This window comes from Lacticaseibacillus suilingensis (genome assembly GCF_016861845.1).
Lineage (GTDB): Bacteria > Bacillota > Bacilli > Lactobacillales > Lactobacillaceae > Lacticaseibacillus > Lacticaseibacillus suilingensis.
In genome coordinates, this window is the sequence record NZ_BOLV01000010.1 from 57,672 (window position 1) to 115,342 (window position 57,671).

Here is a 57,671-nt window from a genome sequence, read left to right on the forward strand (position 1 = left end):
CGTCGAATTGCCACAGGCAGATACTACCCAAAAAATCGTGGGTTTTGCGATCGCCGATGCCGTAAAGCAGGGCCTTGTTGCCCATCACTAGGCGCATTGCTTGGTTCACATAGCGCGCCGTTTCTGGAATGCTGGTATCACGAGTGCGGCCAGAAATCCAAGCCTGCGTTTCATCGGCCCGCAAAGTAGCCACGCTTTTGAGTTTGAAATTAGTCAGCCAGTCCAGTTCGTAATGAACGGAGAGCAGGGGATGGTACTTTTCGAAATTTGGCATGAGAACCTCCAAAAGGTAAGGCTGTGTAGTGAGGGCGGTTTTAGCCGGATGGGTAGCCTAGCTTAACGCATTGAAGTCGCACTTTGACTTCGAGGCGTTAAGCGTAGCTAGCCACTCCGGCGTTGGCCTCACGCAGCGCAACTAAGTGTAGAAAGGTCATTCCTTCGCAGCCTGCAGTTGCGCTCAGGACGGCAACGGATGAGTGTTTAGCTACGTCCAGCACCTCGAAGCCAAAAATCGGCTTCAATGTGCTGGACTGGGCTAGCCATCATCCTAAGCCCGCCGCCCTTCGCAGCCTGTAGTCGCGCTACGTGGAGCCAACGCCGGAGTGATTTGATCAGCCTGTAGCGCGCAGCGCGTACAGGCTGACATGCGGCAGCAGCTACGCAATAAGCCTCACCGGCAAAAAGCGCCGGCAATGCTTCTCGCTAGGCTAATCATCCGGCTAAGTGCGGCTCCCCTTCGCAGCCTGGTTGTTTAAAATATCCCTTCATTATCCTTATCGGTAATTGGGGCGTTGAAGTTGTGATCGTAGTAATCGGCGGTCATGACTTTGTATTTGCCGTTGACGAACTTGGCAATGAGATTACCAGGGACGGCGGTTTGCGCTTCGGCTTTGGGAATGTGGATTTCGATGCTGGGCATGGGGGTCAATGCGACGTAGCGGGCATCCGCGCCGAAGAAGGCCTCGATGTCGGCACGGGTGGTGTCTTCGCGCATCAACATGAAATAGGTCATTTTGGCGGTAGAAAAGGCGGTGAATTCGCCTCGAGGGAATTGACTTGCAGCTGCCATGATGGTCGCCTCTTCTTTTCAGAGTTTTTGGTATTCCTAGTGTAGCATATTCTGCGGCCGCCCTCGTGCATGGTACTATTGAGAGTAAAGGAAGGTGGCAAAATGGCCTCTTTATTCGAAAACGAAGCCGCGCAGTTTCAGCCGTTGGCCAGCCGCATGCGGCCGCAGACCTTGGCGGAATTTGTCGGCCAGCAGCATTTGATCGGGCCGGATCGGGTGCTGACGAAGCTGATAGAAAACGACGAAGTGCCGTCGCTGATTTTCTGGGGCCCGCCCGGTGTAGGCAAAACGACGCTGGCCCAGATTATTGCCCGGCAAACCAAGGCGGAATTTGTCACGTTTTCCGCCGTGACTTCTGGAATCAGTGAAATCAAAAAAGTAATGGCCGAAGCGGAGCAAAACCGTGCCTTAGGCCAGAAAACCATCGTCTTCGTCGACGAAATTCACCGGTTCAACAAGGCGCAACAAGATGCCTTTTTGCCGTATGTGGAGCGCGGCAGTATCACGCTGATTGGCGCCACCACGGAAAATCCGTCCTTTGAAGTCAACGCCGCGCTGCTTTCGCGCACCCGGGTGTTTGTGATGAAGCCGCTGACGACGGCGGATCTGACTGAGTTGCTGAAACGCGCGCTGACCGATCCGCGGGGTTACGGCTTGCAGCATGTGCAAATCGCGGATGAGCTGATCGGCCAAATCGCCGAGTTCGCCAACGGGGATGCCCGCATTGCCTTGAATACTTTGGAAATGGCAGTCACCAATGCCATGGGCGGCGCGGACGAGCCGATTGTGGTGGATCAAAGTGCCGTCAGTCAGTTGCTGACCAAAAAGGCCCTGCTCTATGATAAGAACGGCGAGGAACATTATAACCTGATTTCGGCCTTGCACAAGTCGATGCGCAACTCCGATGTCGATGCGGCGGTGTACTGGCTGGCACGAATGTTGGAAGCAGGGGAGGACCCGCTGTATATTGCCCGGCGCCTGGTGCGGTTTGCCTCAGAAGATATCGGCATGGCTGACAGCCGGGCGCTGGAAATCACTACCAGCGTGTTTCGGGCTTGCCAGTTCATAGGCATGCCGGAATGCTCGGTGCATTTGACCCATGCGGTGGTGTATCTGAGTTTGGCGCCGAAGTCGAATGCCTTGTACACCGCGTATGAAGCCGCGAAAAAGGATGCCACTGAGACCCTGGCCGAGCCGGTACCACTGCAGATTCGCAATGGTGTAACCGGGCTGATGAAGGATTTGGGTTATGGTAAAGATTACCAATATGCTCATGAAAACCCGGATAAGTTGACCACGATGCAGACAATGCCGGATAATTTAATTAACCAGCATTACTACCATCCTACCGACCAAGGCAGCGAAGCCAAGGTCAAGGCCCGGCTGGAGCAGATTAAGGCTTGGCACCACCAGCACGACGCCCAAGATCAAGATAAATAGTGTACAATGATAGCGTGCACAATTCAAGGAGTGAGGACGATGGCAAAAGTATTAGCGGTCAACGCAGGCAGTTCGACATTGAAATGGAAGCTCTTTGACATGCCTTCGGAGCGGCAATTGGCCGATGGCTTGATCGACCGGCTGGGTCAGGCCGAATCTACGGTGAAGATCAAATACGGGAGCCACGTCTACCGCTCGGGTCATTCGATTCGCAACTTTCATGAAGCGGTCGCCGATGTGATGACCCAGATTAAAGCGCTAGGCCTCGTTGAACACTTGCACGAAATCACCGGCGTCGGCCACCGGGTGGTCGCCGGCGGGGAACGCTTCAATCAATCGGTGGTCATCGATGATGAAGTGCTGCGCAGCATTCGGGACCTCGGTGACTATGCACCGCTACATAATCCGGTCGAAGCCGAATACATCGCGGTGTTCCGGCGCTTGATGCCTTGGGCCACCCAGGTAGCGGTGTTTGATACCGCCTTTCACCAAACCATGCCCGCGGAAAACTACCTCTACAGTATTCCGTACGCTTATTATCAGCGCTTCGGCGCGCGCAAGTACGGGGCCCATGGGACGTCGGTGCGCTACGTGTCTGCCCGTGCCGCTGAGTTCCTGAACCGGCCGCTGGCGCAGCTCAAAATGATTGTGATGCATCTGGGGTCAGGCTCCAGTGTCACCGCGGTGGAACACGGCCGGTCAGTGGATACCTCGATGGGCTTCACACCGCTAGCTGGCGTCACCATGGGCACCCGCAGCGGTGACATCGATCCGTCCTTGGTGGCGTACCTGATGGCGAAGCTGCACGAACCGGACATTAATCAGATGATTACCTTGCTCAACAAAGAATCCGGCTTACTCGGGATTTCCGAGCTCTCGCCAGATCAGCGGGACCTAGAAGCCGTTGAAGATACCGACCCGCAAGCCAAGCTGGCGCTGGATATCTACGCCAACCGGGTGGCAAAGTATGTTGGCAGCTACACGGCGCTGATGAACGGCGTCGACGTTCTGGTCTTCACGGGCGGCGTGGGCGAAAACGGCGGCGATATGCGCGCCCGCATTTTGCGCCACCTCGGCTACTTAGGCGCCACGGTGGATGCGGTCAAAAACAAAGCGCGCGGTAAGGAAATTGATTTGTCGACGGCTGAGGCGACGGTGAAAACCTTGGTCATTCCCACCAATGAAGAACTGATGATTGTGCGCGATGTGTTCGAGCGGTTGCCAAAGGCATAAGAAAAAGCCTGATTTCCCGCGGGAAGTCAGGCTTTTCGTTACGGTTAAGCGAGGTCGTCGCCATTGGTGGCGATGACTTTTTGATACCAGTGGTAAGAGTCCTTCGGCGTGCGCTTCAGGGAGCCATTGCCCCAGTCGTCGCGGTCGACGTAAACCAAACCATAGCGTTTCTTCATTTCGCCGGTGCCGTTGGAAACCAAATCGATGGCACTCCAAAGCGCGTAGCCAATCATCTCGACGCCATCTTCGTTGATGGCCGCTTCCATGGATTGCACGGCATAACGCAGGTAGTTGATGCGATAGTCATCATGAATCTGTCCGTCCGCGGCCACTTCATCCGCCCAGCCCAGACCGTTTTCGACGACGAACAGCGGCTTGTGATACCGATGCCACAAGGTGTTCAACGCTAGCCGCAGCACAATCGGGTCGGTCGCCCAGCCCCAGGCGTTGGTTTCCAGATATGGGTTCTTAACGGTGCCGCCGCCAAGGTTGCCTTGGGCGTTTTCATCCCGCGTCGGGTCGGCAGTAATGACCGATGAGGTGTAGCAGGAGAAGCCCAGGAAGTCAGCTGGGTAAGTCCGCAGCAAGGCCTCATCTTCTGGCGTGATGTCCAAGTGGATGCCGGCTTTTTCATATTGAATCAGGCGAGCTTTTGGATAGGCGCCGCCAGCTTGCACGTCGGCGTAAAACAGGCCGTGTTCCATGTTTTGCATCACGGCGAGCTGATCAGCTGGGTTGCAGGTTTCGGCGTAGACCGGCTGGTAGGCCAGCATCATGCCGACCTGAATGTCAGCGTTCAGTTCATGGGCGGCTTGCACCGCTTTGGCGGAAGCCAAGAACTGGTTATGGGCGCCTTGCGCGCGGTTTTGCGGCGTCGGGTCGGTTAAGCCGCCGCCCAAGTATGGCGCTTCATCCATGGCGTTGATTTCATTGAAGGTGGTCTAGTAATGCACCTTGCCGGCGTAGCGCTTGAAGACCACCGCCGCGTAATGCGCGAATAGGTCAACCAGCCGTCGATCCTGCCAGCCGCCGTATTTTTGTACGAGGGCCAGCGGGGTGTCATAATGCTGCAACGTGATGCAAGGCTCGATGTGGTTTTGCACACACAAGTCGATTACTTTCTCGTAGAAGGCGAGGCCCGCTTCGTTCGGCGTAGTTTCTTCGCCAGTTGGGAAGATGCGACTCCAAGCAATCGAGAAGCGAAAGGTGGTGAAGCCTGCCTTGGCCATCAATTCGATATCTTCTTGATAATGATGGTAAAAATCGGTGCCGCCGTGGCTTGGGTAGTACGCGTCTGGCACCATGGCCGGCGTGGCATCAGCAGGTACCTTGAAGTCGGCGCCCCACACCATCGGCGATTGGCCGGTGGTGCCATCAGCGCGGGTCCATGTCACCTGACGCGGTGTCGTGGCGGAGCCATTGGTCATCACATCCACTGCGGTGAGGCCTTTGCCGCCTTCATCAAAGCCACCTTCATACTGGTTGGCAGCAGTCGCGCCGCCCCATAAAAATCCTTTAGGAAAACTCATTGTGACCTCCTAATTAAATTGTTCCTACAAATTTCTCAACCGCTTTCATTGTATCAAAAACCGGCGCTAACTGTCAGGGGGGAATCGGCAGTTCTTTGCTGAATGAGGCAGAATGTTCGGCTCGTGGCCCGACCCGCGGTAAAATTTAACTTGTAGTAGCGGCCGCGTTCACGGCTTTTTAAGCGATTTTAAGCGAAAGTAAGCATTACTTCCGTTTTCTGTGGTATACTGAGGCCACAAGTTAAGAAAGTGAGGGACTAGCATGACGGCAACCGTTGATTACTCGTCCAAGGCATATTTTGATAAAATGACGCGTTATTGGAACGCGGTGAACTATATTTCCGTGGGGCAGCTTTACTTGCGGGACAATCCGTTGTTGAAGCGGCCGCTTGAATCCAGCGATGTGAAGTTCAACCCGCTCGGCCACTGGGGCACCATCGCCGGGCAAAACTTCATCTACACCCATCTGAATCGGCTGATCAACAAGTATGATCTGAACATGTTCTACATCGAAGGCCCAGGTCACGGCGGTCAAGTTATGATTTCCAACGCGTACCTCGATGGCACCTACAGCGAAACGTACCCTGAAATGCCGGAAAATGAAACTGGCATGAAGCTGTTGTTCAAGCGGTTCAGCTTCCCAGGTGGGGCGGCTTCCCATGCCAATGCCCAGATTCCTGGCTCGATTCACGAAGGCGGCGAACTCGGTTATTCCTTAAGCCACGCGACTGGTGCGATTTTGGACAATCCTGATGTCATCGCCGCGACGGTGATTGGGGATGGCGAAAGCGAAACTGGCCCGCTGGCTGCGAGCTGGTTCTCTAACACCTTCATCAACCCGATTACTGATGGGGCCGTGCTGCCCATCGTGCACATGAACGGCTTCAAGATTTCCAACCCCACCATTCTGTCCCGCAAGTCGGATGACGACTTGCGTAAGTATTACGAAGGTATGGGTTGGGAGCCATACTTCGTTGAAGGCGACGATCCAGAAAAGCTCAACCCAGAAATGGCGAAGACTTTGGACACCATCATCGAAAAGATCAAGGCCATCCAAAAGCACGCCCGGGAAACCGGCGATGCCACCATGCCAAACTGGCCGGTACTGATTGTCCGCACGCCAAAAGGCTGGACCGGCCCGAAGGAATGGGCTGGCAACAAGATCGAAGGCTCCTTCCGGGCTCACCAGATTCCAATTCCAGTGAAGCGCGACGATATGAGCCACGCCGACGAATTGGTGGCTTGGCTGAAGTCCTACCACCCAGAAGATGTCTTTGATGACAACGGCGTGTTGAAGCCAGAACTCAAGGCCCTGACGCCAACTGGAGACAAGCGCATGGCCGCTAACCCCATCACCAACATGGGCTATCACGCCAAGCCATTGGTGTTGCCTGATTACCATCAGTACGCCCTTGATAACAGTGAACGCGGCAAGAACGTCAAGCAGGATATGATCATCTGGTCCGATTACCTGCGCGATTTAATCAAGCTTAACCCAGATAACTTCCGCGTCTTTGGCCCTGACGAAACCATGTCCAACCGTTTGTACGGCCTGTTTGATGCAACGAACCGCCAGTGGTTAGAACGCATTTCCACCAACGGCTCGGATGAAGATATGAGCAACTCTGGCCGTATCATTGACTCCCAGCTGTCGGAACATCAGGCTGAAGGCTTTTTGGAAGGTTACACCTTGACCGGCCGCCACGGAGTCTTCACCTCGTATGAAGCCTTTTTGCGGGTCGTGGATTCCATGCTGACCCAGCACTTCAAGTGGTTGCGGGAAGCACATGAGGAGCCTTGGCATCGCCCATATCCATCCTTGAACGTGGTTTCCACGTCGACCTCCTTCCAGCAAGACCATAACGGGTACACCCACATGGATCCAGGTGTGCTGACGCATTTGGCGGAAAAGAAAGGCGAATACATCCGCGAGTATCTGCCCGCCGATGCCAACTCCTTGCTGGCCATTTCGCCAAGCCTCTTCACCAGTGAAAACACCATCAACTTGCTGATCACTTCCAAGCAGCCGCGGCCACAGTTCTACTCCATTGAGGAAGCAGAAGTCCTGGCCAAAAACGGCTTGAAACGCATCGACTGGGCTTCCACCGATGACAATGCAGAACCTGATGTGGTGATCGCCGCCGCCGGGACCGAGCCTAACCTGGAAAGCTTAGCAGCGATTAACTTGCTGCATGACAACTTCCCAGACCTCAAGATTCGCTTTATCAACGTGTTGGATCTGCTGAAGCTCAAGAAGAGCGATCCGCGCGGATTGTCTGATGATGAATTCGATGAATACTTCACCACCGACAAGCCAGTCTTCTTCGCTTTCCATGGCTTTGAAGATTTGATCCGCGATATCTTCTTTGACCGGCACAACCGCAACTTGCATGTGCATGGTTTCCGCGAAGAAGGCGCGATTACCACGCCATTTGATATGCGGGTGCTGAATGAACTGGACCGCTTCCACCTGGCCAAGGATATTGTGGAACATGTCCCAGGCTACGCTGAAAAGAGTGGCGCCTTCGTGCAGAAGATGGACGACACTTTAGCCCATCATTACAGCTACATTCGCGATACCGGCGAGGACCTGCCAGAAGTACTGGATTGGGTTTGGAAGCCAGTTAAATAAGCATGACGGAAAGCAGCGGGGAACCGCTGCTTTTTTGATGGCGTCAAAAGGGTGTGGCCGACGCCTTCCGCAGCCTGTAAAGTTTGCCTCCAATACCTGCAACTTGTTATGGTTGAAGTAGGCCCATGTGGCAGTTAGCCGCACCACAAGAAGGAGGAATTTGTTAGGGCAACTGAAACCGTTCAAACCTTGCAGGATTTCTTGACCGCAGCGCAGACCGGCCCTTTTGTGACGTTATATCTTCCCTTAGAGGCAGGACAAAGCGTTGAAAAAACCAAGTTGATCATCCGGCATTTGCTCGATCACACTCAAGATGTGATGACGCAAACGGCCCCAGAAGCGGATTTTTCTATTTATGAACGCGCGCTGAATGCGCATCTGGGCGCTCAGCCGTTGGTGGATGTGACCGGCCAAGGGGTGGGCTTGATCACCGATGGGTACAGCGTTTATCAGCGGGCGCTGGAATATCCGGTGAGCCAACTGGCGATGGTGACAGCGCGGCCGCAGATTTTGCCGATGATTTTGGATGATGAACGCCATTTGGATTTCGATTTGTTGATGCTGCAACGCGATCGCATTGAGTTGTATTTGAATTTAGGCGACCAGCTGACCAAAACCGACCTGCCGGAGGACGCGCCGCTCACGCTACTGGGCACGTTAGGCGAAGAACGCCGCGGTGGTTCGGTGAACACCGTGGCCCAAGGTTCCGGTCAGGTCTCCTACCATGGCCACAGCGACCGCGCCAGCGAAGAAGAGGTGGATCAGCGCCGCTACTATCAAGCGGTGGATACCTATATCGCGGATCACTACTCCAAGCCGAACGCTCGACGCCTGGTATTGTTCGGTCTGCCGCAGAACCTGGCATTGTTCCGGGAAGTGAGTCGTAACAGCTATTTGAGCGGGTCGATGCAAGTGGAACTGAATCCAGGCAACCTGTCCTTTGCGGCGATTGATTTGGCGCTGGATGATTTGCGGATGGCGTACAGTCAGCGGCAGGCCCAAAAACTCTTGGCGCGGCTGGATAACGCGCGGGGCGCTGGTAAGTATCTCGATGCCCTAGGGAGCATTGTGGCAGCGGTGCAGCAACGTGCCCTGGCGACCTTGGTGATTCGCCAAGGGGCTAGAATTCGTGGCCGTCTGGTGGATGATCAGATTGAAACGGAAAGTCCTCAGGCGCAGCACAATAACTTGCTGAATGATTTGGCCGCCATGACTGTCGCGCAAGGCGGGGCCGTAAAGGTGTTGCCATCCAGCACACTAAGCGAAGAAGTGGTCGGCATTAGCCGCTACGCCGCCCAGTAAAGCAGAATCGAAGATGCCGCCGATCCTCAAATGGGGACTAGCGGCATCTTTTTTGCGGTTTAAATTAAAGTGAAGAGCAGCGCGCCGATTGCGCCGCCGACCAGCGGCCCCACTACCGGAATCCACGCGTAGCCCCAATCGGAGTCGCCTTTACCAGCAATCGGCAGTACCGCATGCGCCAGCCGCGGGCCGAGGTCCCGCGCTGGGTTGATGGCATACCCGGTGGTGCCACCAAGCGAAAAGCCAATCGCGGTGATTAAGGCGCCAACGCCAATCGGGTTGAGGCCATCGGTCCACTTGCCCTTGGTGAAGGCCAGCAGCATGAAGACGAGCACCAAGGTCCCTAACGCTTCAGAAAAGAAGTTCGCTAGCGGCCGCCGAATGGCAGGGCCGGTAGCAAAAGTGCCTAAGATAGCGGCTTCGTCTTTGGTTTCTGCCCAGTGCGGGTAGTATTGTAGCCAAACCAAGGCGGCCCCGAGGAACGCGCCGAGCATTTGGGCCACGATGAAAGGCACCACCCCGGACCACGGGAAGACGCCAATCACGGCAAAGGCCACGGTGACGGCGGGGTTGAGGTGCGCCGGGCCAAGGTAGCCGGCGGAGTAGACGCCAAGCGTCACCGCCAGGCCCCAACCGAGGGCAATGGCAATCCAGCCAGCATCCTTGGCTTTGGAGCGGGCGAGGGAAACGCCGGCGACGACCCCGTCACCGAGTAAAACGAGTACGAGCGTCCCGATGAATTCACCGAGCGCTTGGGTCATGATAGGGGTGGTCATGCTTGTTCCTCCTTTAATCCTTGCAGTTGCGTTTCGGCAATGGTGGCATCGAGCTGCTGAGTGAGCGCCGCTTTGGTGGCTTCATCCCAGTGCAACAGCCGGGCCATTTCGTTGATCACGGGATCATGCAGCGCCGCCAAGTCCGTGGCGTGGAACAGCATTGCGTTAGTGCGGCGCAGCAGATAGTCCACTGGCGTTAAGGTCAGCTCTTCATTGACCGAATACCGCAGCGAAATGGTTTCCTTCAGCGATAACCCTGGCGCTGTGCCGGCATCGGCGTAAGATACGACGCGGCTGGTGTTGCTGCCAAAGCGGTTCGCTAGATCGGTCGCGTCGGCTTCTGGCAAACCGGCGTCTTGGGCAATGCGGGTGTAGAAGTTCAGCGTTTCTGTCACGTTGGTCGGGTCAAAATGACCACCGGACACTTGCAGCTTCTTGCTATCCACCGCTTTGAACTGGCGCCCGTCAGCGGCGAGCAGCTTGATGATCAGCGCAATCGCGCCGGCGGCCATTTTGCGGTAGTCGGTGATCTTGCCGCCAGCCAGCGTCAGCATGCCGTCGCTTTCGGTATCCAGCGCAGACCCACGGGAAACTTGCGAAGGCTTGAGCGTGCCTTCTGCATGCGCGGTTTTGAGCTTGCTGATGGCCGTTTCGACATCGCTACGGGTGCTGTCGCCGGCTTCATAAGCGTTAACGGTTTTGATCAATTGGTCGAAGCTAGCCGCCGAGACCTTGCCGGTGCCGGCACCGCCGCCGTTGTAGTCGGAGCTTCCATTAGCCGCAATGAGTGGCCGTAGCCCGACCCAACTGGCTTCGATATCGTTGAGCGTGACATGGGCGTCGGGATAGCGATTGTTGAGCGCGGCGAGTAAGTAGTCCACGTCGGCTTGGGTGACTGTTGGGTGCTTGTAGTCACCAGTGAAGTCGGTATCGGTGGTTCCAAAGTAGGTTTTGCCTTCCCGTGGCACCACGAAAATCATACGGCCGTCATGCACGCCAGAGTCGAAATAGGTCGGCTGGGGCACGGATAATTTGCTGCTATCAATTACCAGATGCACGCCTTTGGTTGGGCGTAGCATTGGGTCGGCTTTAAGCTTTTCGTCGCGGGCGCGCAGTTTGTCGACCCATGGCCCAGTGGTGTTGATGATCAGCTTGGCGTGAATTTCAAATTCGTCGCCGCTTAGGACGTCTTTAGCCAGCATGCCCACCGCGCGACCTTGAGCGTCGTGTAACACCTTCACTGCTTCAACGCGGCTGGCCATCAAGCCCCCAAGTTCGTCGGCTTCCTTGATGTTTTCAATCACCAACCGCGCGTCGTTGTTCACAAAGTCTAGATAAACGCCGCCACCGAGCAAATGATCAGCTTTGAGCCCAGGTTCGCGCTGCAGGACTTCGCTCTTGTCGATGGTGTAGTTGGCATACTGGGTGCCTTCCACGCCTGCGAGCCGATCGTACAGATCCATTGCGATTTTCACGGCGAACATGTCGTAGGTGGCTTCTGGTTCGTCATAGATCGGCATCAGCATTGGGAACGGCCGCGGGATGTGCGGCGCGATGCCTTGCACGACGGCGCGCTCCTTAACGGTGTCACTGACGACGCCGACGTCAAAGGTCTTCAGGTAGCGAATGCCGCCGTGTACCAGCTTCGTGGAGCGCGATGACGTCCCTTCTGCGAAGTCTTGCATTTCAATCAGGCCAGTTTTGATGCCGCTGGCCGCGGCTTGAATGGCGACCCCAGCGCCGGTGATCCCGCCGCCGATAATTAACAGATCAAGCGGGGTGCTTTGGAGTTGGGCAATGGTTTGCTTTCGAGTCTTTGCGGAAAAAGTCATAATAGATTCCTCCTAGTAAAAATGAATGGGTAAAATGGCGTACAAAAAACTAGGCCCCAGAGCCAACGATTTTTGAAAAGGTGAAATGATGTCCCTGGGGTAGGGATGATGCGAATAATTAAAGGTGAAATGATTGGGCTAAAAACGGTCTTACTCCGCAGCCTAGTCGCGCTGCGTAAGGCCAACGCCGGAGTGATCAGCTACGCTAGCTGGCCCGCCACCGAAAAGCGATGGCAAACCATCTAGCTAGGCTGCTCATCCGGCTAAAAACGGCCTTACTCCGCAGCCTGGGGTTTAAAGGTCATGGTGGCTTTAATCGCTTGTTGCCAGCCCTGATACAGGTGGCTACGGCGGTCGTCGGTCATTTCAGGATCGAAGCGTTTGCCGATGCTGATGAGGTGTTTCAGTTCATCGGTGTCCTGCCAGAAGCCCACGGCGAGGCCGGCGAGGAAGGCGGCACCCATGGCGGTGGTTTCTAGGTTAGCGGCACGTTCAACTGGTGTGCCGAGAATGTCAGCTTGGAACTGCATCAAATAATCATTGCGAGCAGCGCCACCGTCCACGCGCAGGGCCGGGATTTTAATCTTGGTGTCTTTGTACATGGTTTCCACCACATCACGGCTTTGGTAAGCCAGCGATTGCAAGGTGGCCTTAATGAAGTCGTTGCGAGTGGTACCGCGAGTTAGGCCAAAGACGGCACCGCGGGCGTCGGAATCCCAGTAAGGCGCACCCAAACCGGTAAAGGCGGGAACCACGTAGACTTCATCTTGGCTGGTGGATTGTAGGGCAGCCTGTTCGGAGTCAGGGGCCGATTGCACCAGTTCCATGGCGTCGCGGAGCCACTGAATGGCACTGCCGGCGACGAAGACGGAACCTTCTAGGGCGTAATTGACCTTGCCGTTGATCCCATAGCCAATGGTGGTCAGCAGGTTATTGGCCGACATGGTTGGCGTTTCGCCGGTGTTCATCACAATAAATGAACCGGTGCCGTATGTGTTTTTAACCATACCAGGTTCCAGCGCCAGCTGGCCGAACAAGGCGCTTTGCTGATCCCCAGCCATGCCGGCAATCGGCACGCCACTGCCGTAAAAGTGATACGACGCGGTTTGGCCGTAAACTTCGGAGTTGCTGTGGACTTCTGGCAGCATCGCGGCAGGGATGTTCAACAGCTTCAGAATTTCTTCGTCCCACTGCAGGGTGTGGATGTTGAACAGCATGGTCCGGCTGGCATTGGTGTAGTCGGTGACGTGAATGGCGCCGCCGGACAGCTTCCAGCTGATCCAAGTGTCGATGGTGCCAAACAGCAATTCGCCGCGTTCAGCGCGTTCCTGGGCCCCAGGTACCTGATCGAGAATCCAGCGAATCTTGGTTGCTGAGAAATAGGCGTCGATCAAAAGCCCAGTGTGGTCGTGAATCAAATCACTGTAGCCGTCCGCCCGCAGTTGGTCGGCAATGGGACTGGTTTGCCGCGATTGCCAAACCACGGCATTATAAATGGGTAGGCCAGTTTGCTTGTCCCACACCACCGTGGTTTCACGCTGGTTGGTGATGCCAACACCGGCGATTTGCCGCGGCTGGATGCCGCTGTTGATAAACGCCGTGGCAATCGTTGACAGCACCGCGTTCCAGATTTCGTTGGCGTTGTGTTCAACCCACCCTGGTTTAGGGAAATACTGAGGAAATTCGCGCTGAGCATCAGCGACGATTTGTCCGCTGTGGTCGATGATCAAGGCCCGAGTACTGGTCGTGCCTTCGTCGATGGCGAGAATATATTGTTGATCAGCCATGTTTTTGCCTCCTCGAAAGTTGTGTGATTACGGTTATGATGATAGCGGTTACATAAGCGACCGTAAATGGTAAAATCAAAAATCTAATTAAATAATTGTGGGCGATTACATTTTATACAATTGAAACCGTGATTTTCCGCGGCCAATTCGGTTTGAATTAAGATTAAATATTGATGAGAATGATGAGACGCGAATCAAAAGGCCCCGGCGCGGCGGTCGAGGCCTCTCAGATTATAGAACGGTTGCGCCCATCGAGGTGGTCAGGTTGGCTTGCCGGTGCGCATTGACCCGATCGATAAAGTCGGCGTAGATGCGCAGCTGCGGCGGATCTGCCTGCCAGAGGTTTTCTGGATGCCACTGCAGGCCCAACACCAAATCGTTTTCGCTGCTTTCGAAGGCCTCAATCGTCCCGTCACTGGCTTGCGCGGCTAGGCGTAACCCGTTGCCAATGCGGCGGGTGGCCTGATGATGGCGCGAGTTGACATAGGCGCGGTCGCCCAGCAGCGGATGCAGGCGCGATTGAGGGACAATGTTGACATGATGCGTTGGGTATTCGCCTGAGGTGCGCTGCAGGTGGCGAATGGCGGCTTTTTTCTGGGTGGCGAGGTCTTGATACAAGGTCCCACCGAAGGCCACATTGAGAATGTGGCTGCCGCGGCACAGGCCAAACATGGGCTTGTTAGCGGCGTAGGTCGCACGAATCAGGGCCAGTTCGAATTGATCCCGCGGCGGATTGGCCGGGCCAATTTCCTGGCTAGGCTCCTCGCCGTACAGCGTCGGATCAACGTCGGGGCCGCCAGGCAAAATCAAGCCGTCAAACAGCGGCAGATAAGCTTGAATCATTTCCGGAATCAAACTCAGCTGGCTGGGATATGGCACCACAATGGGCAAGCCGCCGGCCGCTAATATCGTATCTTTGAACATGGTGGGTGAGATATCAACTGTGTTGGGTTTGGTGTTGACGCTGGGGTCCTCGATGACATCAGCGACAATGGCAATAATGGGTCTCATCTGCTCACATCCTTTGACCGATGACATAAGTAAAATTGTAAAAAGGGTGACTAAGGCATGGCCGCGTTGCTGCCTCTATCTTCAGTGTACAAAGTTGACAGGGTAAATGTCTTGCGTTGACGCTTGAACTTGGCGGCTCGGCGCACCAGGTCACTGAACAGGCGCAGTTGTTCTGGCGCGTTGGGGTAGAGATTTTCGGGATGCCATTGCACGCCCAGCAGTTGCTCGGAGTCGATAGATTCAATGCCTTCAACCACGCCATCAGGAGCGGTGGCACTAATGCGCAGGCCCTGGCCTAAATGGCGCACCGCCTGGTGATGGCGCGAATTGACATAGCCCCGCGGCCCCAGCAGCTTTTCAAGGTGGGTGTTCACCATCATATTGACGTGATGGGTGGGGTATTGACCGCTCGCAGCTTGGGCATGGCGAATAGTGGCGTGACTATCTTCAGACGCCAGGTCCTGGTACAAGTCACCACCCAACGCGACATTGAGCATCTGCATGCCGCGGCAAGTGGCAAAAATCGGGAGGCCTTCAGTCACGGCGCGGTGGACCAACGCCAGCTCGAAGCGGTCCTCGGGGTAAACGACGGCCCCGAGTTGCGGCAGCGGCTCCTGCCCGTAGAGCGTTGGGTCGATGTCGGGCCCGCCAGGCAGCATTAAGCCGTCAATGACCGCCAAATCATCAGCAATCAGGCGGTCAATCACCGGGAACTCTTCCGGAAACGGCAGAATCAGCGGCGTACCGCCGGCTTCAATAATGGCATTTTTGATCATTCGTGGCACCACCATGGCATTCACTGTATTGACGGCGGTGCTAGGGACTGCCAGCTGGTCGGCAGGAATTCCAATCAACGGACGCATGACGCTCTCCTCCTTCTTGGCTACCTTAATCGTACCCAAGCGCAGGTGGCAGAAGCGAGAAGGAAGACTTTTTAGCGAATAATGTCAGATTTGAGCCGATCATCTCGTATGATAGGGTGTAAGGAGAAAAAGGGGTGAGATCATGGATGACGAAGCGCTGATTGCTAAGCTCAAAGCCCGCGACGATGATGCTTTGTTGGCGTTGGTGGAGGCGTATGGGCGGCTGATTCGGCAAGTCGTCTGGCATCAGCTACTGACCGCTTATGCGCGCGGGTTCACGGATGATGTTGAAAATCGGGTGTATTACAAAGTCTGGACGCGCATCGACCAGTTTGACCAAACGAAGGGGAGTTTCCGCAACTGGCTGAGTGCCATTGCCAAAAATCAGGCTATCGATTACGCCCGCGGCTTGGCGGCAACGTTTGCGACGCTTGATCTGGATTCGGTGACGGTGGCCGCGCCGACGGCCAAGCAGCAAGACCTGGAGGCATTATTTGCCGTGCTGTCACAGCTCGAACAGCAAGTATTCCGCTTATATTTCATCCAGACCCTCACGGTTGAAGAAATCGCCAAGCAGCTGCATTTGAAGCGCGATGCGGTCTATCAGCATCTGTCACGGGGCCGAAAGAAACTACGCCAAGGAGGAATGAATCATGCCGATTTTAACTAATCCGTTTGTGAAAGTCGTTAACCAGATGAATGGCATTCCCACCACGGTGACGGGCCTAGAGGACATGCCCGAACTGAAGGCGCGTTATAAGGCCAGGGAAGCCAGCTTGTATATCTCCATGCAACAAGTGCTCAGCCAAGTGGCCGCGCTACTGGCGCCAGACGAGGAAATCCTGAGCATGATGCCGATGACCAACGAAGAAAATGCCGGTTATGCCACCGATGGCATTATGGGCATGTACGCCCCGCAGACCCAAAAGGCTAAGGAGTACATCAAGTCCCAGTCCAGCTTGCGCGGTAATCGCTTGATGCTATTTACCAATCAGCGGATGATTTTCTTTGTGGTCATTGAGTTCATTGATGACCCAACGGCGTATTACTCGTATGCCTATGATCAAATCAAAGCGATTGCCTTTAAGAAGCATCGGATGAGCATTCCTGGCCAGAAGTTTTATCAGCGTCAGTGGTACATTTGGTACACGCTGGATTTCGAGACGCCAGACCGGCATATCTTCAACGAAGTCCTCACCGCTGCGAACGGCGAATTGTTTCGGCGCAATCTCCTCACCATTCCGGGCATGGGCCAAATTGAAATCAAGGATCACATGGACCGCTACTATAAGCGAGACAATTACCTGAGTTCAGGGATGTTTTGGATCAAGGTGACTTTTGGGATGATGGCGTTCGGCCTGTTGCTCGCGCTACTCTCGTTTCTGTTTACCGGGAATTTTTAAAGAGACATAAAAATACGCCCCTCCGGCAAAAGTCGGAAGGGCGTTTTTGGTGCACCGAGTAATCGAAATTACCGCTGGTCGTTGTTCTTGGCGCGCTGCCAGAGTCTACCCGCCCGCCATTGTGCCTGGTCAAATTAATATCAGATAATTGTTGACCTATTATCAAAAAAATATCCAAAAACACAATCTCAATATTTACCAATATACAAGAGTGGTAAAATAGGGGTGTACGAGGCCGAAAAAAGGGGATAACAATATTGAAGAAAACTGCGACACAAGGTAGTTCCGCGCCTGTTTATCGGGTGAAAATGTATAAGCATCACAAACTTTGGGTAGCTGCAGTGATCGCTGGCACTTTGCTGGCGGGCATCAGCTTTGCCAGCTACACCACCAACACGCAGCCCGTTCAGGCCGCGTCTCAAGGCATTGCCGCGACCGCGACCATCAACGTTAAGTTCGAGTTTATCTATAACAACCAAGAGGTGCCTGGCCTCGAATTGAATTATTCGGAACCGGCCAACACCGCTAACGTTCACATTCCGACTGACTATAATGCTCAGATCAAAGTGGCGCAAGCGGAAGGCTACACTTACATGAGCGGTCCTGGCGCACTCGCCACGTCGACCACCGATCAGGACCTAGTTTACAAGATAACGCTCGGTGCGCAAGTCGCCACCGTGAACCACGACGCCCCGATGAACAAAGGGGACGTGGTGAATGCCTACTATAACTCTACCATTCCGAACGACGGCGTGAATGCCGCCGCCTTGAACAAGACCGTCACGCAAACCATTCACTTCATCAGCCGGACCAGCGGCAAGACCCTGTTGCCAGACCAGACGCAATCCATCGCGATTTACCGTGATGGCAACAAGATCAACTTGGTCACCGGCGAGGTTGCTTACGGTGCCTGGACGACCAAGGACTCGAAGAGCATTACCAGCCCCACCATTGCCGGCTACTACGCGCCACAGCCGGCCGTCACCACCTTGAACACGGCGAACGGCCTGACCACGGCCAACGTCACTTACTACCCGATTCCACAAACCGCTTCCGTCAAATTCGTAGATGATGATGACAATGGCGCTACGGTTGGCGCCGCTGCCGACTTTTCCGGCAACATCGAGTCCGACCCGCAGGCCTATGATATGACCGACCAAATTCCAGCCGGCTATGAGTTGGCGGCTGGTCAAAGCGCCAGCGGCGACATTACCTACACCGCTGACACGGCCAACAACACCGACCAGCACCAAACCATTCAGATTCACTTGGTGCACAAGCACGCCGCGGTTGAAGCTGATGGTCCATACGTTGGCGACGTCACGGCCAGCGACTTGAACCGGACGAACACTGAGACCATTCACTACCAATACGCAGATGGCACCACAGCGGCGCCTGATGCGACCCGCGACGCAACTGCGACGCGCAGTGCCGTTGTCGACCTTGTGACCGGTCACGTGCTGAGCTACAGCGACTGGATTAACGGCCGCTTCCCGGCTGTGACCTCCCCGAGCATCGCCGGCTACACCGCCAGTGAGGGCACTATCGCCGCCGTTGAAGACGTTACCGCTGATGCCGAGGCGATCGTCAGGTACACCAAAAACGCCTTACCGAACACCGGCAATACTGGTAGCAACGGTAGCGTCACGAACACTGGGAGCACTGGCACCGAAAGTGGCAGCACCGGCAGTAAGTCAAATGGTACGACGCGTACCGGCACGACTAGCAAGGCCAGTGCGTACAAACTGCCCAACACCGGTGACACCGACGATACTAGCCTGATTGCCGCCGGGCTCGTTACCTTGCTAAGCACACTCGGTCTGGCTGGTGCCAAGCGCCGTCAACACTAATCCGCCCAAACCGATAAACGCCATTGAGCGCAAGCAACAGTGCAGACGTTGCGCTCGCTTCTGGTTAGCGGCTGCTGTTAAAGCACCACCCACAAAAATACGCCCCTCCGGCAAAAAAGTCGGAGGGGCGTATTTGGTGCACCGAGTAATCGAAATTACCGCTGGTCGTTTTTCTTGGTGCGCCGCCGGTGTGTGATCAAGATCACGCCTAAAACAACAAGTGCGATGCCCAGAGTCAACAGGCCGGGGTCAAGTTGACCGGAACCTGGCGTTTTCGGACTCAGCATGATGACATAGAACCCGATGGCGAGCGATAACATACCGGAACTGTAGTGCGCCTTCATTTCGAGTTAAGCAACGCCAACTTGGAACAAGATGGCAGAAGCCCAGCTTTGCTTCTTGATCTCGGCTTTGGCTGCTTTAGCCGCAGCATCCAAGTCAGTCCCGGTAGTGGCAAAAGTTGCCCGCATGCCTTGCTTTGATTGTAATTTGAAGGTGACACCGTCCTGATCGTAAGCTTCGAGGACTGCAACCATTTTATCGAGGTAAAGTGCTGAGTTAACAAAAATCATAAGATGACTCCTTTGTTTTTCGTTTTGTTGTCGTTGTCGACGGAAATCGCTTTCGCCGATACGCTAAAGCTTATCATAAGCCACTCGTTTCCCAAAGGCAACCGGCTGGCCTCCAGAGGGGGAAGCTCGGCAACTGGGAAAAGCGGAACGCCTCGGGCATCAACAACAGCTCGAGGCGTTTCGGCGAAGCTAGATTTTTAATCTTGCATCGACTGCGTTAAGCAGCAGTTGGGTTGCCTGATTCGTCGACTTGAACCCGGCTAGAAGCCATAACGAATGGCAGCCAGATGAAGAAGGCGATAATCATGTTGACCAGGGCCAAGACGGCAGCGCGCCAGTCGAAGCCGGTGGCCATCAAAGCGTTCAAGATTGGCGGGGTAATCCAAGGAACCGCAATCTTAACTGGGCCAACCCAGCCGGCCATCGTTACAAAGTAAGCAATGGCGGTGTTCAGGACTGGAGCTACGATGAACGGGATGAAGTAGATCGCGTTCAAAACGATTGGCAGACCGAACATAACTGGTTCGTTGATGTTGAACAGGCCAGGGGCAAGAGCAAGTTTTGCGACGGCTTTTTCATCAGCACGCTTGGAGAAGATCAGGATGGCGATCAACAGAACGATGGTACCACCTGAACCGCCAAACCAAACGTAGGCATCGAAGGAACCACGCACCCACTTGTATGGCAATGCGTCGCCATGCTGGAAGGCCTGGATGTTCGCAATCTGGGAAGTACCCCAGATGGATTCCAGAATTGGTGCCAGCACGTTCGGGCCGTGAATCCCGAAGAACCAGAACACTTGAACCAGTAAGGAAACCAGCAGCACCATCCCAGCACCTTGGCCAGCGTGCAGCAGTGGGGCCTGAATGGTAGCAGACAGCCAGTCACCGAATGCTTGACCGGTGAAGGCCTGGAACAGGTAAGTAATAATGGCAATAACATACAGTGCCGCGATCCCAGGAATCAAGGTTGTGAAGGCCTTGGAAACTGCAGGTGGCACGGTATCTGGCATTTTGATGGAGATGTCTTTCTTCATCAACCAGATATAAACAACCGTAGCAATCGCCCCGAAAATCATCGCGGTAAACAGACTGGATGAGCCCAAGTTACCAGTGGCGAAAGCGTTCGGAACTGACAAACTGCCGTTAGCATAAGTTGCCCCAGCAGTGGTCAAGGTCTTAACGGCGCCTTTAGACAGGCCAGGCACTGCCAAGCTGGCATTGCTGTTGATGCCCATGAAGAAGGCAGAAAGTGAAATCAGCGTCCCAGCAACCCCGTCAACTTGGTAAGCTTCTGCCAAGTGGTAACCCCACATAGCAGCGAAGAAGACAGCGAAGATGGTTAATGACCCGATCGACACAACCGTATCGATCTGAATGATAGGTTGAACAGCATTAACGAAGCCGTCCATGCCCCATTGAGCTGGATAAGTGGAGAGCAACGCGTTCAGTAAGGTAGCAAGAGAACCAGCCATGGTGATCGGCAAAGTTGCGATGAATGAATCACGCAATGCGACCAGCCAAGGAATAGAACCGATTTTCGCTGCTACAGGAACGACGTACTTCTCCAGCAAGTTCATAATGGCTTGCATAGATCATTACCTCCCATAACGAGTTAGTTGTACCCCCAAAAGCCTACGATTGAAGCGCCTGGTTGGCTGAGTGAAGAACAATCGAGATGATATCACCAAGCACTTCATTGAAACCGCAAACCCCAATTCTAGAGAACGCTCTCATTTTGGCCGCCAATGCCACGTCTGACATTGGAGAATGATTGGGCATCACCCAAGCAGGTGATCGACGATGGTGGCCGCCATCGCCATGTGGTATTTGACCACGTTTTCAGTGTAACCGGTTGCAACTAAAAATAAAAGTATTTGCACCCATGAAAAAACAATTACCATAATAAAAACATGTCACATAATTGTGACATGTTTTCTAATTTTCCGAATTAGCGTTTTCGGTTTGATCTTGATCCAACCGATGCGCAATCAGCTCAATCAGGTAGATGATCGGCACTTGCGTCGTGAGGTTCAAATCGCCATGTTTCATTTCCGGCATGTAGTAGGCAATCACCATGTCGGAAAGTTGGGCCAACGTGGAGTCGGCATGGTTGGTGACGGCAATCACGTAGACCCCATTTTGCTGAGCACGGCTGGCCATTTCGATCACCTGGTGCGATTCGCCTGACACTGACAAGGCCACCATCACGGTGTTTTGCAAAATCGGCGTATGCAGCGGGAAGGGATAATAAGGGTCCGTGATGGCGAGGCTAAACTTGCCAATGTTCGACCAAAACCGCGCCCCATATTCCGCCAGCGCCTGGCCGGTACCAATGCCGCAAAGCAAGACCATGGGGGCAGGCACAATATGCGTCAACGCTTGATCGATTAGCTTGGCAAAGTCGGTGGTATTGACGTTTTCGAAGAACTCCGCAATCGGCACCGTGATGTCATAGTTCGGCTCAGGCGGGGCGCTGGTTAAAGCCGCGCGATGCTGTTTGATGGCGTAACGCAGCTCGGAGTAGCCTTCAAACCCCATTTTCCCAGCGAAACGCAAAATGGTGGTGGTGCTGACATGGGCTTTTTCCGCCAGCTGGCGAATGGTCATTTTTTCCACTTCGGCCTGATGTTGATTGATATAGGTATAAACGGCTGATTCCAGACCGTTTAGTGTCCGCAATTTGTCATAAGGAAACATCCTGCGCTGCCCTCTTTCCCTGCAGCCATCGAACCGCTGCCTTCTTTATTCATCTTATCATAACTGATCCATAATCTGCCGGGCGATTCGGTTAGCCAGGCGCAGGTTGACATCATCACTGAACGGCCGCGGGCTGGCCGTGGTGAGCCAATTGAGGCCCTCCGTTGGGACGCCCCAGAAGAAGAGCTTGCCTTGCGCTTGGTGCTGTTGATCAAGCAACTGCGCTGAATGGCGGTCGACTAGCACCGCCCCGGATTGAAAGCGGCGGTCGCCGGCCAGCTGCAGTTCCATCAGCGTGGCCAAATCATCATGCAGCAACTGCTGCATCAGCGGGTTCTGGGCCGCCCCGGCGTTTGGGGCCGGGACCCGGGCTTCGATCAACGCCGTGGCATGGCACTCAAAGTTCGCCTCTTGACCGCCAACGATAAAGTCATTGCCGGCCGTGGTGATGGTGATTTGCGGCGGGGCAATGGTCACGATGCCCGCCGCCATCAAGGCGCGCAGCTGCTCGATGCGAATCACAGGCGGGCCGATCGAGAGAAAATCATTGGTGCCATTGAACCAGCGGAGAAAGAAATCCAGATACTCATCATCGGTGAGCAGACCTAAGTCCACCACCTGGCGGATGGTATCGCGCAAGTCGCGCAGAACCTCCAGCGCTGAGGTCAGCGGGCCGGTTTTGCTACCGCGCTCAGCCTCGGCGGCATCTTGGGCAAGGTAAGCCATCATGGCCGCATCGTCAGCGCCCTTTGGCGGGGTTGTCAGGGCGTTCCAGTCGAGCTGGTCGGCTTCGGGCAGCTTAAGCGCCGCGAGAGCTTCAGCCGGATCGGTCATGTAATCGGCTTGGAAGGCCGGTAGATCGACTTCAGGATGCTGCTGGGTCAGCAGCAAAGAATAGTACACAAAGCCGGCTTCAGCTTTGAGCCCTTGGAAAAATTGCTCGCCGGTGATTGGCCCGCTGGCGGCCCAATTGGCCAGCTGCTGCGCCGTTAAAAACCGCGGCGGCCACGCTTCGCCCGGCGCTTTTTCGTTGCGCGCCTTGGCGTGATAAGGCAGGCCGCGGCGCGACCCGGCGATGATGTGTGGTTCTTCGCTGCTGGCCTGATAGGTGAGCTGGCCTTGATTATCAGCGATGAAACGGCCGCCGCGCCCTTCCGTCAGGCGACTGACGTAATCAAAGAAGCTCAGGCCCAAGCCTCGCATGGCGACGACATCTTGCGGTCCCAGCCGGCTTAAGTCGCCTTCAGCCGGAAAACTCGGCGGCAGGTACACACGCTGGTGAGCCTTAGCGAAGGCCGTCAAGGCGGCATGTTCGCGCGTCAAGGAGTTTTCCATGGTGCCTAGGGCCAAAACGACGGCATCGAAGCGCTCGCTGCCAGCGCCGGTGTGCACCGTGAATGGCACCTTCGTGACTGCCTGGACCAGCGTTTGTTTGAAAATGAGCTGCACGTTAGGCTGTTTTCGGCGGTGCATTTCGGCGTAGAACCAGGCCAAATAATAACCGTAAAGGGCGCGGGAAGGGTAGTCGTTGGGACCGAGGGTTGCAGCTTCTTTCAGGTAAGACTCCGCGCTTTTACCACGGCTGCGCAAAAAGAGAGCCGCTTCTTTGGCGGCCCACTGCGCCAGGCTCGGCCCTGGCATGATGGGGCCCGGCTCTTGCACGGTGCGATCGTAAAATAAGGTGATATGTTGGGCGGCGGTGTTCATGATCAGCTGCGGCGCTTGGTCGCGGCGCCATACGCGGCCGCCGATCGGATAAGGGTCAAACAACGTGATGGTCAGTGGCGTCGCCGACATTTGCCTTTGCCAGGCAATCAACCGTTCTAACACGAGCAGGCCACGCGGGCCGGCGCCAATCAGGGCAACTTTCATCAAGGCATCCTCCTTGCTCAGGCTTTACTTTCATTATAGAGGGGTTCAAGCGCCGGCAAAAGTGAGAAGCCTTTTGCTTTGCCAGTTTTCGTGCCATAATGGTAGTGTCCAATTTAAAATTGGGAAGGAGTCTAGTTATGCGAGTCGCCATTGTAGGTTGCACCCACGCCGGGACGGCAGTGGTTACGCAAATCGCGCTCACGCATCCCGAAACCATTGTCGATGTGTATGAACGGCGCGGTGATATTTCTTTTCTATCTTGCGGAATCTCCTTGTACCTTGAAGGTGTCGTCAAAGATCCGAATACCTTGTTTTATGCTAGTAAGGCCAGCCTCGAAGCGCTAGGCCCCAATATTCATGTGCATTTGCGGCATGATGTGCTCAATGTCGATAGCGAGCACCATACCTTGGCGATTCAGGACCTGGAAGCCGGCGATAAATACACGACCAAATATGACAAGCTGGTCATCAGCACTGGCAGTTATCCCGTGATTCCGCCGATTCAGGGCATTAGCATTCCCCACGTCCTCATGTGCAAAAACTATGATGATGCCTTGGCCATCAAGGAAACTGCCGCGAATGCGCGCCGCATTGCCATTGTGGGCGGCGGCTATATCGGGGTGGAGCTGGCCGAAGCCTATAGTCGCACCGGTCACGATATCGTGTTTATCAATGGGGTGCGCCGGCTGTTGAGTCACTATGTTGATGAGCCGATTTCCCAGCAAGTGGAACACGAGTTGGCGGCACATGGCGTTGACGCCCACCTCCATGAAATGGCGTTGCGTTTTGATAGTGACGAAAAACAAGTTTATATTCAAACCGATAAAAACGAGTGGACGGCTGATTTGGCCGTGGTGTGTGTGGGTTTTCAGCCGATGACGGAACTCGTTGAAGGCCAGATCGAGTTGAACCACGATGGCTCAATTCACGTGAATGCCTACATGCAAAGCAGCAACCCGGATATCTATGCGGCCGGGGATGCCGCGGCGGTGCATTTTAATCCTACCGGTAAGGATGCTTACACGCCACTGGCGACCAACGCGGTGCGGCAAGGCAAGCTGGTTGGGATCAACCTGTTTGGCAACAAAGTGCGCTACATGGGCACGCAGGCCACTTCGGCGCTGCGGTTGTATGATCACACGTTAGCTTGCAGTGGCATGACGCAGGAGCGCGCGTTGCAGCACGGTTTTGATGCGGCGGCGGCAGATTTGACCATCGACTACCGGCCCAACTTCATGCCGACGACCGCCGCCATCAGCATGCGCTTGGTTTACAATCGGGCAAATCGCCGGATTTTGGGGGCGCAGTTCTACAGTACGCATGATGTGTCCGAAACGGCGAATACCATTTCGGTCATGATTCAAAATCGCAACACCATCGATGAACTAGCTTATGTCGATATGCTGTTTAACCCGCATTATGACAACCCATGGCATTATTTGAACATGCTGGGGCAGGCAGCAGTGGCGCAAGCCGATCGAGATGCAGCGAATTAAAAGGAGTTTACTATGTGGAATTTGATTGGCGCTGGCGCCTGGGTCTTACTGCTCATTTATCTCGTGTTTGTGGTGATGAATGTGCGGTCTCGGCATTTGAAAATGGTCGTAATGAACCAGCCGCGATTGCGGGTGGTCGTGATTGACGTGCTGGAAAGTCTCATGTTCGTGGCGGCTCTGTATGGCATGGCGTGGGTCACTTGGCTGCGGCCAATCGACTACACCAGCTCAACTATGGTGCGTGTCAACTACGAGTATCATCCATTGATTTTACAAAGCGATGGCGAAAAGGCTTATTACGCGACGGTCGCTTCTGGTAATGGTAAACAGCCGGTGCGCTACTTTACGTACTGGACCGCCAATACCCGCAACAAAACCAACAGCCGTCAAGCCGATATTTCCTCCGGTAGTCAGCCTTTATCGGTGCGTGCCAGTGCTTATCCTTGGAAAAATAAACGGCTGACCAAGCTGGATGCCACCACCGAAAAAGCCTTTGTCGCCACCATGACTGCCCATTACCGCAAGACCTTCCTGAACGGCCTGGGGATGCATGTGGGCCATATGGCTGAGCGCTTTGACCTGATTCGGATTCCGAATGACACTATGATCAAGGTTTTGCCGTTGAACGCTGAGGATTAACCCAAACAAATAGCACCTGCAGTCAGCCGGCTGCAGGTGCTATTTGTTTGGACAGGTCAACGGCATTATCCTGATAAAGATGCTGCCGACTATTCCGGCAGAGTTACGAGCCAAAAGGCCGGAGCCGAGCAGCTTGATCAGCCTGTAGTGCCAAGCACGTACAGGCTGACATGCGGCAGCAGCTACGTCGCCCACCAAGTCCAAAGTTCGGACTCGGCGGCCGACTAGGCTACCTGTCGGCTCCAAGCCCGCCTTTTGGCTCAGCCCGTCTACTTACCTGTCGGCTTGTGTTCCATGTAGTCGCGAAGGCTGGCCACGACCGTCTGGTCAGGGGTCTCTCGCATCGCCTTAATGTTATGGATGTGTTCCACAGAAACGTGGCTGTTCAGTGCCATTTCTGTATCCGTTAAATCGTTCTTCCGTTGGAACGCAATGATCTCGCGAGAGAACTCACTTAGTTGGTCTTTTTCACTCACAGGTGTAACCTCCTCGATTGGCTTCTACAATCTAGTATACCGAACTTTTAGCGGAATGCGTATTTTTTTGAATTCGACGGCCAGCTGAGGCCAAATGCTTGCAAAAGCGAACGTATGTTTGTATAATGAAGTCAGTAGGGTAGGGGTGACTCGTGAAAGGACGTGTTGTCATGGATCAACTGAATTATCTCGATCAATTGGCCGCGGCCCAACCCGTTCCGCTACGGGTGCGGCACTTCGAGAACAAAAATGTGATTATCCGGCGCAACCTCGCCAACCAAAAGGGACTGACCACGGCGGTATGGGACGCGTGGCTGCGGCAATCGCTACGGCCGTTTGGTGGGTTTGAGGCGATTATTGAGGTCGACCGCTTTGGCGATAATCCCGATATTCGCTTCTTCAGCGTGGCCCAGGTGGCTGATGCAGTGCATTACATTTTGACTGCTGGGGCAGAGAAACCATTAGCCGTCAGTTAGAAAACTAACAAAAAGTAAGCGAAACCTGTTTACTTATTTTTTGTAAGTGTTAAGATAACCTTCGTAAACAAGTCAAACATACGGAGGTCCTTTATTATGACAATGACAAACGGCTATGAACAAAGTGATAACGAAAAGAAACTTGAGATCGTGAACTTGCCGAGTTTGGAAGCAGAAGCCAAGAAGATTATCCCGACCGGCGGGTTCGGTTACATCGCTGGCGGTTCAGAAGACGATTGGACCTTGAAGCAAAATACCGCGGCTTTTGGCCACGTTCAAATCGTGCCCAAGGCCCTGTCCAACATTGAACAACCGAGCACCGCGACGAAGGTGTTTGGCCTCGATCTGAAGACGCCAATCATGATGGCCCCAACCGCTGCGCAGGGCTTGGCCCATGCTCAGGGTGAAAAAGATACCGCTAAAGGCGTGGCCGCAGTGGGCGGCTTGATGGCTCAAAGCACCTACAGCTCGACTTCAATTGCCGACACCGCCGCTGCTGGTGCCGGTGCGCCGCAGTTCTTCCAGCTGTACATGAGCAAGGACTGGTCCTTTAACGAAAGCCTGCTGGATGAAGCGGTTAAGGCTGGTGTCAAAGGCATTATCCTGACGGTTGATGCCACGGTGGATGGTTACCGGGAAGCTGATATCATCAACAACTTCCAGTTCCCAATTCCAATGGCCAACTTGGAGAAGTTCTCTGAAGGCGATGGCAAGGGCAAAGGCATCGGTGAAATCTACGCCGCTGCCGCGCAGAAGATTAACGAAGATGACGTGCGCCGCATTGCCGAGTACACCCATCTGCCAGTGATTGTCAAAGGGATTGAATCCCCAGAAGATGCTATGCGCGCGATTGGCGCCGGCGCCGCAGGGATTTACGTTTCCAACCATGGCGGCCGGCAGTTGAACGGTGGTCCGGCCTCAATCGACGTCCTGCCTGCCATTGCTAAGGCCGTCAACCATCAAGTACCGATTATCTTCGACTCTGGTGTCCGTCGCGGCAGCCATGTCTTCAAGGCGCTGGCCTCCGGCGCTGACCTGGTTGCCATGGGCCGGCCAGTTATTTATGGCTTGGCTTTAGGTGGGGCGCAAGGCGTGCAGAGCGTCTTTGAAGAGCTGAACCACGAGCTCGAAATCGCCATGCAGCTGGCTGGGACGAAGACCATTGAAGACGTTAAGCATGCGCCTTTGACTCACTTCAACTACGCTGATTAATTTCATTTCCGCCTCCAGGACGCCGTCATCGGCGTCCTTTTTTGGTCCCTCATGGCGTGAAAGCTTTTCCATTGCCGGTCGTCCGGTTATACTGAAGGGGAGGTGAGTGCGATGAAAGTCTTGATCTTGTATGAATCCATTACGGGTAACGCCAAAGGGATGGCTCGAATTTTGGACCAGTTCTTCAAACATGCCGGCGCCGAAACTAAAATCTCCCAGATGCAGCAAACTGATGTGGCGACCTTAGTTGACTACGATGCCGTGGTCATTGCTACGTATACCTGGTCTGGCGGGGTTGTGCCGCCGGAAGCCGATGATTTTTATGGTGATATCGCTGGTGTTGACCTGAGTGCCAAGCCTTTGGTGGTGGGGGTCGCTGGCACCGGCGATCCTTGGTATGGCAAGGACTATAACACCGCCCCAGACTTGTTTGATGAAGCGTTTGTACAGGCGGGGGCGGTCTTAGGCGCCGAACCAATCAAAATCGAACAAGGCGCGCAGGAAAAAGATATGCCGGCTTTTGCCGCGTTCACCAAGTCGATGATTGCCAAAGTCAAGGCGGTTCAGCAAGCCGCCAAGGAGTGAGCCTATGGACGAAACCATTTTTTTCAACCCTGGCGATGCCATCGCTACCGAGTATGATTTTGCGGCGGCGCGGCGCAGTGCGGAGATTTTTAAGGTGGCCCACGCTTCCGATAAAGGGTTAGTGGTGGCCAAAGACGATCACGGGCAGTTCGCGGTGTTCTACGAAGGCGGCGCCAGTACCGGCGACGGGGCGGTGCCAGCGACCAAATATACCATCCTGGCCCATTTATAATGACGAATAAGCGAAAAGGTGGGGTCAGTCTACTCATCATTGCGGCTATTTTGCTAGGCGGGTGGGGCGAATACCACCTGCTGCAGGCACCACTGCCGAATCCATTTGGAGTCGGCGGCTTAGGGCTGCTCATGGGTGGCTTGTTGGCCGGTCTGATTGGCTGGTGGTGGCCGAAGAATCACGGTTGAATTGTTCACAATCGGTCTTGAATCTGCTATACTGAGCTGGTAACTAAAAGTAAGTGAAGGGATTGATTATCATGGCAACATTAACCCAAGAAATGAAAGATATGGTCGGTAAGCAGCTGAACTTCCTGGCTACCACTGATGAAGCCGGCAATCCGCAAGTCGGGCCGAAAGGGACCATGCGCGTGTTCGATGATCATCGTTTGATTTATAACGAAGAAACCGGTCGCCATGCTTGGCACAATCTGCAGGCGAACCACAAGGCGGCCGTGGCCGTCGTTGATCGCAGCATCTTGAAGGGCTTCCGCTTCGAAGGCACCGTTGAATTCCACAACGACGACCAAATCTTTGAAGACGCTAAGGCCTTTGCGGCAGAGCGTCACTTACCAGCTGCAATTTCCGCAGTAGTGATTAACATCCACCGCATCATCAAGCTGGATGCCGGGCCAAACGCCGGCACCGTCATCGAAGAAGACTAAGTAGCCCATAAAAATAGGCTGAGACAAAATGCGGTTTTAGCCCAGAGTATAAGCCAAACGGCCTGTAAAACCTGAACTTAGGTTTTGCAGGCCGTTTGGCTTATACGGGTAGGGCGTCGCATTTTGGCTCGTACTGTTCTGGAATAGTCGTACGCCTATCTTCACCTCAAATTATGTCTCAATCGTTTTTTACGCCACACCCTAAACCGGTTGCGCGGCGGTGCGTTTTTGATGGTTTTCAATCACCAAGGCGGTGATGGCTTTGGCGATGTTTTCGTTGCGCAGAATGGGTCCATGCGCATAGCTGCCAAACGTGTTCTTGTAACGCATGCCTTCCACGCCGTCGTCTGGGTTGTTGCCGTAGCCTTGAATCATTTTGCCGAGCGGCTTGAGCTTGGTTTTGTCATCGAAGTAGGTGCGGCCACTATGATTTTCGAAGGCCTTGACGGTGCCGAAAGGCGTTTCGAATTCGGTATCGCCAATCATGCGGCTGTCGGCTTTGAACACGGTATGCAGCGGCAGAATGCCCAGGCCGTCGATGACCGTGCCGCTGGAGGTCTTATAGTAGCTGCCGAGTAGCTGGTAGCCGCCGCAAATCGCCAGCATCGGCCCATCGTTTTCGATGTAAGTCTGCAGCGTATCCTTGAAGCGAGCGAGATCTTTGGCGACCACGGTTTGTTCATAATCTTGGCCGCCGCCGAAAAAGACAAAGTCATAATCGCTGGCGTCGAAGGGACAATTCAAACTGATATTATCCACGACGGTGGCGTAACCTTGCTTGCTGAGCCAATACCGTAAAATCTTGACGTCGCCACTGTCGCCATAGGTATTCATCAGGTCTTCATAGAGATAGGCGACTTTGATTGTTTCGGTCATCTCACTCATCCTTTCTGTTTGCGTCATTATAGCACGGATTAGCGGCGCTGCGGCAAGTGGCTGCGCGTTGAAAGCGCTCGCCGAAGGTTGTGACTGAGCGGTGATTAAGTTAAACTAGACAGTGACGTGAAACCCGCTAAAGTTTCACAACATAGCGGTTGTACTGGTAAGAAAAAAGGGTGACAAGATGAACGAAGCGGAGTTTACCGCGGCTTTAACCGCCTTGGGGCTGACCCCCACCGCGGCGCAACTGAAGCAATTTGCCGATTATTATACCCAATTAGTAGCGGCCAATGAGCACGTGAATTTGACCGCCATTACCGCCCATGACGAAGTTTATTTAAAGCATTTTTACGATTCCATCACGCTGGTCGAAGCGTGGCCCGCACTGAAAGACCAGGCGCTGACGGTATGCGATATTGGCGCCGGGGCTGGCTTTCCGTCCTTGCCGCTGAAAATCATGGCGCCGCAGCTACAGGTGACGATTATCGATTCGCTGAACAAGCGGATTGCGTTTTTGACCGCGTTAACGCAAAGCCTCGGCCTCACTGGCGTCGACCTGTATCACGACCGGGCCGAGACTTTCGGCCAAGGCCCCAAACGCGGCAGCTTTGATGTCGTGGTGGCGCGCGCCGTGGCCCCGCTGAATGTGCTGGCGGAATTATGTCTGCCGCTGGTGAAGCCAGGCGGCCATTTCATTGCGATGAAAGGCAGCAAAGGCGAAGCGGAGCTGGCCCATGCCAAAGTGGCTTTTGGTGAGTTGGGCGGGCGGTATGCGGCCACCAAGGCGTTGACGCTACCAGGTGGTGATCCGCGCACGTTGATTGTGGTTGATAAAGTCAAACCGACGCCGGCCCGTTTTCCGCGCAAGCCAGGCACGCCGAGCAAACAGCCGTTAGGAGGTCAGGCATAGTGGCACTATTTTTTGGTAAAAAGAAAACAGAAACTGGCCCGCAGGTGCAAGAGCTGCCGCTGACACAGATTGTGCCGAATCGTTACCAGCCGCGGAAGGTCTTCACGGCCGAGGCCATTAGTGAGTTGGCCGCCACGATTGAAACCCACGGCTTGCTGCAACCGATTGTGGTGCGGGAATATGAACCGAACCACTATGAAATCATTGCCGGCGAGCGCCGCTTTCGGGCTATGCAGTCGCTGCATTTTGAAAAAGCCCCGGCGCTTGTCCAGAAAATGAGCGATGAAGAATCGGCGGCCATGGCACTGATTGAAAACCTGCAGCGCGAAGGCTTATCGCCGATTGAAGAAGCCGAAGCTTATGCCGATTTAATGAAGCTCAACAACATGACCCAGCAGGATTTGGCTAAGCAGTTAGGTAAGAGCCAATCCTTTGTCGCCAACAAGCTGCGGTTGTTGAAGTTATCAGACTCGGTGCAAGCCGCGATTATGAACGGCGAGCTGTCAGAACGCCACGGCCGCGAATTGCTCAAGGTCGATGATTACCATCAGCAGCTTTTGTTGCATGAGATCTTAGCTAATCATCTGACTGTGAAAGAAACCACGCAGCTGGTGGCGCAGACGTTGGGCTTGGCGCAGGAAGAACAACCGCAGTCGAAGCAAGCAGCCAAGAAGCCAGCGCGCCGGCGCCGCACGCCAGTCACCAAGGATGCGCGGATGGCGGTCAACACCTTGAATCAATCCGTGAAGCTGATCAAAGAAGCAGGGCTGGCGCCGAAAATCAAGCGTGAAGAAACTGCCACGGCTTATCGCTTCACCATTGAGATTCCCAAGGGTAAGGAGTAGGAGGACAACATGGCACATGTGATTGCAATCGCGAACCAAAAAGGCGGGGTCGGGAAAACCACGACTACCATTAACTTGGGCGCGTGTCTGGCCAGTGCCGGCAAAAGAGTCCTGATTGTTGATGCGGATGCGCAAGGCAATGCCACCAGCGGGATCGGGGTGCAAAAAGCCGAAGTCAGCAAGGATATCTACGACGTGCTGGTGAATGAAGACCCGATTCAATCCGCAATCATTCAAACCAAACACAAAAACCTGGCCATTGTGCCCGCGACGATTCAACTGGCCGGGGCCGAAATCGAGCTGACCAATCAAATGGCCCGTGAAATGCGACTGAAGCTGGGGCTGGAGCCGGTGTTGGATCAATATGACTACGTGTTGATCGATTGCCCGCCGTCTTTGGGCCAACTTTCCATTAACGCCTTCACCGCGGCCAACTCGATTTTGATCCCAGTGCAAAGTGAGTACTATGCGCTGGAAGGCTTGTCGCAGTTGCTCAACACGGTGCGCTTGGTGCAAAAGCACTTCAACCCGACGCTCAGCATTGAAGGGGTGCTGTTGACGATGTATGATGCCCGCACCAACTTAGGCGCGCAAGTCATCGCGGAAGTGCGGAAGTATTTTGGCGACAAGGTTTATGATGTCGTCATTCCGCGCATCACACGCTTGGCCGAAGCGCCGAGTTATGGCCTCCCAATCATCGATTTTGACGCCCGCTCCAAAGGCGCTGAAGTGTACTCGCAATTAACAAAGGAAGTGTTAGCGGCCCATGGCGAATAAGAATAACAAAGGGTTGGGACGCGGCATCGAAGCCATTTTCAAAGACTTCGAAAGTCCTGACCTCACCCTCAATAATGTCGACGAACTGCCGCTGGCGGATATCCGGCCTAATCCTTATCAACCGCGGAAATCCTTTGATGAAGCGGCGCTGCAGGAATTGGCGGATTCGATTCGCCAAACCGGCGTTTTCCAGCCCATCATTGTGCGCAAAAGCGTGAACGGGTATGAAATCATCACCGGCGAGCGGCGTTTCCGGGCCTCTAAACTGGCGGGCAAGAAAACCATTCCCGCCATTATCCGCGAATTCGAAGATCCGGAAATGATGGAAATTGCGGTGCTGGAAAACTTGCAGCGCGAAGACCTGACGCCACTGGATGAGGCCCAGGCCTATGACACGCTGATCAAGCGCCTCAGCTTGACCCAAGCGGAAGTCTCTAAGCGCCTTGGCAAGAGTCGGCCTTATATCGCGAATTACCTGCGCTTGTTGACTTTGCCCAATGAAGTCAAAAAGATGTTGAACCAAAACAAGCTGTCAATGGGCCAAGCCCGGACGCTGCTGAGTTTGAAAGACAAAAAGCGGCTCATTCCGTTGGCGAAGAAAACCGTCAGCGATAACCTGACCGTGCGTCAGCTGGAACGGCTGATCAACCAGATGAACGCTGGCAGCCAGCCGCAAAAGAAACCAGTCGCCAAGTCGCCGTTTCTCAAGGCCAGCGAAAATCAGCTGCAAGATCGCTTTGGCACCAAAGTCAGCATCGCCCAAAGCAAGCAAGGTAAAGGCAAAATCGAGATTGATTTCACCACTGCCGACGACCTTAACCGGCTACTGGCCTTGCTGGATGTCAATCTCGACTGAGGAGGCCCTAAGATGTACGAGTTGCATGACCGCGTTTTGATGAAAAAACCCCACGCCTGTGGCACCAACGACTGGGAAATCATTCGCTTGGGCATGGATATCAAAATCAAGTGCACCGGCTGCGGCCACATTGTGATGATGTCGCGGCATGATTTTGAGCGTAAAATGAAAAAGGTATCGGTCCACGCGGACACTAATCAAGAGAAAGAGTGAGTGACAGTGGCTTTAACAGCAGGTATCGTCGGCTTGCCGAACGTCGGTAAGTCCACGTTGTTCAACGCAATTACCAAGGCAGGCGCCGAAATGGCGAATTATCCCTTCGCGACCATCGACCCGAACGTCGGCATGGTAGAAGTGCCAGATGAACGTTTGGCCCGCATCGATGAAGTGATTCCAGCCAAAAAAATCGTGCATACGACCTTTGAATTCACCGATATCGCCGGTATCGTCAAAGGGGCGTCGAAAGGTGAAGGTTTGGGGAATAAGTTCCTCGAAAATATCCGCCAAGTCGATGCGATTATCCATGTGGTGCGGGCGTTTGATGATGACGAAATCACCAGCGTGACCGGCAAGGTGGATCCACTCGATGACATGGAAACCATCAACTTGGAGCTGGCGTTGGCCGATTTGGATAGCGTCGACAAGCGCTATACCCGCGTGCAAAAGCAGGCCAAAGCCCGCGACAAGGAAGCCATGGCGGAATTCGCCGTGCTAGAAAAAATCAAACCGGTGCTGGAAGAAGGCAAGCCAGTCCGTACCATCGACTTCAACAAAGACGAACAGAAAATCGTCAAAGGCTTGTTCTTGCTGACGACCAAACCAGTGCTGTATGTGGCGAACATTGCCGAAGACGCCATGGCCGATCCCGACAGCGTGCCTTATGTGCAGCAAATCAAGCGAGAAGCCGCCAAGGAAGGCGCCGAAGTGATTGCCGTGTCGGCGCGCACCGAGGAAGAAATTGCTGAATTGGATGATGCCGACAAGGCTGATTTTCTTGAGGCGGAAGGCGTTAGCGAATCTGGACTGGATAAGTTAATCAAAGCCAGTTATCATTTGTTGGGGCTGGCCACCTTCTTCACTGCTGGTGGTCCGGAAACCCGGGCTTGGACCTTCAAGCAAGGCATGTTGGCGCCGCAAGTGGCTGGGATTATTCATTCCGACTTTGAGCGCGGCTTTATTCGCGCCGAAACCATGAGCTTTGCTGATCTTGACCAATACGGCTCGGTGCAGGCAGTGAAAGAAGCCGGGCGCTATCGGTCAGAAGGCAAGGAATACGCGGTACAAGACGGGGACATTATCGAGTTCCGGTTTAACGTTTAGGGGGAAGAATTTTGGCTCAAAAACCGATCAAAGAAGCAGAAGCTGTTGAAGAAACCGTTGATGTTGACGCACTCTTGCCGCAGCTGTCGAAAAAGAACGATGAATATATTTTCAAACTGCGCCGGATTTTGACTCAGCATCAATGGACCGAAGAGCGCCAGCGCACGGTTTTGGCCAAAATGCTGCCGGAAATCATCACGGCTCAGCACCAAGGGCGGCCAGCGACCCAGCTGTACGGACCAGTGACAGAAAAGGCGGAGTCCTTAATTCACGCCCCAAAGCCGATCAAGAAAGTGGCCTTTTGGCTGTCTGGGGTTGATCTGGGCTTCCTGTTTGCCAGCATGTTTGGGTTGGTGTACGGCGGGATGGCCTTGGTCAATCATGGCAAGGCCAGCGCCGGCAATGGCCTCTTGTCGATTATCGTGATGGCGATGACCGCTGGCTTCGCCTTTGCCCTGTATAATGACTGGAGTCGCGCTAAGAAAGATGCCCGGATGAAGACCTGGCAGATTTTGACCTTGGCGGTGGCCATCATCTTGGCGGGTTCTTGGGTGTCCGGTGCGCTGGCTTACCTGAAGACGCCGCTGACCACCACCATGCCATGGTGGGCTTACCTGATTTTGGCCGCGGCTTCTTACGGCATTCACTGGCTACTCAAGCGCAAGTATCACCTACGCGGCTTGATGGCGTAAAGGCGAACACGCAGCGAGACCTGCTGGGTTGGGCACGAATAAAAAACGAACAATTTTTTGAACGAACCACCTTTTCAAAATGATTATTCGGGTCTGTGCGTTCAAAAATGAGATAATTATCATTTAAAAACCCTGTGCGGCCGCGGCTGCGCAGGGTTTTTCGCTTTCTCGTTGACGCCTGCTGGTGCCCAGTGCTATGCTAGTCGACAACAAAAACCAGTATGAAGCGATTGTTGGGCACAGTCAGATTAAAGACAGAAAGAGGGATTTTCTTGAGTAATTGGGACACGAAGTTCGCACGGAAGGGATTCACTTTTGACGATGTGTTGTTGATTCCAGCAGAAAGCCACGTTTTACCGCAAGACGTTGATTTACACGTTCAGCTGGCACCAAACTTGAAGTTAAACATCCCAATTCTTTCCGCGGGGATGGATACCGTCACCACCGCTGATATGGCCATTGCGATGGCCCGCCAAGGCGGCTTAGGCGTCATTCATAAGAACATGAGCATTGCGCAACAAGCTGATGAAGTGTTGACGGTTAAGCGTTCGGAAAATGGGGTCATCATCAACCCGTTTTTCCTCACTGCTAATGACCCGGTTTCAGCAGCCAATGCCTTGATGAAGAAGTATCGCATTTCCGGCGTGCCGATTGTGGATTCCAAGGACTCCCGCAAGCTCACCGGCATCATCACTAACCGCGATTTGCGTTATGTCGATGATCACAGTGTGGCCATCGGTTCCGTGATGACCTCAGAAAATCTGGTCACCGCGCCAACCGGCACCAGCTTGAAGGAAGCAGAAGCCATTCTGCAGGCGCACAAGATTGAAAAGTTGCCTTTGGTTGATGAAGATGGCCGCTTGTCTGGCTTGATCACCATCAAGGATATCGAAAAAGTCGTCGAATTCCCTGATGCCGCTAAAGATGACCACGGCCGGCTGCTGGTGGCGGCAGCGGTAGGCGTCACTTCTGACACCTTCGAACGCGCCCAGGCGCTGCTTGACGCTGGTGCTGATGCGATTGTCATCGATACCGCGCATGGCCATAGCGCCGGCGTGCTGCGCAAGATCAAGGAAATTCGGGCCCACTTCCCGCAAGCCACATTGATTGCCGGGAATGTCGCGACGGCGGAAGGCGCCGCGGCGCTGTACGACGCCGGCGTTGATGTTGTGAAAGTCGGCATTGGTCCTGGTTCTATTTGTACCACTCGGATCGTGGCTGGGGTCGGCGTGCCGCAGTTGACTGCGGTTTACGATGCCGCTACCGAAGCCCGCAAGCGCGGCAAGGCCATCATCGCTGATGGTGGGATCAAGTACTCTGGCGATATCGTGAAGGCCTTGGCCGCCGGTGGTTCTGCGGTGATGCTTGGGTCCATGCTCGCTGGGACCGACGAAGCGCCAGGCCAGATGGAAATTTATCAAGGCCGTCGCTTCAAGACGTACCGCGGCATGGGTTCCTTGGGCGCCATGGAACAGTCCCATGGCTCTAAGGATCGCTACTTCCAAAGTGGCGTCAACGAAGCCAAGAAGCTGGTGCCGGAAGGAATTGAAGGCCGGGTCGCTTACAAGGGTAGCTTAGCTGATGTCATTTACCAAATGGATGGCGGTTTGCGGTCAGGGATGGGCTATGTTGGTGCCCCAACAATCACCACGCTGCAGGACAATGCCCAGTTCATCCAGATTTCTGGGGCAGGCTTGCGCGAAAGTCATCCGCATGATGTCCAGATTACCAAGGAAGCACCTAACTATTCCGTCGAATAAACTCTGCTTGGAAAGGCCGCCACGTGCGGCTTTTTCTTTTGGGATTGGGTCTTGCGCCGGTGGCGGCGGTGGGGGCTCCGCTTGTGGCGCGCGGCTGGCGGTGCGGCCGGTTGGAGCCATAAAGCGGTCTCCAACCTAGTTTTGAAGCCGCAGTCGCTGGCGCTCCGGTGCGTCTTCAAAACTGCCGCGATGAGGACTGGTCAGCCTGCCAAATGCGCAGTCTGACTAGTCCTCATCGTTTCACGGCTAGCCTCACGCTCCAAGCTCCGCCCCCACCGCCGCCACCGGCTGGATAACAGAAGGGTGTACGTGATTTGCGGTAGTGGTTAGCCCGTTTTAATCGTTTACTGGTGAGTCAGGTAGTTAGCATGCTGCTTCGAGGATCTGTTGTCCCGTGGATAAGCATCAGACAGCCAATGGTCGAGGGAGCATGAGTCTCTGGTTTCTTGAGATTTTTCAACGCTTGAAACCTGTCCAAGCAAGGAACAGTCGCATTTGGTACAATGTAGGCGGTAACGAATACGCCACAAGTTAATGGAGCCTAATCATGAAAATTCTTATTGTAGACGATGATAAAGAAATCGTTGAATTACTGAGTATTTACGTTAAAAACGAACATTATGAACCGGTTTTGGCCTATAGCGGCAAAGAAGCGATGACCAAGTTGGCCACCAATCCGGATATTGCGCTGATGATTTTGGATATCATGATGCCGAATATGTCCGGCATTGAAGTGGTCAAGCAGGTGCGCAAGGATTCCCAGATCCCGATCATTATCGTGTCAGCGAAGACCGGCGATATGGATAAGATTCAGGGGCTCATCACCGGTGCGGATGACTATGTGACCAAGCCGTTTAATCCGCTGGAAGTGATGGCGCGGGTCAAGAGTCTGCTGCGGCGCAGTACGAATAATGTCACCAACAACGAACCTGATCAGCTCGAAGTAGGGCCGTTGACCATTCAGCGGGATAGCCATGAAGTGACGACGCTGACCGGTAAGCAGATTCAACTGACCGCGCTGGAGTTTGGCATTTTGTATTTGCTGGCCAGTCATCCTAACCGCGTGTTCTCAGCGGATGAGATTTTTGAACGGGTTTGGCAACAAGAATCGATTGTTTCGGCCAAAACGGTCATGGTCCACGTGTCGCATTTGCGCGATAAAATTGAAGAAGCTACCGGCGGCGAAAAAGTGATCGAAACCGTCTGGGGCGTCGGGTATAAGGTCGAGGGCTAAGCATGGGAGAAAAAGTCCGCCTGACCGGCAAGGAGAAATCCGAGCTGTGGTTTGAAGGCGTCGTGACCGTCGTGCTCTTGTTGATGCTGAACTATGCGGTTTTCGTGCTGCTTAAGGAATTGATTGCCAGCAGTCAGCAGTTGCAAGACTCGATTTGGAGTGTCAAAAACGTCCTGACCTTTGGCCAAGACCGCCAGCATTTATGGAGCTGGCGCAATGTCTTCATGATTTTCATGTTTTTGCTGGATGTGCTGGTGGTTTACTGGCGGCTCATCAGGCGCTATCGGCAGATTCAGATGCGCCATGTCATCCGCGAATTGCATTACATTGCGGATGGGCATTTGGATCATCGGATTCAGTTCAAGGTCAACACGGATTTGCAAAAGGTAATTAACTCCATCAATGCGTTGGTCGATTCCACGGTCAATTCGATGAAGGAAGAACGTCGCATTGAAAGCAGCAAAGACGAGCTGATCACTAATGTGTCGCATGACATTCGCACGCCGTTGACGTCGATTATCGGCTATTTGGGCCTGATTGAGGATCAGCAGTATCGCAGTGAAGACGAACTGATCAAATACACGCATACCGCGTACTTGAAGGCCAAGCAGATGAAGGTGCTGGTGGAAGATCTCTTTGAATACACCAAGGTCCGCCAAACCACCACGCCGCTGAATGCAGTGGAATTTGATATGGTGGCGATGCTGGAGCAACTGGCGGCCAGTTTTGAACTGGAAGGGCATAAGCATGGGCTGCGGTTTGTCGTGTCGGGGAAGCCTGATCCGTTAATGATGCAGGCTGACACCCAAAAACTGGGCCGCGTTTTCAACAACTTGATTGCCAACGCTTTGAAGTATGGTCAAGGCGCCAAACACATTTTCCTGGATGCCCAGAAAATCGGTTCAGAAGTCGTGGTGAAAGTATCGAATGACGGCGCGCAAATCCCGAATGATTCGCTTAGCCAGTTGTTCGACCGCTTTTACCGCGTTGAAGAGTCACGTTCGCAGGAAACCGGCGGCACCGGCTTGGGGCTGGCGATTGCACAAAGCATTGTTACGCTGCATGGCGGCTACATCTATGCGGATTCCAGTCCCGAACTCACCAGTTTTGTCATGCACTTACCGCTGCGGTTGGGCCAAACTTTGAAGCCTGCCGCCCCTAAAAAAGAAGCTTAGGAGTTTGAAAATGAAAAAAATTTGGCGCACTGTCATCGCCTTAGTCGCAAGTTTGAGTGTTTGGGCCGCAGTCAGTCCCACCCCCACCTTGGCCGCTACCAATGTCAACGTGGATGCCAAGGCGGCATTGGCCGTGGATGCGAAAACTGGGCAGATTTTATATGCCAAGAATGCCGATCAGAAGCTCCCAATTGCTTCGATGACCAAAATGATTTCACTGTACCTGGTGCTTCAAGCCGTGCATGATGGCAAGTTGAAGTGGACCGATACGGTGTCACCGGATCAGTCGATTTACGAACTGGCCAAGGACCGCTCGCTGTCTGGCGTGCCGCTGGAGCCGGAGAATAAGTACACCATCAAAGAGCTTTACGATGCCAGTGTGATTTACTCGGCGAATGATGCGATGATGCTGCTCGCCAATGCCTTGGCCGGCTCGCAGGCCAATTTTGTTGATCAAATGCAGACCCAACTGAAAAAGTGGGGCATCAATGATGCAGATATCGTGAATGTGACGGGCCTGAACAACAGTGCCCTGAAAACCGACCGCGTGGCTGGCACCGGCGATAATGCCGAAAACGAAATGTCGGCTAAGGATATGGCGATTGTGGCCAGCCATTTGCTGAATGATTACCCGGAAATTCTGAACACCACCAGCATCGCGTCGCAAGTGTTCCGCAAAGGCACCAGCGATGAAACCAAGATGGACAACTACAACTGGATGCTCAAAGGCTTAGTGTCAGCGCAAGGCGATTTGCCAGTCGATGGGCTGAAAACCGGGACCACGGACTTGGCCGGGAACTGCTTCACCGGGACGGTGAAGAAGAATGGCTACCGGATCATTACCGTGGTGCTGCATGCCAATGGGACCGCCAGCACCCGGCGCTTTGACCAAACCGCAGCGCTGATGCGGGCCGTCTTTGCCGCTTGGAAGCCATTGGTCGCCACCAAAGCTAACCAAGCCGTGGCCGGGCATGCCAAGCTGGCCATTGATAAAGGCAAGCAAAGCAGTGTCGCTTTGAAAGCAACCAGCACCATCGAACTCCTGGTGCCGCAAACGACCACGGCGAAGGATTTGACTTATACTTATCATGCCAACAAGGGCTTTAGTGATAAGGCCGAGGCGCCGGTCAAAAAAGGCACCACCACGGGCACGGTTACGGTGAACGTGAAAGGCGAGCAGCTCAGCTACCTGAGCAAGGCTGGCAACCAAACCACGTTGAAAACCACCAAAACGGCAGAAAAAGCGAACTTCTTTGTCCTGTTGTTCCGTGGGATTGGTGAATTTTTCGGTAATCTATTTTAACTCGTTCAAGGGAGATCTCAATTGTGCAGTATCATGAAATGACTGCCGATGGGTTAAAAACCTTAAAAGCGGAAGTCGTTTTGCTTCAAGCCGAGCGGCCGCGGCGCATTCAGGCGTTAGCGGCGGCGCGGGCGTTAGGTGATTTGTCCGAGAATGCCGATTATAGTGCCGCCAAACGCGACCTGCGGCATTTGGAAAGTCGCTTGCGGTACTTAGATAAGGTGATTCGTTACGCGCAGGTGGTCTCGACCACCCCGACGGCGATTGCGGATTTAGGAAAAACGGTGACGGTGCGCTTTGACGATGATGACGACACCGCCACCTATCGCCTGGTGGGCCCACACGAAGCCAGCATGCGGCCAGATAATCTGGCCATTAACTCACCGCTGGGGCGTGCCATCAATGGCCAACGCGTGGGCGCGACGGTCACGGTGACCGCGCCCAGCGGGGACTATGCGGTGACGCTGATCAAGTTGGCCTAAATCGATATGTTATAATTGACCTAATAAAAAAGGTCGCGGAGGAGTTCAACCATGGCACTTTCACTACATGCATGTATTTTGCTTTTAAAAGAGCACCATCTGCTGAAAAGTAGTGCGGTGCAAAGTGATGTCGATACCGACATGACAGGCATCGCCTATGATTCGCGCAAAGTCTCCGGACCGACGCTGTTTTTCTGCAAAGGCAACCACTTCCGCCCAATTTATCTCTCCATGGCCAAGGACAATGGGGCCACGACTTATGTGGCGGAGAAGCCTTACGTCGAAGGTAATGGGATGAACGCCTTGATCGTGGTGAATATCACCAAGGCGATGGCGATTTTGGCGGCGGCTTTTTATGATTTTCCGCAAGACGATTTGTTCGTCATTGCCTTCACTGGCACCAAGGGCAAAACCACGTCGGCGTATTTCACTCGCGGGATTTTGGAAGAAGCGCACCCGAAACACGTGGCGTTGTTCTCCACCATTGACCGCATCGTGGGCCCGAATCCGGATCAGCGCTTCAAGTCTGATTTAACGACACCGGAATCCGTAGATTTGTTCCATGATATGCGGGCCGCCGTCGATAACGGCATGACCCATCTGGTGATGGAAGTGTCCAGTCAGGCTTACCTGCGCAATCGCGTGTTTGGCCTGAGCTTTGATGTCGGCTTTTTCCTCAACATTACGCCAGATCACATTGGCCCGAATGAACACCCGACCTTTGCCAACTACCTGCACAACAAGCTGCAGCTGGTGGTGAATTCGCGGCAGGTGGTACTGAATGCAGAAACTGAGCATTTCGATGAAGTGTACGCGGCCGCCACGACGACCACTTATCCCGACAGCATCTATCTGTACGCCAGCACCAACTTCAAGCCGCAGCGCGATGACATCGAAATCGATTTTCGCTTCGATAGCCAAACACTGAACACGACTTATAGCCAGTTCCAGCTGATTCCGGTGACCGACAAGGCCGCGGCTTTGAATGTCGGCGGTCAGTATCAGCTGAGTCTGATTGGCGACTTCAATGAAAGCAACGCCACCGCCGCCATTATCGGCGCCGGCTTGGCCGGAGTGGATGGCGCCAAAGCGATGCCTGGCATTCGCCAAGTCACCATTCCTGGCCGGATGGAGCACCTCGCCATTCCTGGCCACGGCACCGTCTACGTCGATTATGCCCACAACTATGGCGGCATGAAGGCCTTGCTCCACTTCCTGAAGGCGGAATACCATGATCCGCGCATGGCGGTGGTGGTAGGCTCGCCTGGTGATAAAGGCGTCTCACGCCGCCCCGGCTTCAGCAAGGTGCTGAACGAATACGCCACGACGGCATATCTCACCACTGATGATCCCGGGTTTGAAGATCCAGCCAAAATTGCGGCAGAAATCGATGCTGGCATTGATCACGATCAGGTACAGGTGGAAACGATTTTGGACCGGCGGGAAGCCATTCAAACCGCGATTGAAGCCAGTCGCGACGGTGACGTTGTGGTGGTTGCCGCTAAAGGCGCCGATCCTTATCAAAAGGTGCGCGGCATTGATACGCCATGGCCAACCGATATGGCGGTGGTGAAGGAAGTCGCAGCCAACTTGGCGCAAGCCTAATTTTCAGTGAGGTCGCTAGGCGCCGCCCAACCGCACACGGTTGAGTGGCGCTTTTTCGTGTGAAGGAGGAACTAGTTTTGACACATCTAACCGCATTGACCGATACGTTTACGCTGACCAATGGCGTGGCCATGCCGATCGTCGGCTTTGGCACCACCGCCGCGACCACACCCGCCAGTGTGGTGGCCGCGCTGGACGCAGGCTACCGCCAGCTTGAGCTGACTGCCGGCAGTGAAGGCGCAGTGGTCGCGGGCCTGCAAACGGCAGGGGTGGCGCGGGCAGACCTGTTTATCACCACGCAATTAAAAGCTGACGGCCCCAGCCCCGTACCAGCGAACATTGCGGCGACGCTTGAAGCATTGCATACTGATTATCTGGACCTCGTCCTCTTGCCGGCCGCGGCTGCGACCAGCACGCTGGGGGCGGCCTGGCAGGCGTTAGAAACGGCGCTGGCCGCAGGTCAAGTTCGTGCCATCGGCCTCGCTGATTTTCAGCCCGATCAAATCGCTGCCTTGGCCCAAACGGCGCTGGTGCCGCCAATGGTCAACCAACTGCGCCTCAATCCTACTGACCAACAACCCGCCGCCGTTGAAGCCAGTAAAACGGCGCACATGGTAGTGGCCGCCTACAGCACCTTGGCGGCTGGCGCGCTGCTCACGCTCAAGCCCTTGCGCAAAATGGCCGCCCGCTACCAGCGCACCCCAGCCCAACTCGTCTTGCGCTGGGCCCTGCAGCACGACTATCTCCCGCTCCCGCGAGCGCAAGATCCAGCCCACATCCAAGAAAACGCCCAGCTCTTTGATTTTGAGTTGAGCTTCCATGACATGCAGGTCTTGGATGCACTGCAAGGCAGGTCTGTTACGCCAAAGCGGTCGAGATAGACATGAGTGTAATGTTACATGTGGCCTAGTATTACCTCGTGTGGGCAGGCAACTGCCGATCACAAAACTGTGGCAGATAAACTGTAGATAGCAGTCAACAACTACCGTAGGGCAGGACAACCGGAGCAGACAGGGGCTCAGGGGTGAAATTGTTCTTAGCCAACTGGTTGGCTTAGAACAAGCCGCGACTTTGAGACTCGCAGCGCGAGGCTCAAAGCGCTGGCCATCCCGTTCCAGCCCCTGGCTGCGGAGGCTGTCCTGCCCGGACGCATTGCCCAGGCTGACTAGTAGTTGCGTTGCGTGGGGCAACGGATGAGTGGCTAGCTACGCATAGCGCCTCGAAGCCAAAGTACGGCTTCAATGCGCTACGCTAGGCTAGCCATCATCCTAAAAGCGCCCCACTCCACAGCCTTTATGTTAAAATACCTAAGTTAACTTTTTGAGGAGGTGCGCGAGATGTACGAAGCGACGAAACGCAGACACGTGAGCGACCAAGTGGCGGCGGTGTTCCCGGAAGAAGTCACCAACCAGTTGTTTGACGTGATTAATTTGATGAATAAAAGCAAGCAACTGGTAACCGCGCCGGTGGCCTTTGCCTTTTCCGATGACCATACCGACAACGAACTGTATGCCATGTTGATCCAAGGCAACTTGGCCCCAGCGCAAGAGTTCCCGCTGACCTATGAAGGCGATAAGGACTTCTTGGGCCATGGCTACATCTTGATTGCCAAAGATAATCCCAAGGCCATCTACATTGATTTTAGTAAGGCGAATGATTTGAGTGAACTGTAAAAAGGGCGTAGCGCTCTTTTTTTATGGCCGATTTTTCAGAAAATTGCTGGTCAGCAGGGGCCAAGTACGGTACACTATTAGCTGTTAATCGTAATCATTACTGTTATTGCTGGAGGAAAATTAATGCAGGCACCGATGTTAACCGTCAAACAGCTGGCTTTCGGCTTTCACGACCGGCCGTTATACCATAATTTGTCTTTTACCCTAGAGCGCGGGAGCATGACGAGCTTGATTGGGGCGAATGGCGTGGGCAAAACCACCTTGACCCGGCTCATCATGGGCCAGCTCAAACCAACCAGCGGTGAAATCATGACGGCGCCGGATATGCGGCTCGGCTATGTACCACAGTTTCGCAATATTGATCCAGAATACCCGTTATCGATTCGCAGCTTTGTCCAGCTGAATCAGCGCCAGTCGCGCTGGCCTTGGCATGGCAAAAAAGAGCAGCAGGCCCTTACCGCTGCGCTGCAGGAAACCGGCCTGCTGGCCCGCCAGCAGCAACGCCTAGGCATGGCGAGTGGCGGGGAAAAACAAAAGGCCTACCTGGCGCAAGCGTTGTTGACCCGGCCGAATTTTTTGATTCTCGATGAAGCCACCGCTAGTCTGGACATCAAAACCAAAACTGAGCTAATGACCCTAGTGCGGGAGCTGAATGCCAAGCATGATTTGACCGTGCTATTCGTGACGCATGATTTGGAATTGGCCAAACAATACACTCAGCAGTATCTGCTGCTAACACCAGAGGGGTATGAGCTGAACCAGACCAAATTAATGGATGAATCGCGCATGCCGCAAGAACTGCAACCCGCCGAGGAGGTGCACTAATGTTTGCTTATGACTTCATGCAAAATGCCTTTCTCGCCAGCACCTTCATTGCTGTGACTTGTGGGGTGGTGGGGGTGTTCGTCACCGCGCGTGGACTGTCCTTTTTGGCCCACACCCTATCTGAAATCGGCTTTGCCGGTGCGGCTTTTGCGGTGCTGGTCGGCATTCCGCCGCTGGATGGCATGCTGTTGACGACGGTGATCAGCTCGGTGTCAGTGGGGCGGCTGTCGGTGAAAGCCAGCCGGCGCGAAGCTTCGATCAGCGCGGTATCGAGCCTGTTTACGGGCTTGGGGATTCTGTTTTTGGCGTTATCCGCTAAAAGCGCGAGCTATGCGACAACGATTTTGTTTGGGAGTATCATTGGCATTTCCCGGGCCGATGTGTGGCAGTTGGTGCTGCTCGCCTTGGTGGTGCTGATCACCATTGCCATCGGGTTTCGCGGGCTGGCGTTTGATTCCTTTGATCCGGTTGGTGCTCAGGCCCAAAACCTGCGGCGCAATGCGATTTCGGTGTACTTCCTGCTGATTTTGGCGATATCAGTCTCCATCGGTGCGCAAATCGTCGGTAGTTTGTTGGTCTTCATTTTACTGACGCTGCCGTCTTCGGTGGCGAAATATCTAGGCAAAACCTTGCCGCAAATGTTGACGATTGCCGTGGTAGTGGCTTTGATTGGCGTGTGGGCTGGGCTGGTGATGGGCTATTACACCAACTGGCCGGTGACCTTCTTCATCGCCGCCATCGAATGTCTGTTTTATTTCGCAGCGCTTCTGCTGAAGCACAGAACGGAATAATCTTTGTTCAGCGGCACCTTGATGTGATGGGCATCAGGGTGTTTTTTTATAGGCTTTGTCTACTTATTTGTTAAGTTTCCGCGACAACACTATTTTTTTCATGGCAAACGCGCATTCTTAAGGAGAATCGGGTAAACTATTGAAAGAATGATTGTACGCTGGAGGGTAAGGATGGACAGACAAAGTTTACATCGCCGATCGCGCCGGCATCCGCTGGACAAAGTGATTGGCCTCATCGCAATGACCATTGTCCTGCTCGCCTGCAGCTACGGCTTAAGGCTGTATTCGCAGACGAAAACCGCCATTGATAAAACCTACGATAACACCACCGTCAAGAAGAAAAAGGTGGACCTTAGCAAGCAAAAGCCGATCAGCGTGCTGCTGTTAGGCACTGACACTGGGGCGCTGGGGCGCAGTGAAAAAGGCCGCACGGATACGATGATTTTGGTCACCGTCAATCCCAAAGCGCGCCGCACTACGATGATCAGCATTCCCCGGGACACCTTGAGTCATGTCACCAGCAGCATTTACACCGGCGCCACGAAAATCAACGCCCAGTACTTCTATAACGGCTCCGCTGGGGCGGTGGATGCGGTTAAAACCCTGCTGAATGTGCCGATTAACTACTACGCCTTGGTGAACATGGGCGGCCTGGAAAAAATCGTGGATGCCGTGGGCGGCGTCGATGTGAATGTCCAGTTCTCCTGGTCAGATCCGTATTCCAAAGGCACTTTCACCAAGGGCCCGGCGCATCTGAACGGCGAGCAGGCGTTGGCTTACGCGCGAATGCGGCATCAGGATCCGCAAGGCGATTACGGGCGCCAGCAGCGTCAGCAAGAAGTGATTGCCGCAATCGTCGCGAATGTACTATCAACCAAAACCTTGAGTAACTACCATGACCTGATGGACTCGTTATCCGAGAATATGCGCACCAACCTGAACTTCGATGAATTGCTCACGTTAGCCAATACTTACCGTGGCGCCTTCAAAACCGTCAATAAAGACAGCTTAAAAGGCGACGGTGCCTACATCGGCGGCGCCTCGTATCAGATTCCAACCACCACTGAGCTGCAGCGCATTTCCGATTTGGCTCGCACCGAATTGAGCCTAGAGAAAACCACCTTGGATAATTACAACACTAAGGAAAATGCCGCCAACACCTCAAACGGCTTTGATTGGAACGATGGGAATAACCCGGATTACCATATTTATTGATGAATTGAGAAAACGTCTGGCCCTGCCATTAACGGTGGGGCCAGATTTTTTTTAGTGGGCAGTCCTGGCTTTGAACTAGTGCGTCCTCGGCAAATAAAAAGGCCTCACTTCATAGAAGCAAGGCCTGGTTGATCTAACCGATAATGGTGACCGTGGCGGATAAAACGCCGGCAGCAGGAATTTGACTGTTTGGCATCGCCACATCAATTTGGTGCGGGTTGCCAGCTGCGAAGCCGCCGGTATCGTTAACGGTCCGATACAAGGTGACGCCGTTGGACATTTGGATTTTAACACGCGTGCCCCGCGGCAAAACGCTGAGGTTGGCGGCAATACCGCCGTAACCCATGCTTGAGCCCATCGCGGCGGGATCATAGAAGGTCACTTTGAAGGTGCCCTTGTTGACGCCGCTGGTGGCAGCAGGTTGGCTGGTCGTTTGATGCGAAACAGTGACCACCTTAGCCTGCGTTTTGGCTTTCGCCGCAGCATCTGCTTTGGCTTTCGCCTCGGCGTCAGCCTTCGCTTTCGCGGCGGCTTCGGCTTTGGCTTTATCTTCGGCCTGCTTTTTGACCAAGGCTTCATAATCAGCGTTGACGCCAGGCTTGATCGGGCTGATCTTGGCCGGCGCGGTAGCGATGGTGTTGGTCTTGATGATGGTCGCGGCGGTTTGCGCTGCGGCTGGGGTGTTACCAGAAACTTCAGCGGCGCGGGTTTGCGCATCGCTTTGTTCAATCGCTTCAACTGGTTGCGTGCTGCTATAAATAGCAAACACAGCGGCAAGCATCGTCATTAGACTAATACTTGCGATAGACGTTTTCTTGAATTTGATAAAACTCACTCCTAAATGATTAGTAATACTCGTTCTCCCCTTACTACAACTCGCAGTATATCGAGTTGGTATGTCATGCAAGTGCCAGTCGGTTTACAAAAGCCGCTATTTCTGTCACACTGTCACACTGGTGTAATAAAACCGCGAGATAATTTGTTTGAAACCGGATTTATGGCTTTTTTGCTCAAAAATGGGCGATGAAAGGCCGGAAAAGGGTGGATACACCAAATCGTCCCCACTTGGCCAACCAAACCGGGGCCATTTTGGGACGGCCTGCCACGACCTAGTTTGAGCCGTTGTTCATTTTGTTGGTCAGGGAAGACGCGTATAATAGAAGATAATTAACTAAAGGGGGTGCCCGGTGTGACAATGTATCGAGAGAAACGATTTGAAGAGATCAAACGACTGCTCACTGAGCGCAAAGAGTTGAGTATCGATGACATCATGCAAGCCGTTGGGGTTTCCCGCGATACGGCGCGCCGGGATGTGGTTGCTTTGGCGGCGAGCGGGGCGGGGCGCCGCACCCGCGGCGGGATTGTGTCGCTCACCTTTGGGCATACGGTGCCGAGTTATTCGGAACGGTTGAAGCTATTTTCAGCGGAGAAAACCGCAATGGCTAAAACCGCCCTGTCCTTGATCCGCCCAGGCGGGGTTTATTTCATTGATGATTCAACGACATTACTGAAGTTGTCACAAAGTATTAATAGTGAAGTGACGGTGTATACGCATTCACTTGATAATGCCATCGCCTTATCGGTCAAAGGGGATGTGACGCTGCGCATTTTAGGCGGCAAGCTCAATCATCACGGGCGCTTTTTCTTTGAGCCCGCGACCTTGACCCAGCTGGGGCGCATCGCCTTTGATGCCGCGTTCATCGGCGCCACTGCCATCAGCAAAGACGGGGTGTACTTTCCTTATGCCGATGACGCTGAAGTTAAGGCTACCTTGGCGCAAGCGGCGCGGCAGGTGATTGTGGTGTCCGAAACCCAGAAGTTCAAAATTCAAGCACCGTACCGCGGCTTTCCGCTGGCCGCCATTGACACGTTGATTACCGAGCGCGCCTTGACCCCGGCTGAACGCCAATGGTTCAGCCCGAAGCTTAAGCTACTGGCGGCGAATAGTTAAAGATGAGTAACTGTTAAGGCCTTTGGGTAGGCACGGCTGGTGAAATTTGTTACATTAAACGCACATGAAACAGAAATGGTGGTGGCGGTTTGACGACCCCTCTCGTATCAGTGATCGTTCCAATTTATAATATTGCGCCTTATGTTCAGCGCGGCTTGGCGAGCTTGCTAGCGCAGGACTACCGCAACTTGCAGCTGATCTTAGTCGACGATCACTCGGACGATGACTCGGCAGCGGTGATTGCCGCCTATGCCAAGCAGGATGCGCGGATTGAGCCAGTGTATTTGCCGCGCAACCGCGGCGTCTCTGCAGCCCGCAATGCCGGCTTGGCCGTCGCCCGCGGGCTGTACGTGGCCTTTATGGACGGGGATGACTGGCTGGCACCGGATTATATTAGCCGCTTTGTGACGACTTTGGAGCAAGGCCCCTATGACATCTTGGTCAGTCCTTTTTATGTGGATGACCCTACAGCCAGCACCGTCCCGAACCGACTGCTCAAGGACCGAGTGCTGACGCGCAAGCAGTTTATTCGCGGCATGCTGGCTCCGGTGGGTGTCATTCGCGGCTACTTATGGAATAAGTTCTATCGCCGGAGCATCATCGAGTCGGCGCCCTTGCGCTTCGACGAGCGGGTGGCGATCATGGAAGATGAGCTGTTCAACGTGGAATATGCCTTAGCGGCCAGCCGTTTTTACTATCTCGGCGCGCCGGCGTATCATCACGTGATTCGCGCGGATTCGGCGACCCAGTCGATTGGTGTGATTGGGGCGCTGCCGAAACAAATCACGGCGCTGTGGTCGATCCAGCGCCTGATTCGCACGCGCTATCAAAGTGGCGCCGTGCCAGAAGAACCCTTGCGCTCGGAGCGATAGGAGAGAGAATGGAAAATCAATATCAAAGTCGGCGGCAGATTAAACGGCGGGCGAAAGCCATTTTGCGGCAGCCGGGGATGTACAAACAATTAATGCTGGCCAATTTACTCCCGTGGCTGATTTCAGTGGCCTTTGCGTTTTTGGCAGTCTACACCGTGATGCAGGTGATGCTGGCCTTTGGGCTGGAGAATGTGGCTAATAATCCCAATAACTTCATTGACTACTATCAAGGCAATACTGCCGTTGAGCAGCAAACGATGCTGAAGTCCCTGATCATGTTGTGGTTCAGCCAAAGTATTACCTTCACTGCCCTGGATCTGATGCGTCAGCCCGACCAAACGCTTAGTGGTTGGCAAGTGATTTTTCGCACCTTTAACAGCCGCTTCTTCTTTGGCATTTTAGCCGTGTACATTTACACCGTGGTCTTTATCAGTTTGGGGTTAGCCGCCTTTGTCATTCCAGGCATCATGCTGATGTTTGGCCTGCATGTGGCGTATTACGTTTACTACGATGGCAAAACGCACCCTGATGGCCGCTATTTCTCAGCGCTAACTGCGGTGGGCCGCGCCTGGCGCATGATGCGCGGGCATAAGTTCGACTACTTCGTGTTGCAGCTGACCTTAATTGGCTGGTCGCTATTAGAAACCCTGACCATGCATGTCTTTGATGTTTTCATTCAGCCGTATCTGCAGCTGGTTGACGCCGGGTTCTATGCCACCGTGCGCCAGCAATATGACGATGAACAAGCCATGCTGAAGGACGAGAATATGTAAGCAAACAAATAGCGCTCTCGATCTTACGGTCGGGAGCGCTATTTGTTTGTTTAAGCGAAGCGGTTGCTACGAATTAGGAGGCCAGTCGCCACGCTGAAAATTACCAGGCTGACCAGGTCAAACCAGTAGCTGAACAAAATGGTGCCAGCAAAGGCATAGGCGAAGGGCAAAAGCATGCCCACCAACACCGCCACGGTATTGAGCACGCCGTTGGTCGCGGCTTGATTCGCGGCGAATTCTTGATCAAAAGGCAGGCCGCGTAAGCTGATTTTACCAATCGCCAAGGTGAGAGCCAGCGTCAAGGCGGTGGAAGCCAGTCCGGCGGTCACCGCGTGCAGGCCCATGAATGGCAGGGAGAGCAGCGCCATGATGACGATGAAAGGGAAAAAGAGGCGCATGTACATGGCCAAAATCACGCTTTGGCGAATGCGGCTTTGATGACCGAAAGGCACGTAATTGAATACCGCCATGGCCGTGGGCTGAGTGGAAAATTTCAAATTCAAAATCGCCAGTGGGGCGGCGATGATCAGGCACACCGCCATGTAGCCGACCATGTGATTCAAATAGCTGCCAGCGCTATCGCGCATGATGCTAGCCACCAGCACCAGCGGCAAAATAAACGCGTAGGCGAGCTGCGGATACACCCGCAGTTTATAGTCGCGTTGCGATTGGAGCTGACGCCAGCCGAGGGTGTAATAGGCGGCAGTTTCGCGTGACCGGGTCGCCAAGCGGCGGGTCAGTTTGAACCACCAGCCGGCCTTGGCGACGCGGTCGGAGCTCTGATCCAGTTTTTCCAGCAGTTGCTCGAAGCGGCCGGCATTGTGCAAGTACAAAGCGAACAAACCGGCGGTGACTGCCAGACTCAGGAAGGTGAAAAGCAGGCTTAGGCTGCCAATATCGCCATGGGCCAGCAGGGGCAACCCGGAGAACCACATCGGCACCGCAATGAATTCCCACCAGACAAAATGTAGCGATAAGTTGAAATTCATGTGGCTGATGACATCAGGCCCAAGCAGATTCGGCAACTGGCCCGCGGCATACAAGGCAATCGCCATGCCGATTTGCACCACGTTGAGAATGTTCTTGAGCTTTTCTCCGTCGAAGAAGTGCAGCACTAGCATATACATGAACAAGGCAATGACCAAACTGAAAATGGCGAGGATAAAAGCGGCAATCAGCACGGCAATCCCGACCAGCACGCCGAATTGCAAGCCGAGGATAATAGCCGCTGGTAGCGCCAGCGCCGCCATGGTAACGAGTAAAAAGAGCCCGACAATGGTTAACTTCGCCGCATTTAAGGTGCGATCCGAAACCCCGCGCACGGTAAAAATCGGCCGGTCGCGCGGATCAAGCAGCAAGCTGGCGTAAGACGTCAACATGGTCAGGAAAAACATCAGAAACAAAAAGCCGAACAGCACGGCTAAGCGGCTGAAAAGCACCATAGGGATGAACATCATGAGGCCAATCAAGGCCCCAATCAGCAAATTACCTAGGAACGTCCACAGCAACGTGCGCGCGGGTCGCTTGGACTTGCGGGGCCGCTTTTGGCCGGTCAGGCTGGTGCGGCCGCTGCGATTCGCTAGCGTGAGTTTGGTGCTGATAATCAGGCAAAACTGGGCATAGTTGATGCCCATGCGGGTGAGCGTTTTTCGCCAGTGGCGCAGCCAGCGCAGGCTTTTTGGTAAGGCGGGTTCATTCATGGTCAGCCGCCTCCGTCACAATGTCCACGAAGGCCTTCGCCTTTTCACCGTGTTCGGCAAAGCCAGTGAGGTCGTTGAACAATTGCTGCAAGTTGGTATCGGCATTAGCGGCAATGCTGGAGAATGAGCCGTCTGCGATCACGGTGCCGTTATTCAGCAGAATAATCCGATCCGACAGCTTCTGGACGACATCCATGATGTGGCTGGAATAGAAAATCGTTTTGCCGCGGTTGCGCAGCTCCTGCAGGATTTCCTCAACGACCAGCACCGAGTTGGCATCCAAGCCATTCAGGGGCTCGTCCCAAAAGAGAATATCAGGATCATGCAACAGGCTCGCGATAATCAGTACCATTTGCCGCATACCCTTTGAATAAGACGTGATCCGGCGGTCAAACGCCTGGCCCAGCCCCACGATTTCCGCCAGCGCCTCGGCCTTTTGCCCCGCGGCCGTGTCGGTCATGCCATACAACTGGCCAATCAAGGTCAAATACTCGCGGGCGGTTAAGGCGTCGAAGACATCGGCGGCTTCTGGGACATAGCCAATGTGCTGCTTGTAGCTGTCGTCATCTGGATCCAAAATGCGCCCTTGCAGCGAAATCTGGCCGGCGTCTTGGGTCAACAGCCCCAAGATGATTTTGACGGTGGTACTTTTCCCGGCCCCGTTTTGCCCAATGTACCCCACAATGGTGCCAGGCTCGATTGAGAAGGAAACATCCTTCAGCACCTGGTGGCCATTGAAACTTTTTTGAATATGATCAAGTGTGATTGCTGCTGTCATTGTGCCTCTCCTCCATTTTGAGGATAGTATGCTCGCTAGTGAAATGTTTTACAAGTGAAAATAGTTAAGTGACAAATTTGATAGACATCCGAGTTAAAGCCAGTAAAAAAAGCTCGCATCGCTGCGAGCTTTCTTTAATAAGTCTTCATTTTATTAATTGGCCAATAGCGCCATACCACCACGGATTGCACCTTGCTGGCCTTGACGAAGCCAAAACTGCGACTGTCCTTGGAAACTAGGCGGTTGTCCCCCATGACGAAATAGCTATTCTTCGGCACGGTGCGGCGCGCAGTGGAAGGGAGCGTCGCCAACGAGAAGTCGTAAGTGAAATTCAGGCTGGCCGGATCGATGCCTTGCTTTTTAGCATAGTCGGTTACCGAAGTTTGTTCGAACTTTTTATTGAGATAAGGTTCGGCCGTTTTTTTACCATTAATATAGAGCACATTGTTTTTGAAGGCGATGGTGTCACCAGGCATTCCGATGACCCGCTTGATATACAGCACGCCGGGATCGTCTGGGGCATCGATGACGACAATATCATCGCGCTTCACTTTTTTGTGGCGTAGTGAGTACAACCGATCGCCGTCGTTTAGGGTCGGCTCCATGGAAGGCCCCTGCACGAAGTCTTTGCTGATGACAAAGCGAATTAACAGTTGCGTGCCTAAAGCCACCACCGCAACCATAATCAGCAATTCAATCAGCGTGCGACCCCAACTTGTTTTCTTCTTCAAAACAACACCTTCTCGGTTCAATTTCACTTAGCATACCACAGGAGGAATCGAAAATGAAAGGCTGTGAAGGACGGCGGGTTTAGCACGACGAGTAGCCTTTCTACCGCATGTCAGTCTGTACATGCTTCGCACTACAGACTGATCAAGCTCTGAGTCTTGCCGGCGCATTTGGCCGGTGAGGCGCAGAGCGTAGCTAATCGCTCGTGCGTTGCCGGCCTGAGCGCGACTAGAGTAGGCTGCGGCCGGCGGGTTTAGCCGAATTTTGACCAAGCGCCACCTCAGCAGCCCTTCACTGTGAAATGTTACCCTTAGCTCAGGTCATACCTAACCAAACGCCCCTGACTGTTCCGCCAGCCGCACGCGCCGGACGATATCGCCATACCGGGTCAGGGTTAAACACCATTTATGGGGGATGTCGATGTAGCCGCCAGCCAGACCAGCGGCGCCGCCGGTTAAGGCGCCGGTGGCATCAGCCCGGCCGCCGAGGTTCACTGCCATCAGCAGGCGCGAGCGAAAATCGCTCCCGCTTTGCAAGGCGTACCACACGACCCCTAGAATATTGCGCGAGGTGGGTGGGGCTTGTGCCATCACCGCGGCGCGTTTGGCATCAAGCTGGGTCAGCACCTGAAAGTCGAGACCCGCAGGTTGATGTTGCCAGTGGGTGAGGCCGGCCTCCAGACTAGCGGCCAAGGCATCAGTCAGCGTGTGGTCGGCTAGGAGCTGCATGATGAGCTGGGCATAAAGACTGGCTGCGATTTGATTGGCTTCATCACTAGCAGTCAAGGCGACAAAAGCATGGAGCTGGGTCAACGCCAGCGGCTGGGTGAAGAGGTTTTCGCCAAACCGGGCGAATAAGTAATAAGCCATGGGTAGCACACGAATCAGGCCGGTGGGCTCATTGATGGTGGAACCAAGCGCTTGGCCGGCGATGGCACGTTGCACGCTCGGCCAAATGTCAACGATGGGGCCAGTGTAGGCGGCGTATTCAAAGGTTTCCGCCCAGCGCCGGTATTCATTCAAAATGCGGCGCGGGTCGAAGCCGTGGGTTAAGGCCGCCATCGTGGCCAAGTTCATCGCCGTTTCATCGGAATAATAGCCGGCGGGCAAGCCGAAATGGCCATAACCGCGCATGGCGGTGACGGGATTTTGGGCCAGGGCGGCCTGCGTTTCGCCTTGAACTGGTAGCCCCATGGCGTCACCAATCGCAGCGCCAATCATCGCGGCGGTCAACCGCGAGTCCACAATTGCCATCTGCATCATCTCCTTAGAGCCGCATTATTATAGAAGCAAGCGGAAATGACAAGCAACTTGCTCAATTGTCAAACCAGGCTGGTTGTGATAGGGTATTATGTACTGTTTTCAGAAAATATAGTGAATTAACCCCAACTCGCATTTCAAAGGAAAGGAGCCCTTATCGTGAGCGTATTGACAGTCACCGGCCTCTCGCAGCGTTTTCTCGACAAGCAGCTGTATCAGGACGCTAATTTTCAAGTCAATGAGGCCGATCATCTTGGCGTGATCGGACAAAACGGGGTCGGCAAAAGTACCCTGATCAAAATCCTGACTGGCAGCCTCGAACCTGATGAGGGCAAAATCGTTTGGCAAAAGCACCTTCATGTCGGCTATTTGGATCAGTATGTGAACCTCAAACCCGGCCAAACCGTGGGGCAGTTTTTGCATACGGCGTTTGCCAGTTTATATGCCAAAGAAGCGAAGATGAATAAAATCTACGCTGACTACGCCGAGCATCCTGATGATGAACTATTGGAGAAAGCCGGTACGTTGCAGCAGGAACTGGAAGCCAACGATTTTTATGACTTGGATACGAAGGTCAATTCCGTGGCCACCGGGCTGGGGCTTGATGCCATTGGCCTTGATCACCCAGTTGATGCGTTGTCTGGGGGCCAGCGGTCGAAAATTATTTTGGCCAAGTTGCTGCTCGAAAAACCGGACATGTTGCTGCTGGACGAACCCACGAACTATTTGGATGTGAGCCACATTCAATGGCTGACGGAATGGTTGCAGGACTTCGAAGGCGCCTTTATCGTCATCTCGCATGATTATGACTTCCTTGAAGACGTCACGAATGCGATTTTGGATATCGAGTTCGGCACCATCACCAAGTACACGGGTTCGCTACATCAAGCCATGCGCCAAAAAGAAGCCGATCATGATACTTATATGAAGGCTTACGAAAAGCAGCAAACGGAAATTAAAAAGCAGGAAGCCTTCATCCGTAAGTTTAAGGCGGGCACCCGGTCAACCATGGCGAAGAGTCGCGAGAAGCAACTGGCGCGCATGACCAAGCTCACGCCGCCGGGCAACCGCGCGCATGCTAAGCTGGTTTTTCCTTACCAGGAAGTGCAAAGCCGCATCCTGATTGATGTAACGGACTTGCTGGTGGGCTATGATCAGCCTTTGTTGGCGCCAATCAATTTTTCTGTCGCCAAAGATGAAGTCATTGCTCTGGAAGGGTTCAACGGGATTGGCAAAACCACCCTGCTGCGTTCTATCCTCGGTGAGCTGCCCACTTTGGGCGGTAGCGTCGAAATTGCCGATAACGTCAAATTCGCTTACTTTGAGCAGGAACTGAACTGGGCGGTGCCCAAGCAAACGCCTCTGCAGTTTTTGATGGGCAAGTACCCGGCGCTCAGTCAGCGGCCGCTGCGGCAAGTGATGGCGCGCACGGCGTTGACCCATGAGGAAATGGATAAGCCGCTACAGATGCTTTCAGGGGGCGAACAAAGCAAGGTCAAGCTGGCCGACCTGATGCTGCAACCAAGTAACGTCCTGATCATGGATGAACCGACCAACCATTTGGATGAAGACACCAAAAATGCGCTCGCTGCTGCGTTGCAGGCCTACCCGGGCGCG

57 protein-coding genes and 1 pseudogene (2 of these 58 cut by a window edge) are annotated in these 57,671 nt (G+C 54.1%); 38 read left to right on the forward strand and 20 right to left on the reverse strand.

What is annotated here, in order from left to right:
- Together JUF11_RS07350 and JUF11_RS07355 are read right to left on the reverse strand one after the other, a co-directional pair.
- On the reverse strand, positions 1–274 hold the beginning of the coding sequence (locus tag JUF11_RS07350) for a GNAT family N-acetyltransferase (protein WP_204119025.1). Its footprint begins 296 nt before the window's first position; the window shows 274 of its 570 coding nt (coding positions 1–274); its start codon is at positions 272–274; its stop codon lies beyond the left edge, outside the window.
- A 477-nt stretch (positions 275–751) separates the two neighbouring features.
- Positions 752–1,069, reverse strand: coding sequence for a hypothetical protein (locus JUF11_RS07355; protein WP_204119026.1), 318 nt, complete (start codon positions 1,067–1,069; stop codon positions 752–754).
- Between the two features lie 102 nt (positions 1,070–1,171).
- On the opposite strand from JUF11_RS07355, the gene JUF11_RS07360 reads away from it, so the two are divergent.
- Both JUF11_RS07360 and JUF11_RS07365 read left to right on the forward strand, forming a co-directional pair.
- Entirely contained in the window at positions 1,172–2,509 is a 1,338-nt protein-coding gene (locus JUF11_RS07360) for a replication-associated recombination protein A (RefSeq protein ID WP_204119027.1), read from the forward strand.
- A gap of 39 nt (positions 2,510–2,548) precedes the next feature.
- Positions 2,549–3,742, forward strand: coding sequence for an acetate/propionate family kinase (locus JUF11_RS07365; protein ID WP_204119028.1), 1,194 nt, complete (start codon positions 2,549–2,551; stop codon positions 3,740–3,742).
- 44 nt (positions 3,743–3,786) lie between these two features.
- On the opposite strand, the pseudogene JUF11_RS07370 reads toward JUF11_RS07365, so the two are convergent.
- Positions 3,787–5,271 (reverse strand): annotated as a pseudogene (locus tag JUF11_RS07370) (glycoside hydrolase family 1 protein).
- Positions 5,272–5,533: 262 nt separating this feature from the next.
- Between JUF11_RS07370 and JUF11_RS07375 the strand changes: the two are divergent.
- Positions 5,534–7,903 (forward strand): phosphoketolase family protein, encoded by a 2,370-nt coding sequence (locus JUF11_RS07375; RefSeq protein WP_204119029.1) that lies wholly within the window; start codon positions 5,534–5,536, stop codon positions 7,901–7,903.
- 201 nt (positions 7,904–8,104) lie between these two features.
- On the forward strand, positions 8,105–9,205 hold the full coding sequence (locus tag JUF11_RS07380; RefSeq protein WP_204119030.1) for a baeRF6 domain-containing protein: 1,101 nt from the start codon (positions 8,105–8,107) through the stop codon (positions 9,203–9,205).
- Positions 9,206–9,264: 59 nt separating this feature from the next.
- Here JUF11_RS07380 and JUF11_RS07385 read toward each other — a convergent pair whose 3' ends face one another.
- Both JUF11_RS07385 and glpO read right to left on the reverse strand, forming a co-directional pair.
- Complete coding sequence (locus JUF11_RS07385) at positions 9,265–9,969, reverse strand: MIP/aquaporin family protein (RefSeq protein WP_125582823.1); 705 nt, start codon at positions 9,967–9,969, stop codon at positions 9,265–9,267.
- 8 nt (positions 9,970–9,977) lie between these two features.
- Positions 9,978–11,813, reverse strand: coding sequence for a type 1 glycerol-3-phosphate oxidase (gene glpO, locus JUF11_RS07390; RefSeq protein ID WP_204119031.1), 1,836 nt, complete (start codon positions 11,811–11,813; stop codon positions 9,978–9,980).
- Positions 11,814–11,921: 108 nt separating this feature from the next.
- Here glpO and JUF11_RS07395 point away from each other — a divergent pair, with 108 nt between their 5' ends.
- Positions 11,922–12,059 (forward strand): hypothetical protein, encoded by a 138-nt coding sequence (locus JUF11_RS07395; protein WP_204119032.1) that lies wholly within the window; start codon positions 11,922–11,924, stop codon positions 12,057–12,059.
- A gap of 29 nt (positions 12,060–12,088) precedes the next feature.
- Here JUF11_RS07395 and glpK read toward each other — a convergent pair whose 3' ends face one another.
- The 3 genes from glpK to JUF11_RS07410 all read right to left on the reverse strand — a co-directional run bounded on the left by glpK (position 12,089) and on the right by JUF11_RS07410 (position 15,474).
- Complete coding sequence (glpK, locus tag JUF11_RS07400; protein WP_204119033.1) at positions 12,089–13,600, reverse strand: glycerol kinase GlpK; 1,512 nt, start codon at positions 13,598–13,600, stop codon at positions 12,089–12,091.
- Positions 13,601–13,831: 231 nt separating this feature from the next.
- On the reverse strand, positions 13,832–14,611 hold the full coding sequence (locus JUF11_RS07405) for a gamma-glutamyl-gamma-aminobutyrate hydrolase family protein (protein WP_204119034.1): 780 nt from the start codon (positions 14,609–14,611) through the stop codon (positions 13,832–13,834).
- A gap of 50 nt (positions 14,612–14,661) precedes the next feature.
- Positions 14,662–15,474 carry a gamma-glutamyl-gamma-aminobutyrate hydrolase family protein gene (locus JUF11_RS07410; protein ID WP_204119035.1) on the reverse strand — a complete coding sequence of 271 codons (813 nt, stop codon included), beginning with the start codon at positions 15,472–15,474 and terminating at the stop codon, positions 14,662–14,664.
- Positions 15,475–15,616: 142 nt separating this feature from the next.
- Between JUF11_RS07410 and JUF11_RS07415 the strand changes: the two genes are divergently transcribed.
- The 3 genes from JUF11_RS07415 to JUF11_RS07425 all read left to right on the forward strand — a co-directional run bounded on the left by JUF11_RS07415 (position 15,617) and on the right by JUF11_RS07425 (position 18,727).
- Complete coding sequence (locus JUF11_RS07415) at positions 15,617–16,144, forward strand: sigma-70 family RNA polymerase sigma factor (RefSeq protein WP_204119036.1); 528 nt, start codon at positions 15,617–15,619, stop codon at positions 16,142–16,144.
- Positions 16,128–16,877 carry a hypothetical protein gene (locus tag JUF11_RS07420; protein ID WP_204119037.1) on the forward strand — a complete coding sequence of 250 codons (750 nt, stop codon included), beginning with the start codon at positions 16,128–16,130 and terminating at the stop codon, positions 16,875–16,877. The genes JUF11_RS07415 and JUF11_RS07420 overlap by 17 nt, the downstream gene beginning before the upstream one ends.
- A 257-nt stretch (positions 16,878–17,134) precedes the next feature.
- Positions 17,135–18,727, forward strand: coding sequence for a mucin-binding protein (locus JUF11_RS07425; RefSeq protein ID WP_204119038.1), 1,593 nt, complete (start codon positions 17,135–17,137; stop codon positions 18,725–18,727).
- 155 nt (positions 18,728–18,882) lie between these two features.
- Here JUF11_RS07425 and JUF11_RS07430 read toward each other — a convergent pair whose 3' ends face one another.
- The 5 genes from JUF11_RS07430 to JUF11_RS07450 all read right to left on the reverse strand — a co-directional run bounded on the left by JUF11_RS07430 (position 18,883) and on the right by JUF11_RS07450 (position 23,870).
- On the reverse strand, positions 18,883–19,071 hold the full coding sequence (locus tag JUF11_RS07430; protein WP_164507952.1) for a hypothetical protein: 189 nt from the start codon (positions 19,069–19,071) through the stop codon (positions 18,883–18,885).
- A 6-nt stretch (positions 19,072–19,077) separates the two neighbouring features.
- Positions 19,078–19,299: a hypothetical protein gene (locus tag JUF11_RS07435; RefSeq protein ID WP_203634018.1), complete on the reverse strand. Its 222-nt coding sequence runs from the start codon at positions 19,297–19,299 to the stop codon at positions 19,078–19,080.
- Between the two features lie 217 nt (positions 19,300–19,516).
- The gene (locus tag JUF11_RS07440; RefSeq protein WP_204119039.1) at positions 19,517–20,890 is read right to left on the reverse strand and encodes a PTS sugar transporter subunit IIC; all 1,374 of its coding nucleotides are present in this window, start codon (positions 20,888–20,890) and stop codon (positions 19,517–19,519) included.
- A 346-nt stretch (positions 20,891–21,236) separates the two neighbouring features.
- Complete coding sequence (locus JUF11_RS07445; protein ID WP_203634014.1) at positions 21,237–21,998, reverse strand: MurR/RpiR family transcriptional regulator; 762 nt, start codon at positions 21,996–21,998, stop codon at positions 21,237–21,239.
- Positions 21,999–22,055: 57 nt separating this feature from the next.
- Positions 22,056–23,870 carry an FAD/NAD(P)-binding protein gene (locus JUF11_RS07450; RefSeq protein ID WP_204119040.1) on the reverse strand — a complete coding sequence of 605 codons (1,815 nt, stop codon included), beginning with the start codon at positions 23,868–23,870 and terminating at the stop codon, positions 22,056–22,058.
- A 137-nt stretch (positions 23,871–24,007) separates the two neighbouring features.
- On the opposite strand from JUF11_RS07450, the gene JUF11_RS07455 reads away from it, so the two are divergent.
- Both JUF11_RS07455 and JUF11_RS07460 read left to right on the forward strand, forming a co-directional pair.
- Positions 24,008–25,366 carry an FAD-dependent oxidoreductase gene (locus JUF11_RS07455; protein ID WP_204119041.1) on the forward strand — a complete coding sequence of 453 codons (1,359 nt, stop codon included), beginning with the start codon at positions 24,008–24,010 and terminating at the stop codon, positions 25,364–25,366.
- 12 nt (positions 25,367–25,378) lie between these two features.
- A complete protein-coding gene (locus JUF11_RS07460) occupies positions 25,379–26,005 on the forward strand; it encodes an LVIS_2131 family protein (RefSeq protein WP_204119042.1) in 627 nt (208 codons plus the stop codon).
- 269 nt (positions 26,006–26,274) lie between these two features.
- On the opposite strand, the gene JUF11_RS07465 is transcribed toward JUF11_RS07460, so the two are convergent.
- Positions 26,275–26,481 carry an LBP_cg2779 family protein gene (locus tag JUF11_RS07465; RefSeq protein WP_125582440.1) on the reverse strand — a complete coding sequence of 69 codons (207 nt, stop codon included), beginning with the start codon at positions 26,479–26,481 and terminating at the stop codon, positions 26,275–26,277.
- A gap of 170 nt (positions 26,482–26,651) precedes the next feature.
- Here JUF11_RS07465 and JUF11_RS07470 point away from each other — a divergent pair, with 170 nt between their 5' ends.
- The 6 genes from JUF11_RS07470 (at position 26,652) to JUF11_RS07495 (ending at position 29,650) form a co-directional block, all read left to right on the forward strand.
- Positions 26,652–26,957, forward strand: a complete 306-nt coding sequence (locus JUF11_RS07470) for a hypothetical protein (RefSeq protein ID WP_204119043.1) — start codon at positions 26,652–26,654, stop codon at positions 26,955–26,957.
- A gap of 96 nt (positions 26,958–27,053) precedes the next feature.
- Entirely contained in the window at positions 27,054–28,169 is a 1,116-nt protein-coding gene (locus tag JUF11_RS07475; RefSeq protein ID WP_204119044.1) for a lactate oxidase, read from the forward strand.
- Between the two features lie 111 nt (positions 28,170–28,280).
- Entirely contained in the window at positions 28,281–28,754 is a 474-nt protein-coding gene (locus tag JUF11_RS07480) for a flavodoxin domain-containing protein (RefSeq protein WP_204119045.1), read from the forward strand.
- A 4-nt stretch (positions 28,755–28,758) separates the two neighbouring features.
- Positions 28,759–28,986 carry a hypothetical protein gene (locus tag JUF11_RS07485; RefSeq protein WP_203633172.1) on the forward strand — a complete coding sequence of 76 codons (228 nt, stop codon included), beginning with the start codon at positions 28,759–28,761 and terminating at the stop codon, positions 28,984–28,986.
- Positions 28,986–29,174 (forward strand): hypothetical protein, encoded by a 189-nt coding sequence (locus JUF11_RS07490; protein WP_204119046.1) that lies wholly within the window; start codon positions 28,986–28,988, stop codon positions 29,172–29,174. Before JUF11_RS07485 ends, JUF11_RS07490 begins: the two co-directional genes overlap by 1 nt.
- Before the next feature lie 71 nt (positions 29,175–29,245).
- Complete coding sequence (locus JUF11_RS07495) at positions 29,246–29,650, forward strand: pyridoxamine 5'-phosphate oxidase family protein (protein ID WP_125582452.1); 405 nt, start codon at positions 29,246–29,248, stop codon at positions 29,648–29,650.
- Positions 29,651–29,851: 201 nt separating this feature from the next.
- Here JUF11_RS07495 and JUF11_RS07500 read toward each other — a convergent pair whose 3' ends face one another.
- Positions 29,852–30,526, reverse strand: a complete 675-nt coding sequence (locus JUF11_RS07500) for a type 1 glutamine amidotransferase (protein ID WP_204119047.1) — start codon at positions 30,524–30,526, stop codon at positions 29,852–29,854.
- A gap of 187 nt (positions 30,527–30,713) precedes the next feature.
- On the opposite strand from JUF11_RS07500, the gene rsmG reads away from it, so the two are divergent.
- The 18 genes from rsmG (at position 30,714) to JUF11_RS07590 (ending at position 47,992) form a co-directional block, all read left to right on the forward strand.
- On the forward strand, positions 30,714–31,439 hold the full coding sequence (gene rsmG / locus JUF11_RS07505; protein WP_204119048.1) for a 16S rRNA (guanine(527)-N(7))-methyltransferase RsmG: 726 nt from the start codon (positions 30,714–30,716) through the stop codon (positions 31,437–31,439).
- On the forward strand, positions 31,436–32,284 hold the full coding sequence (gene noc, locus JUF11_RS07510; protein WP_204119072.1) for a nucleoid occlusion protein: 849 nt from the start codon (positions 31,436–31,438) through the stop codon (positions 32,282–32,284). Before rsmG ends, noc begins: the two co-directional genes overlap by 4 nt.
- A 9-nt stretch (positions 32,285–32,293) precedes the next feature.
- Entirely contained in the window at positions 32,294–33,061 is a 768-nt protein-coding gene (locus JUF11_RS07515; protein WP_204119049.1) for a ParA family protein, read from the forward strand.
- Positions 33,051–33,917: a ParB/RepB/Spo0J family partition protein gene (locus JUF11_RS07520; protein WP_204119050.1), complete on the forward strand. Its 867-nt coding sequence runs from the start codon at positions 33,051–33,053 to the stop codon at positions 33,915–33,917. The genes JUF11_RS07515 and JUF11_RS07520 overlap by 11 nt, the downstream gene beginning before the upstream one ends.
- 12 nt (positions 33,918–33,929) lie before the next feature.
- Positions 33,930–34,130, forward strand: a complete 201-nt coding sequence (locus JUF11_RS07525) for a DUF951 domain-containing protein (RefSeq protein WP_204119051.1) — start codon at positions 33,930–33,932, stop codon at positions 34,128–34,130.
- A 6-nt stretch (positions 34,131–34,136) separates the two neighbouring features.
- Positions 34,137–35,237, forward strand: coding sequence for a redox-regulated ATPase YchF (gene ychF / locus JUF11_RS07530; RefSeq protein WP_204119052.1), 1,101 nt, complete (start codon positions 34,137–34,139; stop codon positions 35,235–35,237).
- An 11-nt stretch (positions 35,238–35,248) separates the two neighbouring features.
- Complete coding sequence (locus JUF11_RS07535; RefSeq protein WP_204119053.1) at positions 35,249–35,929, forward strand: DUF1129 domain-containing protein; 681 nt, start codon at positions 35,249–35,251, stop codon at positions 35,927–35,929.
- Between the two features lie 272 nt (positions 35,930–36,201).
- Positions 36,202–37,689, forward strand: coding sequence for an IMP dehydrogenase (gene guaB / locus JUF11_RS07540; RefSeq protein ID WP_204119054.1), 1,488 nt, complete (start codon positions 36,202–36,204; stop codon positions 37,687–37,689).
- A gap of 547 nt (positions 37,690–38,236) precedes the next feature.
- Positions 38,237–38,923, forward strand: a complete 687-nt coding sequence (gene croR, locus JUF11_RS07545) for a response regulator transcription factor CroR (protein ID WP_204119055.1) — start codon at positions 38,237–38,239, stop codon at positions 38,921–38,923.
- 2 nt (positions 38,924–38,925) lie between these two features.
- Positions 38,926–40,098, forward strand: a complete 1,173-nt coding sequence (locus JUF11_RS07550; RefSeq protein ID WP_125582474.1) for a sensor histidine kinase — start codon at positions 38,926–38,928, stop codon at positions 40,096–40,098.
- 10 nt (positions 40,099–40,108) lie between these two features.
- Complete coding sequence (locus tag JUF11_RS07555) at positions 40,109–41,401, forward strand: serine hydrolase (protein WP_204119056.1); 1,293 nt, start codon at positions 40,109–40,111, stop codon at positions 41,399–41,401.
- A 20-nt stretch (positions 41,402–41,421) separates the two neighbouring features.
- Complete coding sequence (greA, locus tag JUF11_RS07560; protein WP_204119073.1) at positions 41,422–41,883, forward strand: transcription elongation factor GreA; 462 nt, start codon at positions 41,422–41,424, stop codon at positions 41,881–41,883.
- Between the two features lie 51 nt (positions 41,884–41,934).
- Positions 41,935–43,488, forward strand: coding sequence for a UDP-N-acetylmuramoyl-L-alanyl-D-glutamate--2,6-diaminopimelate ligase (locus JUF11_RS07565; RefSeq protein ID WP_204119057.1), 1,554 nt, complete (start codon positions 41,935–41,937; stop codon positions 43,486–43,488).
- Positions 43,489–43,565: 77 nt separating this feature from the next.
- Entirely contained in the window at positions 43,566–44,369 is an 804-nt protein-coding gene (locus tag JUF11_RS07570; protein ID WP_204119058.1) for an aldo/keto reductase, read from the forward strand.
- Between the two features lie 456 nt (positions 44,370–44,825).
- On the forward strand, positions 44,826–45,161 hold the full coding sequence (locus JUF11_RS07575) for a hypothetical protein (protein WP_204119059.1): 336 nt from the start codon (positions 44,826–44,828) through the stop codon (positions 45,159–45,161).
- Between the two features lie 123 nt (positions 45,162–45,284).
- Positions 45,285–45,986, forward strand: a complete 702-nt coding sequence (locus tag JUF11_RS07580) for a metal ABC transporter ATP-binding protein (protein WP_204119060.1) — start codon at positions 45,285–45,287, stop codon at positions 45,984–45,986.
- Entirely contained in the window at positions 45,986–46,777 is a 792-nt protein-coding gene (locus tag JUF11_RS07585) for a metal ABC transporter permease (protein WP_204119061.1), read from the forward strand. Before JUF11_RS07580 ends, JUF11_RS07585 begins: the two co-directional genes overlap by 1 nt.
- A 171-nt stretch (positions 46,778–46,948) precedes the next feature.
- Positions 46,949–47,992 carry an LCP family protein gene (locus tag JUF11_RS07590; protein WP_204119062.1) on the forward strand — a complete coding sequence of 348 codons (1,044 nt, stop codon included), beginning with the start codon at positions 46,949–46,951 and terminating at the stop codon, positions 47,990–47,992.
- Positions 47,993–48,125: 133 nt separating this feature from the next.
- On the opposite strand, the gene JUF11_RS13205 is transcribed toward JUF11_RS07590, so the two are convergent.
- The gene (locus JUF11_RS13205; RefSeq protein WP_236000485.1) at positions 48,126–48,761 is read right to left on the reverse strand and encodes a hydrolase; all 636 of its coding nucleotides are present in this window, start codon (positions 48,759–48,761) and stop codon (positions 48,126–48,128) included.
- Between the two features lie 420 nt (positions 48,762–49,181).
- Here JUF11_RS13205 and JUF11_RS07600 point away from each other — a divergent pair, with 420 nt between their 5' ends.
- The 3 genes from JUF11_RS07600 (at position 49,182) to JUF11_RS07610 (ending at position 51,588) form a co-directional block, all read left to right on the forward strand.
- Entirely contained in the window at positions 49,182–49,943 is a 762-nt protein-coding gene (locus JUF11_RS07600; protein ID WP_204119063.1) for a DeoR/GlpR family DNA-binding transcription regulator, read from the forward strand.
- Positions 49,944–50,032: 89 nt separating this feature from the next.
- The gene (locus JUF11_RS07605; RefSeq protein ID WP_204119064.1) at positions 50,033–50,815 is read left to right on the forward strand and encodes a glycosyltransferase family 2 protein; all 783 of its coding nucleotides are present in this window, start codon (positions 50,033–50,035) and stop codon (positions 50,813–50,815) included.
- Positions 50,816–50,823: 8 nt separating this feature from the next.
- Complete coding sequence (locus JUF11_RS07610) at positions 50,824–51,588, forward strand: DUF975 family protein (RefSeq protein ID WP_204119065.1); 765 nt, start codon at positions 50,824–50,826, stop codon at positions 51,586–51,588.
- A gap of 50 nt (positions 51,589–51,638) precedes the next feature.
- On the opposite strand, the gene JUF11_RS07615 is transcribed toward JUF11_RS07610, so the two are convergent.
- The 4 genes from JUF11_RS07615 to JUF11_RS07630 all read right to left on the reverse strand — a co-directional run bounded on the left by JUF11_RS07615 (position 51,639) and on the right by JUF11_RS07630 (position 56,048).
- Entirely contained in the window at positions 51,639–53,288 is a 1,650-nt protein-coding gene (locus JUF11_RS07615) for an ABC transporter permease (protein ID WP_204119066.1), read from the reverse strand.
- A complete protein-coding gene (locus JUF11_RS07620) occupies positions 53,281–54,066 on the reverse strand; it encodes an ABC transporter ATP-binding protein (protein ID WP_204119067.1) in 786 nt (261 codons plus the stop codon). The genes JUF11_RS07615 and JUF11_RS07620 overlap by 8 nt, the downstream gene beginning before the upstream one ends.
- Positions 54,067–54,200: 134 nt before the next feature.
- Positions 54,201–54,749, reverse strand: a complete 549-nt coding sequence (lepB, locus tag JUF11_RS07625) for a signal peptidase I (protein WP_204119074.1) — start codon at positions 54,747–54,749, stop codon at positions 54,201–54,203.
- A 372-nt stretch (positions 54,750–55,121) separates the two neighbouring features.
- Complete coding sequence (locus JUF11_RS07630; protein ID WP_204119068.1) at positions 55,122–56,048, reverse strand: ADP-ribosylglycohydrolase family protein; 927 nt, start codon at positions 56,046–56,048, stop codon at positions 55,122–55,124.
- A gap of 165 nt (positions 56,049–56,213) precedes the next feature.
- On the opposite strand from JUF11_RS07630, the gene JUF11_RS07635 reads away from it, so the two are divergent.
- Positions 56,214–57,671, forward strand: partial view of an ABC-F family ATP-binding cassette domain-containing protein gene (locus tag JUF11_RS07635; RefSeq protein ID WP_204119069.1) — the 5' portion only. It continues 90 nt past the right edge of the window; only the first 1,458 of its 1,548 coding nucleotides appear in the window; the start codon lies at positions 56,214–56,216; its stop codon lies beyond the right edge, outside the window.

Coding starts and splice junctions, on each gene's coding strand:
- JUF11_RS07405 (WP_204119034.1), bottom strand. CDS start 14,611: ATGAGACCCATTATTGCCATTGTCGCTGATGTCATCGAGGACCCCAGC.
- JUF11_RS07615 (WP_204119066.1), bottom strand. CDS start 53,288: ATGAATGAACCCGCCTTACCAAAAAGCCTGCGCTGGCTGCGCCACTGG.
- JUF11_RS07520 (WP_204119050.1), top strand. CDS start 33,051: ATGGCGAATAAGAATAACAAAGGGTTGGGACGCGGCATCGAAGCCATT.
- JUF11_RS07430 (WP_164507952.1), bottom strand. CDS start 19,071: ATGAAGGCGCACTACAGTTCCGGTATGTTATCGCTCGCCATCGGGTTC.
- JUF11_RS07485 (WP_203633172.1), top strand. CDS start 28,759: ATGGACGAAACCATTTTTTTCAACCCTGGCGATGCCATCGCTACCGAG.
- JUF11_RS07355 (WP_204119026.1), bottom strand. CDS start 1,069: ATGGCAGCTGCAAGTCAATTCCCTCGAGGCGAATTCACCGCCTTTTCT.
- JUF11_RS07550 (WP_125582474.1), top strand. CDS start 38,926: ATGGGAGAAAAAGTCCGCCTGACCGGCAAGGAGAAATCCGAGCTGTGG.
- rsmG (WP_204119048.1), top strand. CDS start 30,714: ATGAACGAAGCGGAGTTTACCGCGGCTTTAACCGCCTTGGGGCTGACC.
- JUF11_RS07360 (WP_204119027.1), top strand. CDS start 1,172: ATGGCCTCTTTATTCGAAAACGAAGCCGCGCAGTTTCAGCCGTTGGCC.
- JUF11_RS07375 (WP_204119029.1), top strand. CDS start 5,534: ATGACGGCAACCGTTGATTACTCGTCCAAGGCATATTTTGATAAAATG.
- JUF11_RS07460 (WP_204119042.1), top strand. CDS start 25,379: ATGTGGAATTTGATTGGCGCTGGCGCCTGGGTCTTACTGCTCATTTAT.
- JUF11_RS07590 (WP_204119062.1), top strand. CDS start 46,949: ATGGACAGACAAAGTTTACATCGCCGATCGCGCCGGCATCCGCTGGAC.
- JUF11_RS07410 (WP_204119035.1), bottom strand. CDS start 15,474: ATGCGTCCGTTGATTGGAATTCCTGCCGACCAGCTGGCAGTCCCTAGC.
- JUF11_RS07395 (WP_204119032.1), top strand. CDS start 11,922: ATGCGAATAATTAAAGGTGAAATGATTGGGCTAAAAACGGTCTTACTC.
- JUF11_RS07450 (WP_204119040.1), bottom strand. CDS start 23,870: ATGAAAGTTGCCCTGATTGGCGCCGGCCCGCGTGGCCTGCTCGTGTTA.
- JUF11_RS07445 (WP_203634014.1), bottom strand. CDS start 21,998: ATGTTTCCTTATGACAAATTGCGGACACTAAACGGTCTGGAATCAGCC.
- JUF11_RS07470 (WP_204119043.1), top strand. CDS start 26,652: ATGGATCAACTGAATTATCTCGATCAATTGGCCGCGGCCCAACCCGTT.
- JUF11_RS07500 (WP_204119047.1), bottom strand. CDS start 30,526: ATGACCGAAACAATCAAAGTCGCCTATCTCTATGAAGACCTGATGAAT.
- JUF11_RS07555 (WP_204119056.1), top strand. CDS start 40,109: ATGAAAAAAATTTGGCGCACTGTCATCGCCTTAGTCGCAAGTTTGAGT.
- JUF11_RS07490 (WP_204119046.1), top strand. CDS start 28,986: ATGACGAATAAGCGAAAAGGTGGGGTCAGTCTACTCATCATTGCGGCT.
- JUF11_RS07440 (WP_204119039.1), bottom strand. CDS start 20,890: ATGCAAGCCATTATGAACTTGCTGGAGAAGTACGTCGTTCCTGTAGCA.
- JUF11_RS07495 (WP_125582452.1), top strand. CDS start 29,246: ATGGCAACATTAACCCAAGAAATGAAAGATATGGTCGGTAAGCAGCTG.
- JUF11_RS07585 (WP_204119061.1), top strand. CDS start 45,986: ATGTTTGCTTATGACTTCATGCAAAATGCCTTTCTCGCCAGCACCTTC.
- JUF11_RS07580 (WP_204119060.1), top strand. CDS start 45,285: ATGCAGGCACCGATGTTAACCGTCAAACAGCTGGCTTTCGGCTTTCAC.
- JUF11_RS07565 (WP_204119057.1), top strand. CDS start 41,935: ATGGCACTTTCACTACATGCATGTATTTTGCTTTTAAAAGAGCACCAT.
- JUF11_RS07475 (WP_204119044.1), top strand. CDS start 27,054: ATGACAATGACAAACGGCTATGAACAAAGTGATAACGAAAAGAAACTT.
- JUF11_RS07455 (WP_204119041.1), top strand. CDS start 24,008: ATGCGAGTCGCCATTGTAGGTTGCACCCACGCCGGGACGGCAGTGGTT.
- glpO (WP_204119031.1), bottom strand. CDS start 11,813: ATGACTTTTTCCGCAAAGACTCGAAAGCAAACCATTGCCCAACTCCAA.
- JUF11_RS07365 (WP_204119028.1), top strand. CDS start 2,549: ATGGCAAAAGTATTAGCGGTCAACGCAGGCAGTTCGACATTGAAATGG.
- JUF11_RS07525 (WP_204119051.1), top strand. CDS start 33,930: ATGTACGAGTTGCATGACCGCGTTTTGATGAAAAAACCCCACGCCTGT.
- lepB (WP_204119074.1), bottom strand. CDS start 54,749: ATGGTTGCGGTGGTGGCTTTAGGCACGCAACTGTTAATTCGCTTTGTC.
- JUF11_RS07480 (WP_204119045.1), top strand. CDS start 28,281: ATGAAAGTCTTGATCTTGTATGAATCCATTACGGGTAACGCCAAAGGG.
- JUF11_RS07420 (WP_204119037.1), top strand. CDS start 16,128: ATGCCGATTTTAACTAATCCGTTTGTGAAAGTCGTTAACCAGATGAAT.
- JUF11_RS07575 (WP_204119059.1), top strand. CDS start 44,826: ATGTACGAAGCGACGAAACGCAGACACGTGAGCGACCAAGTGGCGGCG.
- JUF11_RS07630 (WP_204119068.1), bottom strand. CDS start 56,048: ATGGCAATTGTGGACTCGCGGTTGACCGCCGCGATGATTGGCGCTGCG.
- JUF11_RS07515 (WP_204119049.1), top strand. CDS start 32,294: ATGGCACATGTGATTGCAATCGCGAACCAAAAAGGCGGGGTCGGGAAA.
- JUF11_RS07620 (WP_204119067.1), bottom strand. CDS start 54,066: ATGACAGCAGCAATCACACTTGATCATATTCAAAAAAGTTTCAATGGC.
- JUF11_RS07435 (WP_203634018.1), bottom strand. CDS start 19,299: ATGATTTTTGTTAACTCAGCACTTTACCTCGATAAAATGGTTGCAGTC.
- JUF11_RS07415 (WP_204119036.1), top strand. CDS start 15,617: ATGGATGACGAAGCGCTGATTGCTAAGCTCAAAGCCCGCGACGATGAT.
- glpK (WP_204119033.1), bottom strand. CDS start 13,600: ATGGCTGATCAACAATATATTCTCGCCATCGACGAAGGCACGACCAGT.
- croR (WP_204119055.1), top strand. CDS start 38,237: ATGAAAATTCTTATTGTAGACGATGATAAAGAAATCGTTGAATTACTG.
- JUF11_RS07610 (WP_204119065.1), top strand. CDS start 50,824: ATGGAAAATCAATATCAAAGTCGGCGGCAGATTAAACGGCGGGCGAAA.